General features: G+C 39.8%; 37 protein-coding genes and 1 pseudogene (1 of these 38 running past the window's edge). 24 read left to right on the top strand and 14 right to left on the bottom strand.

From position 1 onward, the window contains the following. From ABJD64_RS25225 to ABJD64_RS25180, 10 genes and pseudogenes are all read left to right on the top strand, one after another. On the top strand, positions 1–3,466 hold the 3' portion of the coding sequence (locus tag ABJD64_RS25225) for a TonB-dependent receptor (RefSeq protein WP_348208245.1). It extends 35 nt beyond the left edge of the window; the window shows 3,466 of its 3,501 coding nt (coding positions 36–3,501); its start codon lies beyond the left edge, outside the window; the stop codon is at positions 3,464–3,466. A gap of 19 nt (positions 3,467–3,485) precedes the next feature. Beyond that, entirely contained in the window at positions 3,486–5,045 is a 1,560-nt protein-coding gene (locus tag ABJD64_RS25220) for a RagB/SusD family nutrient uptake outer membrane protein (protein WP_348208244.1), read from the top strand. Between the two features lie 116 nt (positions 5,046–5,161). After that, entirely contained in the window at positions 5,162–6,619 is a 1,458-nt protein-coding gene (locus ABJD64_RS25215) for an arylsulfatase (RefSeq protein ID WP_348208243.1), read from the top strand. Further along, positions 6,619–7,788, top strand: coding sequence for a glycoside hydrolase family 88 protein (locus ABJD64_RS25210; RefSeq protein ID WP_348208242.1), 1,170 nt, complete (start codon positions 6,619–6,621; stop codon positions 7,786–7,788). Before ABJD64_RS25215 ends, ABJD64_RS25210 begins: the two co-directional genes overlap by 1 nt. Further along, a complete protein-coding gene (locus ABJD64_RS25205; protein WP_348208241.1) occupies positions 7,781–9,079 on the top strand; it encodes a hypothetical protein in 1,299 nt (432 codons plus the stop codon). The genes ABJD64_RS25210 and ABJD64_RS25205 overlap by 8 nt, the downstream gene beginning before the upstream one ends. 13 nt (positions 9,080–9,092) lie before the next feature. Next, positions 9,093–11,282: a glycoside hydrolase family 3 N-terminal domain-containing protein gene (locus tag ABJD64_RS25200; RefSeq protein WP_348208240.1), complete on the top strand. Its 2,190-nt coding sequence runs from the start codon at positions 9,093–9,095 to the stop codon at positions 11,280–11,282. After that, positions 11,283–12,863, top strand: coding sequence for a sulfatase (locus tag ABJD64_RS25195; protein WP_348208239.1), 1,581 nt, complete (start codon positions 11,283–11,285; stop codon positions 12,861–12,863). Positions 12,864–12,868: 5 nt separating this feature from the next. Further along, positions 12,869–14,818 (top strand): glycoside hydrolase family 97 protein, encoded by a 1,950-nt coding sequence (locus tag ABJD64_RS25190; protein ID WP_348208238.1) that lies wholly within the window; start codon positions 12,869–12,871, stop codon positions 14,816–14,818. A 54-nt stretch (positions 14,819–14,872) separates the two neighbouring features. Further along, a complete protein-coding gene (locus ABJD64_RS25185) occupies positions 14,873–16,105 on the top strand; it encodes a T9SS type A sorting domain-containing protein (protein WP_348208237.1) in 1,233 nt (410 codons plus the stop codon). Positions 16,106–16,932: 827 nt separating this feature from the next. Continuing rightward, positions 16,933–17,028, top strand: a pseudogene (locus tag ABJD64_RS25180) (DDE transposase); the annotation flags it as partial. A 191-nt stretch (positions 17,029–17,219) separates the two neighbouring features. Here ABJD64_RS25180 and ABJD64_RS25175 read toward each other — a convergent pair. The 5 genes from ABJD64_RS25175 to ABJD64_RS25155 all read right to left on the bottom strand — a co-directional run bounded on the left by ABJD64_RS25175 (position 17,220) and on the right by ABJD64_RS25155 (position 21,936). Further along, positions 17,220–17,564, bottom strand: coding sequence for a cupin domain-containing protein (locus ABJD64_RS25175; protein WP_348208236.1), 345 nt, complete (start codon positions 17,562–17,564; stop codon positions 17,220–17,222). Between the two features lie 14 nt (positions 17,565–17,578). Further along, the gene (locus ABJD64_RS25170) at positions 17,579–18,766 is read right to left on the bottom strand and encodes a glycoside hydrolase family 88 protein (protein WP_348208235.1); all 1,188 of its coding nucleotides are present in this window, start codon (positions 18,764–18,766) and stop codon (positions 17,579–17,581) included. An 11-nt stretch (positions 18,767–18,777) separates the two neighbouring features. Further along, entirely contained in the window at positions 18,778–19,803 is a 1,026-nt protein-coding gene (locus ABJD64_RS25165; protein WP_348208234.1) for a peptidyl-alpha-hydroxyglycine alpha-amidating lyase family protein, read from the bottom strand. Positions 19,804–19,900: 97 nt separating this feature from the next. Then, positions 19,901–20,446: a hypothetical protein gene (locus ABJD64_RS25160; RefSeq protein WP_348208233.1), complete on the bottom strand. Its 546-nt coding sequence runs from the start codon at positions 20,444–20,446 to the stop codon at positions 19,901–19,903. Next, positions 20,443–21,936 (bottom strand): sialate O-acetylesterase, encoded by a 1,494-nt coding sequence (locus tag ABJD64_RS25155; protein ID WP_348208232.1) that lies wholly within the window; start codon positions 21,934–21,936, stop codon positions 20,443–20,445. The genes ABJD64_RS25160 and ABJD64_RS25155 overlap by 4 nt, the downstream gene beginning before the upstream one ends. A gap of 347 nt (positions 21,937–22,283) precedes the next feature. On the opposite strand from ABJD64_RS25155, the gene ABJD64_RS25150 reads away from it, so the two are divergent. Next, positions 22,284–27,866: a DNRLRE domain-containing protein gene (locus ABJD64_RS25150; RefSeq protein ID WP_348208231.1), complete on the top strand. Its 5,583-nt coding sequence runs from the start codon at positions 22,284–22,286 to the stop codon at positions 27,864–27,866. Positions 27,867–28,588: 722 nt separating this feature from the next. Here the strand turns inward: ABJD64_RS25150 and ABJD64_RS25145 are convergent. The 3 genes from ABJD64_RS25145 to ABJD64_RS25135 are packed head-to-tail and all read right to left on the bottom strand — an operon-like array spanning position 28,589 to position 33,052. Beyond that, positions 28,589–30,055, bottom strand: coding sequence for a sulfatase (locus tag ABJD64_RS25145; protein ID WP_348208230.1), 1,467 nt, complete (start codon positions 30,053–30,055; stop codon positions 28,589–28,591). Positions 30,056–30,108: 53 nt separating this feature from the next. Continuing rightward, complete coding sequence (locus ABJD64_RS25140) at positions 30,109–31,560, bottom strand: sulfatase (protein ID WP_348208229.1); 1,452 nt, start codon at positions 31,558–31,560, stop codon at positions 30,109–30,111. A 7-nt stretch (positions 31,561–31,567) separates the two neighbouring features. Next, positions 31,568–33,052 carry a sulfatase gene (locus ABJD64_RS25135; protein WP_348208228.1) on the bottom strand — a complete coding sequence of 495 codons (1,485 nt, stop codon included), beginning with the start codon at positions 33,050–33,052 and terminating at the stop codon, positions 31,568–31,570. Positions 33,053–33,422: 370 nt separating this feature from the next. On the opposite strand from ABJD64_RS25135, the gene ABJD64_RS25130 reads away from it, so the two are divergent. Together ABJD64_RS25130 and ABJD64_RS25125 are read left to right on the top strand one after the other, a co-directional pair. Then, the gene (locus tag ABJD64_RS25130) at positions 33,423–34,829 is read left to right on the top strand and encodes a sulfatase (protein WP_348208227.1); all 1,407 of its coding nucleotides are present in this window, start codon (positions 33,423–33,425) and stop codon (positions 34,827–34,829) included. After that, a complete protein-coding gene (locus ABJD64_RS25125) occupies positions 34,826–35,659 on the top strand; it encodes an alpha/beta hydrolase (protein ID WP_348208226.1) in 834 nt (277 codons plus the stop codon). The genes ABJD64_RS25130 and ABJD64_RS25125 overlap by 4 nt, the downstream gene beginning before the upstream one ends. Positions 35,660–35,840: 181 nt before the next feature. Here ABJD64_RS25125 and ABJD64_RS25120 read toward each other — a convergent pair whose 3' ends face one another. The 5 genes from ABJD64_RS25120 to ABJD64_RS25100 form a co-directional block, all read right to left on the bottom strand. Beyond that, the gene (locus tag ABJD64_RS25120) at positions 35,841–36,122 is read right to left on the bottom strand and encodes a T9SS type A sorting domain-containing protein (RefSeq protein WP_348208225.1); all 282 of its coding nucleotides are present in this window, start codon (positions 36,120–36,122) and stop codon (positions 35,841–35,843) included. Positions 36,123–36,180: 58 nt separating this feature from the next. After that, positions 36,181–36,906, bottom strand: coding sequence for an Ig-like domain-containing protein (locus ABJD64_RS25115; RefSeq protein ID WP_348208224.1), 726 nt, complete (start codon positions 36,904–36,906; stop codon positions 36,181–36,183). Beyond that, a complete protein-coding gene (locus ABJD64_RS25110) occupies positions 36,834–37,472 on the bottom strand; it encodes a hypothetical protein (protein WP_348208223.1) in 639 nt (212 codons plus the stop codon). Before ABJD64_RS25110 ends, ABJD64_RS25115 begins: the two co-directional genes overlap by 73 nt. Positions 37,473–37,931: 459 nt before the next feature. Beyond that, positions 37,932–38,276: a hypothetical protein gene (locus ABJD64_RS25105; protein ID WP_348208222.1), complete on the bottom strand. Its 345-nt coding sequence runs from the start codon at positions 38,274–38,276 to the stop codon at positions 37,932–37,934. A gap of 337 nt (positions 38,277–38,613) precedes the next feature. Beyond that, positions 38,614–41,049, bottom strand: coding sequence for a glycoside hydrolase family 2 TIM barrel-domain containing protein (locus ABJD64_RS25100; protein WP_348208221.1), 2,436 nt, complete (start codon positions 41,047–41,049; stop codon positions 38,614–38,616). A gap of 222 nt (positions 41,050–41,271) precedes the next feature. Here ABJD64_RS25100 and ABJD64_RS25095 point away from each other — a divergent pair, with 222 nt between their 5' ends. The 4 genes from ABJD64_RS25095 to ABJD64_RS25080 all read left to right on the top strand — a co-directional run bounded on the left by ABJD64_RS25095 (position 41,272) and on the right by ABJD64_RS25080 (position 46,710). Continuing rightward, on the top strand, positions 41,272–45,285 hold the full coding sequence (locus ABJD64_RS25095) for a two-component regulator propeller domain-containing protein (RefSeq protein WP_348208220.1): 4,014 nt from the start codon (positions 41,272–41,274) through the stop codon (positions 45,283–45,285). A gap of 286 nt (positions 45,286–45,571) precedes the next feature. Further along, complete coding sequence (locus ABJD64_RS25090; protein WP_348208219.1) at positions 45,572–45,907, top strand: sulfatase-like hydrolase/transferase; 336 nt, start codon at positions 45,572–45,574, stop codon at positions 45,905–45,907. An 81-nt stretch (positions 45,908–45,988) separates the two neighbouring features. Continuing rightward, positions 45,989–46,246 carry a hypothetical protein gene (locus ABJD64_RS25085; RefSeq protein WP_348208218.1) on the top strand — a complete coding sequence of 86 codons (258 nt, stop codon included), beginning with the start codon at positions 45,989–45,991 and terminating at the stop codon, positions 46,244–46,246. A gap of 245 nt (positions 46,247–46,491) precedes the next feature. After that, entirely contained in the window at positions 46,492–46,710 is a 219-nt protein-coding gene (locus ABJD64_RS25080; protein ID WP_348208217.1) for a hypothetical protein, read from the top strand. 39 nt (positions 46,711–46,749) lie between these two features. On the opposite strand, the gene ABJD64_RS25075 is transcribed toward ABJD64_RS25080, so the two are convergent. Next, the gene (locus ABJD64_RS25075; protein ID WP_348208216.1) at positions 46,750–48,210 is read right to left on the bottom strand and encodes a sulfatase; all 1,461 of its coding nucleotides are present in this window, start codon (positions 48,208–48,210) and stop codon (positions 46,750–46,752) included. A gap of 247 nt (positions 48,211–48,457) precedes the next feature. Between ABJD64_RS25075 and ABJD64_RS25070 the strand changes: the two genes are divergently transcribed. From ABJD64_RS25070 to ABJD64_RS25040, 7 genes are all read left to right on the top strand, one after another. Continuing rightward, positions 48,458–49,069, top strand: coding sequence for a sulfatase-like hydrolase/transferase (locus ABJD64_RS25070; protein ID WP_348208282.1), 612 nt, complete (start codon positions 48,458–48,460; stop codon positions 49,067–49,069). Between the two features lie 28 nt (positions 49,070–49,097). Continuing rightward, positions 49,098–49,601, top strand: a complete 504-nt coding sequence (locus ABJD64_RS25065; RefSeq protein WP_348208215.1) for a sulfatase-like hydrolase/transferase — start codon at positions 49,098–49,100, stop codon at positions 49,599–49,601. 577 nt (positions 49,602–50,178) lie between these two features. Further along, the gene (locus tag ABJD64_RS25060) at positions 50,179–51,615 is read left to right on the top strand and encodes a sulfatase-like hydrolase/transferase (protein ID WP_348208214.1); all 1,437 of its coding nucleotides are present in this window, start codon (positions 50,179–50,181) and stop codon (positions 51,613–51,615) included. Between the two features lie 246 nt (positions 51,616–51,861). Next, complete coding sequence (locus tag ABJD64_RS25055; protein ID WP_348208213.1) at positions 51,862–54,771, top strand: TonB-dependent receptor; 2,910 nt, start codon at positions 51,862–51,864, stop codon at positions 54,769–54,771. Between the two features lie 28 nt (positions 54,772–54,799). Next, positions 54,800–56,650, top strand: a complete 1,851-nt coding sequence (locus ABJD64_RS25050) for a T9SS type A sorting domain-containing protein (RefSeq protein ID WP_348208212.1) — start codon at positions 54,800–54,802, stop codon at positions 56,648–56,650. A gap of 272 nt (positions 56,651–56,922) precedes the next feature. Beyond that, on the top strand, positions 56,923–57,285 hold the full coding sequence (locus ABJD64_RS25045; RefSeq protein ID WP_348208211.1) for a hypothetical protein: 363 nt from the start codon (positions 56,923–56,925) through the stop codon (positions 57,283–57,285). A gap of 34 nt (positions 57,286–57,319) precedes the next feature. Next, positions 57,320–57,671: transposase (locus ABJD64_RS25040; RefSeq protein ID WP_348208210.1), on the top strand; the 352-nt coding region annotated here is incomplete at its 3' end.

Below are 57,671 nucleotides of genomic sequence, written 5' to 3'. Positions count from 1 at the left end.
GTCGAAATCAGCAATTTATGCTCTCATTATTTGTCAGTCCATTGTTATGGCTGTCGCAAACAATCTGGATGCACAGCGCAAACAGTTCAGTGAACTGGAAATTAATCTTCCTGAATATCAAGGGGATGTAAAACTGACCACTTTGATCAAGGATATCGAGGAGGTAAGTGAATTCGAATTTGCCTACCCTCAATCACTTGTTAGAGGGAAGGAGCTGTTAATACAAGGTGGTTCATGGAATATGGAAGACCTTCTCAAGAAAGTATCAGCGAGCTCGAAAATATCAATTAAGAGAGTGAATGAGGTTATTTCCTTGACAGAAGCAAGCGTCAATTCAAGTCTACCAAAAATAAGTGAACAAATCTTTATTCAGCAGACTGTCTCAGGTACTGTCACCGACGAAAATGGAGAATATCTTCCAGGAGCAACCATTATGGAAAAGGGAGCCAATAATGGTACTGTATCTGATATTAATGGAAATTTTTCTCTTGAAGTAAATGAAGGGGCTGTCCTAGTGGTTTCTTTTGTTGGCTACACCCCATCAGAGATTGTCGTTAATAGCCGGTCACAGATTATTATTTCCTTAGAACCGGATGTAGAAAGTCTGGAGGAGGTAGTGGTGATTGGATATGGGGAAGTTAGAAAAAGAGACCTCACTGGAGCAATTTCAAGTGTGAAAGTTGAAGAAAATGTATCCCGTCAGTATAACTCTGTCGATATGATGTTACAGGGACGAGCAGCTGGGGTTCAGGTATCTTCAAATGCGGGTAATCCAGGTCAGTCTATTAGTGTCAACATTAGAGGAACAAGCACGCTAAGTGGCAAAAGTCAGCCGCTCTATGTTATTGATGGTGTAATTGTGAATTCAGCCAGTGAGGAAGTGCTCAAAACAGTGGATGACGGTAATGAGTATCAGGCCCCTCAAAACGGGCTAAGTGGTTTGAATCCGCAGGATATAGAAAGTATGGAAGTACTAAAAGATGCTTCTGCTACTGCTATTTACGGTTCTAGAGGAGCAAATGGGGTAGTGCTTATCACTACTAAAAAAGGAAAGGCTGGAGCAGCAAAAATCAATGTTTATAGTACAATTGATTTTTCTGTCATTTCAAAAACACTTGGTGTGATGGATCCAGTTACTTATGCGGAATTTAGATTGGAGCAATCAGACCTTACCAATTCAGCTCCGGATTATAGTATTCAGGGCACAGACGTGTACAGGATATCTTATGATACAGGAGAGCCAGTCACCAGCTATAATCCAATAAAACAGATTTCTTGGCAAGACGAACTGTACAAAATGGGTGTGAGTTACAATGAGGGCATTACGATCAGTGGAGCAGCCGATAAGACTAACTATTACTTTTCTGCAAATTATAGAGATCAGAATGGTTTGGTAGATAATTCAAATCTTAGAAATGGCAACTTGAGGTTGAATCTAAATCGCGAACTTAATTCAAAACTGGAATTGGATACAAGATTGAGCTTGAACTATACAGATCTCAATTTTGCGCATACTGGAAATAAAAGTGGGTCTAACCGCAGTTTTACCTCGCAGGTACTTAGATATAGACCACTTCTAACAACTGATGAGTCTATTGATATTGAAAATGAACTATCCAACCCGTATGCATGGGTGAATGATTTTGATGATATCACAGAGGAAATACGTCTGCAGGCTGTCAACAAATTAAGCTATAAAATGACTGAAGCATTAAAATATAGTTTTCTAATAGGTCTTGATTATCGCAACAAAGAAAGGTCAAGGTGGTATGGGACAAATACTTATAGAGGTAACCTCCAAAATGGTAACCTTGGCATATCTAGCCTTACACGCTATTCCTACACAATGAATCATTTGTTGACCTACAGTAAGAAATTTGGCAAGAATCACAGAGTTAACTCAACTCTAGGATTTACGTACGATGCTGGAAACTCTAAGTACGGCAATTACGAAGTTGCCGATTTTCCTGTTCAGACATTACGAACAGAGTCACCGCAAGCAGGACAAAACGTGCTCAGGCCATTGTCATTTCGATATGTAGATCAATCTATACAGTCTGTTTTGTTCAGGGGTAATTATAACTTTCAAGATAGGTATTTAGTAACTGCTTCTTTCAGGGCAGACGGCTCTAGTAAATTCGTGGGCGGAAACAAATGGGGCTTTTTTCCGGCTGTAGCATTCGCTTGGAGGCTCAGTGAAGAAACATTTTTGAAAGATCATTTTTTTGATGATTTGAAACTTCGCACAGGATGGGGGCAAACAGGGAATCAGTCGATTAATGCTTACAGTACGCTTTCGCAATACGGACCAAGCACTACAAGTAATTATGTAGATACTAATAATGGTATATTGGTAGGGAACGTAGTGTCCGGTATAGCTAACCCTGATCTAAAATGGGAGTCAACAACACAATTTAACGTGGGGTTAGATATTGGTCTATTAGAAAGCAGACTTGTTGCAAATGTTGATTTGTATTCCAAACACACCAAGGATTTACTTCAGCAACTTGAGATAGGGCCTTCAAATGGCTTTACAACAATGCCTGTAAATCTGGGAGAAATTTCAAATAAAGGTTTGGAGTTGAGCTTAAGTTATATAACATTTGATAAGGACGACATAAACATAACCATAGGGGGTAATATTGCTTTTAATAGAAATAGAATTGAAAAACTTGGTTTAGCTCCTGCTACAGTTTGGCACAACGGAAAAGAATCTGAAGAGATATACTATTTGGGTGAAATCATTTCAACAGGAAGTTTGCAACAGCCCGCAAATATTTTCATGGAAGGTCAGCCAATTGGGATGTTTTGGGGATATAAAACAGCGGGCATCTATCAAACAGAAGATGCGGCTGTAGAAGGACCAACTTTCAATGGGACGGACAATGTTGCCGGAGATGTAATTTTCGTTGATCAAAATGGTGATGGGAATATTGATGGCAATGACCGAACATTTATTGGCAACCCTAATCCGGATTTCAGTTATGGTTTTAATATTTCAGTTACGTATAAGCGTTTTAACTTATCTGCTTTGTTCAATGGGGTTTATGGAAACGATGTAGCGAATGCAACACTTTCACAAATAGGGTATGCTACGCTAACCAGCTCTAATGCGCTTAAAGACGCTTACATCAATGCATGGAGACCAGAGGCTCCTTCGAATAGCAATCCACGCATTGGCTGGAATTATGCAGATTCTCAATTTACAGATCGTCTGATTGAGGACGGTAGTTACCTAAGGCTGAACAATCTTTCAATCGGATATGACTTGCCTATCGAAAAAATTAAAGGTATATCCAAGGTAAATATTTATGTTTCGGCTAACAACCTCTTCACTATAACTAAATATACAGGGTATGACCCGGTTGCGACCAGTTATATGTTCGAAGGAGGCATTATGGGGGTCGATTGGCTTGGTACTCCCAATGTCAGGAATTATCTGATGGGTATCAATCTATCTTTTTAACATCTAACACTCTAATAAGATGAAACTAAAAATATTATTTAGCGCTACATTTCTTGTACTCATGACTCTGTCATGTGATATAGAAGAAGATCCGAAAATTTTTGCAGGAGACACCATGTTTCAAGATGTTGCAGGTGCTCAAACTGTACTCAATAGTGTATATGCCTACGTTGGTAACTTCAAATCAATGTCAGGAATTTTCCCACAATTGGTTACAGGTTGTTCAGGCTTGTTTGGAATGGGGAATAATGGCCTTGCTACAGTCATAGGTAATTTGTCTCCTTATTCTTCTCACAACTTCATAACCAGGCAATGGACCGGGTTTTACATAACCGTAGGAAGGGCAAATGATCTGATTGATGGCCTCTCTGAAGTGAAGCTGGAAAACGTAGAGGAGCAAAACGACATTTTGGGACAAGCTTACTTCATTCGATCATGGATGTATTTCAACATGGCCAGAATGTGGGGCGGAGTTCCTCTTGTAGTTGGAAGGGTAACACCTGATAATGCCAATCTTCCAAAAGCATCAATTGAAGAAGTTTATGAGCAAGTGATCGATGATGCACTTGAGGCAAAGGCTCTACTCAAAGACATCTCAAATCAAAGTACAGGAAGGCCAGCTTCTCAAGCCGCAAGCATGCTGCTTGCCAAGGTCTATATGGAGCTTGCCGGAAATCAAACTGCCTCCGAAACCAATTATTGGCAAATGGCAAAAGATGAAGCCTTGGAGGTTTATGGAAATTATACCCTTGTTTCTGATTTGAGTACACTATGGTATCCTGAAACAAGTGATAACTCAGAAGAGAGCATTTTTGAGCTTCAAGGGAATGAAACTTATACTTATCAATGGGAACAACTTTACTCAGCAAATGGGAGCAATCTGGGTAGGAATATGGCAGGAAAAATGTTTGTAAATCTAGAGGTTTATGATAGCCATGTGAACAGGTACCCTGATGATCCGAGAATAGCTACGACATTCGTCACATCATTTTTGCGCTATAAAAGTAATTCCATTAATGACACAGTTACCGTAAATACATATCCCTACTCCTCTAAAAGAGGGGATTTGAGGGAGAGTTTTCCATTTTGCTTCAAGTATTTCGTTAAGGATCATACTAAGACCAGTTATTTCACTAATCAAAATTTGGTGGTCTACAGGTATGCCGACTTATTACTGATGTTGGCTGAAATTGAAAATGAACTGAATGGCCCGACAGATGCCTATCAGTACGTGAACGAGGTTTTGGCCAGAGCAAGAACATCCGGGGGTGCAAGTGCCACTGAACCTGCTGACTGGAGTGGGTTGACACAGGAAGAATTCAGAGAAGCAATAATGCAGGAACATACTTATGAGTTGCTTGGAGAAGGCCATGATTGGTTTAATGTGAGACGTAGAGGTTACGACTGGTTTAAAACCCATGTTATTGATGTTCATAACAGTCACCCCACCTATGATTTTAGTACTAGATATGACCATGAGTATCAGGATAACCCTCGAATAATGTTGCTACCATTGCCCTCTACAGAAATAGCAGCAAACCCCAATGTTTCGGATGCCGATCAAAATTACGGTTATTGAATACATAGTTTTGAAGTATAAGCTAGTAGTTGTTTTATACTGGCCGGCAGGACGTTAGTTCTGCCGGTATATTTGATCTATTCATTTTTTCAAAATCAAATAAAGAATATATCGAGATGATATTCTCAAAATCTTTTTCGAGAGCAACTTCATTCTGTGTTGCATTGTGCCTATTATTCTCTTGCACGCGGCAAGAAAGAGAATCTCAAGATCCAAATATTATTTTCATACTTGCTGATGACCTTGGTTATGGTGATTTGAGTTTTTTGGGACAGAAAAAATTTGCTACTCCGAATATCGATAAACTCGCCAGTGAGGGTATGCTTTTAACCCAGCACTATGCGGGCAGCACGGTATGTGCCCCTTCAAGGTCAGCGCTGCTAACAGGTTATCATACCGGTCATACTCCCATAAGGGGTAATATTGGTGTGCAGCCAGAAGGTCAGTGGCCGTTACCTGACGAATCTTACACCATGGCTGAAATGTTAAAATCCAAAGGTTATTCAACAGCGGCATTTGGAAAATGGGGGTTAGGGTTTATCAGTTCGTCTGGCGACCCTAATAAACAAGGCTTTGACTACTTCTATGGGTATAACAGCCAAACACTTGCACATAATTATTACCCAGATCATCTATGGGAAAATACTCATAAAGTGATCCTTAACGAAAACAGTGACGGAATGAAAGGACAATATGCTCCAGATATCATTCATCAAAAGGCGCTTGATTATATCCGAAATGATCATAATAATCCATTTTTCTTGTATTACGCTACTCCTATACCACATGCAGAACTGATTACAACAGACGTAAATATGAAAGACTATGAGCGCTTGTATGATCCGGAAGAACCTTATTCTGGAGTGGATTATGGTGAGGAGGCATTCCGGCTAGGGCCATACGGTTCGCAACCAAGACCTAAAGCTGCTTTTGCTGCCATGGTAGCGTTACTAGATCGTCAGGTTGGAGAGTTGGTAGATGTTCTTAAAGAAGAAGGACTTGATGGGAATACATTGGTAGTATTCACCTCCGATAATGGTCCTCATCAGGAAGGTGGTGCAGATCCAGACTTCTTTGATAGCAATGGCCAATATAAAGGATACAAACGAGACCTGTTTGAGGGAGGCATTCGAGTACCCACAATAATAAAATGGCCCGAACGTGTTAAGGCCAAAAGCAGTTCTGCACACATTTCAGCCTTTTGGGATTGGTTACCTACGTTCGCTGAAATCACAGGGGTAGAGTTGAATGATACAATTGATGGGATTTCATTTCTGCCCACATTACTTGGGCGGACAGATCAACAAATTAACCATGATTATCTCTATTGGGAATTCCATGAACTGGGTGGCCGGCAAGCAGTCCGTAAAGAAGATTGGAAGCTGATCAAGTATCATGTGCTTGATACTAGCCAAACTAAGACCATGTTATTCGACATTAAAAATGACCCTTCAGAGTCAAAAGATTTGTCTCAAATTAAACCTCAAATAGTTCATGAGCTATCGGAAATCATGTCCAGGGCCAGAGTGCCGTCAGACGTATTCACATTTCAAGCAGAAACAATTATAAAATAATGACTTATAGAAAACCAAAAGCGATTTTCCAGCTACACGTGATTCTGACGCTTCTCGTATCAGTGGTGTTTTTTGATCTTAGAGCTCAGTCAGGTGAGACGTACTTTGAAAACTGGCCGGCTGGTACTTCGCCCGAAGAAGTAGGAAGAAAGGTAACGATCAAATTTTTGAATTCCCCACATTCTCCCGAAGGGATTGCTAAGGCAAACAAGCCAGTAACTAAAATCACCTACAGAGAAGTATGCACTTGGTTAGGTGGCCTTTGGTTTGCGGAGGCGGCAGAAGATGAGCAATTGTTGAGCAGGCTAGAAGATCGGTTTACACCATTATTTTCTACGGAGGCTCACCTTCAGCCTCCACTCAACCATGTTGATAATAACGTGTTTGGAGCTTTGCCGCTAGAGTTGTATCAGCAAACAGGTGAAAAAAAATATCTTGAGTTGGGGTTAAAATACGCCGATGCTCAATGGGAAATTCCGGGAGAAAGTTCAGAGGAAGAAAAACAGTGGAGTGATCAGGGGTATTCATGGCAGACACGTATTTGGATAGACGATATGTTCATGATCACAGCCCTTCAAAATCAAGCATTCCTTGCTACGAATGATGATAAATACATTAAAAGAGCTGCGAAAGAAATGGTTCTCTATCTTGATGAAATTCAATTGGAAAACGGCCTTTTTTATCATGCTCCCACAGCACATTATAGCTGGGGTAGAGGCAATGGATGGATGGCTGTAGGCATGACAGAGCTTTTGAAAGTGCTCCCTGAATCCAACATGGACAGGGAGAGAATCATGAAAGGCTATTTGTCAATGATGAATGCCCTTCTGGAAAATCAATCAAAAGAAGGGATGTGGAGACAAATAATAGATGACAAGGAAGCCTGGAAAGAAGCCTCGGCCACAGCCATGTTTACGTATGCATTTATAACAGGGGTAAAAGAGACGTGGTTGAAACCTGATATATATGGTCCCGCAGCACGCAAAGGTTGGTTGTCGCTAGTAAGCTATTTGGACGAGAACGACGAGTTGACAGAGGTGTGTGTGGGAACGGGAATTAAAAACGATAGAGATCATTACCTCAACAGACCTAAAACAACTGGAGACCTTCACGGCCAAGCCCCCTTATTATGGTGTGCAGCAGCTTTAACTAATCTAAACTATGAGTAACATAAAACATACATTTATCGGACTTATGACAGTGGTTTTATTTCTGTCGTGTCAAGCTGAAAAAAATATTTCACCTGACGAGCAAGAACCAGGCGATAGCTTGGATATATCGACAGATCCCTTTGCCGATCTTATAACTGATGGCGGGCTTGGAGGGGATGTGATAAAGGTCACGAATTTGAATCAATCGGGTGCTGGTTCGTTAAAAGCTGCTTTGGAAAGTTCAGGCCCTCGAATCGTTGTATTTGAAGTCGGGGGAGTCATTGATTTGGGAATGACAACTCTTACAATTTCTAATCCAAATGTTACTGTGGCAGGGCATACTGCACCTTTTCCGGGGATTACGCTAATCAAGGGAGGGCTTTTGATCACCACACATGATGTGGTGATCAAACATTTAAAAGTTAGACCGGGTGATGCAGGACAGGCTGTTGCCAGTGGTTGGGAACCTGACGGTATTACTATTTACGGAGAAGAGGCGCATCATATTACCATAGATCATTGTTCAATTACCTGGGCTGTGGATGAAAATGTTGGCATATCGGGGAAACGGCCACTTGGAGTTGGGCATACTTCTCGAAAAATTGTGCTAAGCAACAATATTATAGCTGAGGCATTAAGTGTTTCATCTCATTCCGAAGGAGAACATTCTAAGGGTACGCTGGTGTTTGATAATAGTCAGGAAATTTTGATAAAAGGAAATTTGTATGCCCACAATAAAGACCGTAATCCTTTTTTCAAGGCCAATACTACGGGTGTAATAGTGAATAATCTGATTGTCAACCCGGGCACAGCTGCTATGCGTGGCGGGTATGTAGAGTCAGAATGGGAAGGCCTAGATATCACTCCAGATTATCCTACGCTCGATATCATTGGGAATGTGATGTATGCAGGTGCAAATACAGGTAGTAAAACCTATTTGTTGAAAGGGGAAGCGTATGCTTTTGAACAGGATAATATCATGGAAGGCGATGGATTTACTTTGATTAAGCTGGATCCTCAGGTTGACAGTTACGATGTACCCTTTTTTAGAATAGAGAACCTGACAATCATACCAGCAAGTGATGTAGTGGATGAAATTTCTTCGGATGCTGGTGCATTTCCTGCAAATCGTGATGCGATCGATCAGCGCATCATCGAAAATGCAATCAATAATACAGGGAAAATCATCAATAGCCAGGATGAAGTTGGCGGGTATCTGGAATATGAAATGCAGACAAGAAAACTGACCGTTCCAGAAGCAGGTATAGACATCTGGCTGGAAGAAATGGAGAAAGAAGTTTTGAATTGAGATAATAAGCCTGATGAATAAATATATCTGTTTAACTGTACTGTTTTTTAGTGTTGTTTTTTCCTATGCTCAGCAATGGGATCAGCCATTAGCGGCATTTAGAAATTTCCCCGAAGGGGCTGTTTATCAAAATAAAGGACTGAACCCTGAAGCGAGAACAAAAGATGTCGTGAATCAACTCACCTTTGAAGAAGTGCTTAGCATGGTAGGTGGCTGGAACAAGTTCTTTGTTCCAGGGTTACCCCGACTAGGTCTGAGGCCGATTTTTATGGCCAATGCCTCACAAGGGGTAAACTTGCGAAAGGCTTTCACTGATGAAGATACCAGTACGTCTTTTCCTGGAGCGCTGGCTCTTGCAGCCACATGGAATGCCGATTTAGCTCATGAAATGGGTAGTGGTATAGGTAAGGAGTGCCGTATTTGTGGTGTGGATATTCTATTAGGGCCTGGCCTGAACATGCAGAGATTCTCTGTGAGTGGCAGAAACTACGAGTACTATGGTGAAGATCCTGTGCTTACCACTATTATGGGGACAGCTTTTATAAAAGGCCTTCAAAGCCAAAATGTATTGGCCACTGCCAAACACTTCCTTGGCAATGATCAGGAGTTTTGCAGACACATCACTAGCTCGAACATAGATGAGAGAACCATGAGAGAAATCTATCTTCCTCCATGGGAATCAGTCATTAGAGATGCGGACGTCAAAGCGATCATGACTGGAAATAACATGGTAAATGGAGTGCCAAATGCAGTTGATGATGCCCTTCTTAATGGTGTTTTGCGAGAAGAATATGGCTTTACGGGAATAACCATGACAGACTGGCAAAACACAAATTATTTTCCTGAATTACAAGGCATGTTTCCAAAGTCTGGCATGAGTTTACTAATGCCGGGCTCTGAGACCTTTATGGCTTATCTGGAGCCTTATTTAAAAGAACACCCTGAAGAACAGACAGTAGTTGATTCTCTGCTTAGAATCAAAGTTTATCAAAACCTGCTACCGCTTTTCGAGATGGGTATATATGACAGGCCAGAAAAAGATAAAAGTCTGCTTCCTGAAATGGAGAAACATAAAATATTGGCCAGAACCATTGCCGAGGAGGCCTTCTGTCTACTTAAGAATGACGATGACTTCTTGCCTATAATCGATAGCACTAAGAATATACTTTTGATTGGTCAGCCCGAACTTCATAGTGGCAAAGGGAGTGGTTTTGTGAAAGGTTACGATCATACTACATATGCAGATGGGCTGGAAAATTACTATCCAAACTTTGTATGGACAGATAGTCCAACTGAAGATGATGTAATAGCCGCAGATGCCGTTATATATATATTGAATAAGGAGGCTGGTGAAGGGTTAGATGTTCCATTTGAGGTAGGATGGGATCATCGCATATCCTGGGCTGCAGCCCTTAATCCAAATGTTGTTGTGGTGATCAACTCCAGCAATGGTTTACCAATGCCATGGGTCAATGAAGTTAAATCTGTACTGTGGGCAAATTTTCTGGGGCAGGAAAGAGGAAATGCTCTGGTAAATATCATAAATGGCATCTCAAACCCATCTGGTAAGATGCCTTTTACGCTAGAGCATCGGTTTGAAGATTCACAAGATATGGATTTCAATTATGTGAATGGTAAACCTTACTGGTACGGCAATAATAATTTTTATAAAAGTTATTGGCTAGGATATGACTCTCTGGGCGCTAACGAACATTTTCGCAATAATATAAATCCCCATCAAACTATCCCAGTCAATTACTCAGAGGGCGTCTTTATGGGATATCGCTGGTATGACAAGCAGGAAAAAGATGTCCTGTTTCCTTTTGGACATGGGCTGTCTTATACCACGTTCGATTATGGAGGTATGAAATTGTCCTCCCGAAGGATAAAGAAAAACGGCAGTGTTGCAGTAACTGTGGAGTTGACAAATTCAGGGGAAAGGCCAGGCGCTGAGGTAGTTCAATTATACATATCAGACAAGCAAAGTAGTGTGGAAAGGCCTCTGCGGGAGTTGAAACACTTCAAAAAGATACTCTTAAATCCTGGTGAAACCTCCACAGTCATATTCCACCTAAATACTAAGGATTTGGCGTTTTGGGATGTGAATACACATGATTGGAAAGTGGAGCCTGGCGATTTTGTTATCCAGCTAGCGTCCTCTTCGAGGGACATTCGAACGGTGAAAGAATTGACTTTTAAATAAATGGATAAAAGGTTAGGCATATGGGCGGCTTTGATCTCGCTTTCGGCTTTGATCTCATTTTTTGGGTGTGAACAATCCGAAAATGTAAGGAGGCCAAATATATTGATCTGTATCTCTGACGATCAGTCATTTCCTCATGCGGGAGCATATGGATGTCGGTGGGTAAAAACTCCAGTATTTGATAGAGTGGCTTCAAATGGATTGCTTTTTCAAAGGGCGTATACACCCGATGCTAAATGTGCGCCATCTAGATCCGCACTTCTCACTGGACGTAATCCTTGGCAATTGGAAGAAGCCGTAAATCATGTCCCCCTTTTTCCAGAAGGTTTCGAGACTTTCCCTGAGGTACTCGAGCAAGGGGGCTATCATGTTGGGTATACGGGTAAAGGATGGGGGCCAGGGAATCCAGGGTTGAAGGAAGGTGTGAAACGAAAACTGGCAGGTCGAGAATATAATCAAGAGAAAAGAGTTCCTATAACAACAGGTATATCAAACATTGATTATGTCAAGAATTTTAGTCAATTCATCGCGTCAAAAAAAGAAGATACTCCTTTCTGTTTTTGGTTTGGAGCTAAAGAACCACATCGTCCCTATGAGTTTAAAAGTGGTCTTAAAAATGGGAAGTCACTGAACGAGATCGATAGGATGCATTCATTCTGGCCGGATAACGATACTGTAAAAAACGACCTGTTGGATTACGCTTTTGAAATAGAATACTTTGATCAACAGATCGGTGAAATGCTGGATTTGCTTGAAGAAAATGGTGAATTATTCAACACCATCGTTATTATCACATCAGATAATGGGATGCCGTTCCCTCGAGTGAAAGGTCAGGAATATGAGTTTTCTAACCATTTACCATTAGCGATCATGTGGCCAAAGGGGATTCTTAATGCGGGTCGTAGTATTGAAGACTTTGTGAGTTTGACGGACCTTGCACCTACAATATTGTCAGAAGCAGTAATCAACCCGGAGATTATTGCACAGATGAAAATGGAGGGTAATTCACTTTCCCCGTATTTCGAAGATCATCTCAATGATAATGCTCGAAATCATGTGCTTGTAGGGAAGGAACGACATGATGTGGGAAGACCCGGAGATGTGGGATATCCTATTCGAGGAATTATTTCCAAAGAGTTCGTCTATCTGAAGAATTTTTTCAAAAGTCGGTGGCCTGCAGGGAATCCAGAAACAGGGTATATGAATTGCGATGGTTCGCCTACCAAAACTTCAGTTTTAAATACAAACAGACTGAACCCTACTAAAGAATGGGAGCTGTGTTTTGGAAAAAGACCAGAGGAGGAGCTTTATCGCTATAAGTCCGATCCAGACTGTATTGCCAATCTCGCAGAGATTATTGATTATGACGAAACAAAGCAAGCACTACTCGCTAAAATGGTTGGGCAGTTAAGATTGCAGGGAGATCTCAGGGTACTTGGGAAAGCAGATGAATACGAGGGTTATGCTTATGCAGATTCTGCCACTCTTCATTTTTATGAAAGATATATGGCAGGAGAAAACGTGCAAGCCCGATGGATCAACGAATCAGATATTGACACTTTGAAAAATTTAGAAAGATGAAGTTTATGAAATTTTTCATCCTTTTAGTAGGGATATTAATGTGTGGCAGACTGTATGCAGATGCTTTATCTATTAGCTCGCCCAATGGTAGAGTAGTAGTGGAGGTGGATATAGAAAAGAAAATAGTATGGCGTGCTGGAGTAGGAGAAACTCAAATATTAGATTGGAGTGAATTAGCCCTAAAAGTAGATGGCAAATGGCTAGGGCACCATGCGCAGTTGAGATCAGTCAATAGGTCTTCAGTAGATCAGGTAGAAAATCCTATCGTTCCCGTAAAATCATCGACCATCCGAAATAACTATAATCAATTGGACTTGAATTTCAAAGATGGATATTCAGTTGTTTTTAGAGTTTTTGACAATGGTGTTGCCTACCGTTTCAAAACTGCCATAAAAGGTGATATTTTGATAGACGATGAAATAATTAACCTCCATTTCAATGATGATAATAATGTGCTTTTCCCTGAGGAGGAATCATTACAATCTCACTATGAGCGACTCTATATCGATCAGCCCTTGACGCATCTGAATTCTGGTCGTTTTTGTTCCCTTCCCGCATTGATCAATGCAGAGAATAATGTGAAAATCGGTATTACTGAAGCCGATTTATTTGACTATCCGTGTCTTTTTCTAGAATCCACCGGTAACAAAAGGCTCATTTCTAAATTCCCTCGGGTCATTCTTGAATCTGAAAAAAATGGAGATCGAGCGATTGAAATTCTCAAAGAGGGTGAATATATCGCCAAGACTTCAGGCAATCGAAGTTTTCCCTGGAGGGTATTCATGATTAGTGAGCATGATGCCGAACTTGTTGAAAATCAAATGGTATATCTACTTTCTCGTAAGAATAAGCTAGCAGAAACCTCATGGATAAAACCTGGTCTGGTGGCTTGGGACTGGTGGAATGACAACAACATTTACAAAGTAGGTTTCAAATCAGGGCTTAACAATAATACTTACAAGTACTTCATAGATTTTGCATCGGAGTATGATATCCCTTATGTGATGCTGGATGAAGGGTGGTCGAAAACCACTACAAATGTGTTAGAACCAAACCCTGAAATAAATATAGAAGAGCTTGTTGCATATGGAAACCAAAAAGGTGTCCGACTTATACTTTGGACACTTTGGGGACCTTTGGATGAAGATATGTCGATAATTCTTGACAGGTTTCAGGAATGGGGTGTGGCTGGTGTGAAAGTCGATTTTATGACTCGAGCAGATCAGTATATGGTCAATTTCTACGAGCGCGTAGCTCGAGAGTGCGCTAAGAGACAGCTTTTTGTCGACTATCATGGAGCATTTAAGCCTTCCGGCCTACACGTCGCATACCCCAATATACTTAATTATGAGGGCGTTAAGGGACTGGAAAGTTATAAACTCAATGGGCTGATTGATCCAAATCATGAGGTTCAGGTTTGTTTTACACGAATGCTTTCCGGTCCACTCGACTATACGCCAGGAGCTCTGATAAATGTCCATGAGGATGATTTTAAAAAAAGCTATCACAACCCTATGAGCAAGGGTACAAGATGTCACCAACTGGCTTTGTACGTGATATATGATGCGCCTCTGCAGATGCTTGCTGATAGCCCTACCAGATACTATGCGGAAGATGAAACAACTAGGTTTATAAGCCAGATGAAAACTGTCTGGGATGATACAAAAGTTCTGGATGCCAAGGTGGGTGAATATATCGTAACTGCCAGGAGGAGTGGAGAGGATTGGTATATCGGAGCAATAACAAATAATGATCCTAGAAATCTAAAAGTTGATCTGTCTTTTTTGAATGATGGAAACTACCGTATGGAGGTTATGGAAGACGGAATCAATGCCTCCAAAGTGGCTATGGATTTCAGCCATTTTACGCAAAGTGTCTCAGAAGGCTCCAAAGTGGTAATAAAAATGGTATCTGGAGGTGGCTGGGTAGCCGTGATCAAAAAAGTTCATCCATGACTTTTAAATCCTGAAATAAATAACTGTAAAATTCATAATTAAACTAATTCAATCATGAAAAATTTCTACGCGAGTAAAGAACTACTTAGATGCCTTGGGCTTCTGATCTTGTTTGTTTTGCATTTGCCTTCATTTGCACAAGATGGATGGACGGTTTATTCTTCAGATGCCCTACCTGAAGATTCAGACCCTGTCTGGATAAGAACCTCTGATGCTGGATCGATTACGGTAATTGATGACGTTGATATCAGTGGAAATAAATTACTGGAATTTAATACCATGACTGGGAGTGATCAGCTTTGGTACAAAACAGACAACTTTCCAGAGCCACTTCCACTTGGTTATACCATGGTTTTTCGTATCAAACAAAACAACCTTGAAGCAGATAGGCTGATTGAGGTGGATATGCATATTAATGGCATCAGAGAACAATTATTAATTGGGGCCGACAGCATTCTTAAACTACAGAGATCTGGAGAGGAGGTTGATCTGTCAGGGGTTTGGTCCCCCAATGAATGGAATGTTTTTAGAATCAGCTTAGATGCTACAAGCGGTGAATCTGGAGAAGTTAATCTTTATATGAACGAAGAAACTACCCCAGTATTGACGGCTACCACCACAAGAACGACAGGAAGTAAATTTATTCGGTTTGGTGATGGAAACAATACCACCTGTTCATCTCTTATTGACTTTATTGCATATGATAGTGGGGCATATTCTCCTGAAGCCAGTCCTCTACCAGCAGGGCTAATTCCTGGAACAGAATTGAGCAGTGTTGCTACCTTATCTGAAATATCAATAAATGGAGAACAGATAGCTGGATTTTCTTCTGAGACATTTGACTATCAAATAGTTTTGGCCACAGATGTAGAAACAGTGCCAACTGTTACATATACGAAGACAGACGCAAATGCCAGCGTAGTTGTCAATGATGCCACAGGCTTACCGGGCAGCACAACTTTGGATGTAACTGCTCAGGATGGTGAAACTAAAAACACATACACTATAGCATTCACTTATGAAGCCAGTGTTTTGTCGAATGTAGCAACACAGTCCAATTTGATCGTTTACCCCAATCCGGTTTGGTCTGAGATGAGTGTAAACGGAGCAAAAAGTATTCAGAAGGTTGAGGTTTATAATATTAAAGGACAAAGAGTGCTTCTTTCTCCTGAAATTCATTCAACAAGCACCAAATTAGATATTAGTGATTTGACTTCTGGAGTGTATCTGGTAAACGTGTCTTATTCTTTGAATGAAGCCGAAGTGTTTAGAATAGTTAAGAAATAGATTGATATGTAAGATAGGGGTATTCACAAAGCAACTTCCTGCCATTATATTTATACATGAACCTTCTGATTGATTTCAGAAGGCTTTTACAGCGAGCGGTTGACACAAATATGATTGTTGTAATATGTTTGAAGTATCTAAGCCCAATCAATAAGTCTATGCTGAGGTTATAGGAAATCCTACTTCTCTTGAATCCTCTAAAACCAGTTCTTGATTTAACAAGATTTTGTTGCTTGACCATCATCCAATTAGTCAACTACATTACTGAACTTGGCTAAGGAGCCATAAAAGAGTGAAGGGTTTTTGCTAAGGGCAATTAATGAAATATCCTTCAGTTTTCTTGTTACAACTTTAAGTAAATGATGAATTACAGCGTTTGCTACATGATTGATTTGCAATAGGACTATTAGAGTACAGGGTTTTGATCATATTGTATGGAGTATCTGATTAAGAGGTAGCTGATGACCGCTTAACCTATGTGACCCTAAACAACACGCTTTTGTGTCTTAAAATCAAGAACATGTATTTGAAACAGATTCTCTGTGAAACTAAAGATTGTTGGGATTAGGTAATTCTATTCAAGAACAGGTTTAATATATAAAATCAGGTTTTTTTAATAAAAGCTATGTGTAGGTTTACACCTTCCTCTCAATCAGTCAGACTATAAATTGTTTTACTAAAAGTTTTATAGTTTTTATATAAGTATCTGATTATCAGTATTGAGAGTAGTTCCCTACGGACTACTTAAACACACTAAAAAACCTCTTAAATAACTATTTAAGAGGTTTTTTATTTTTAGGTCAAGGTATAGGTCAAGTATTCTGGGATCAGGCAATGCAAAGATCAAAGCACTCAGAGCCCAATTTAGAGGCGTTAGAAATGTCAGCTTCTTTCTATATCGACTCTCTAAAATCTATGCTTAGTACAATCTCCCCACAACTTTATTGGTTGATCCGTTTTTCTTACCTTTATGAAGGTATGCAGGTGGATAATATTAAGAATGCAGTCCTAGTGGTATATTTATCAAGCTTCTTCCATATGGCAATTAGCAAAGCAAGCTAGACAAGGCCAATTAATATTTAAATTATAATAAAGTGACTCTTGCTCTAGAGTATTATAATGAGTAGAAGAAATCCTCACGGAGTGGGTTAAAACTATCTACTAATCTCGCCTGAGTAGTGAGCAGTTTTATGATGTGTTTTTTACCTGAAGGAACCGCAATAATGTCCCCGGCTTTTAAATGTTGATCTTTTTCCCCTTCGCAATAAAAGATAATTTCCCCTGAAGCAACATAAGAGGTCTGAACATGTGGGTGGGAGTGAGGTAGCTCAGCTTCGGCCCAGGGGCCATCTGTAAAATCAATCACTACTGTCATTAGCTCCCCAGTGAAGATAATTTTTCGTTCTAGTCCTTCTCTTACTTTTTCGGCAGGGGTTTCATCGAATTTTAATACGGACATGTCATTTGCGTCTTTTAACTGTCGTACTTCATTTTCCTCAAACTGGCCTCCAACCAATAATAATCAGCATAAACTATTGGTACGTCTATTTCGCTATCCTTAGGCCAGTTTCCTGTACTATGTATAAGTAGGAAGTTGTTATTGGTTCCCAAACCTGCTCGATAAGTAGGGGAGGAGAGACTTTCCAAAATAGAATTTGCTGCATTCAGGTATTTCTCGCTACTGCTGCTGGATGCGTACTCACTCAACTCATAAAGACCTGATGCAATAACTGCAGCTGCCGAGGCATCTCGAGGTTCATTGGGAATGTTTGGTGCATCAAAGTCCCAATATGGGACTAGATCATCTGGTAGTTTAGGATGTGAAAGGATAAAATCTGCAATTTTGATCGCTTGATCAAGAAACCTTTGATCTCCTGTCTCTCTGAAAGTCATGGTATATCCGTATAAACCCCAAGCTTGCCCGCGTGCCCATGCTGATTCATGTGCATAACCTTGATGTGTATGTCTGTCTAATACTTCTCCTGTGAGCGTGTCGTAATTGATCACATGATAAGAGCTATTATCTTTTCTAAAATGATTCTTCAGAGTAGTCTCTGCATGCGAAAGAGCAATATCGCAGAAGGCAGAATCACCAGTTGTTTTAGTTGCCCAAAATAATAGCTCAAGATTCATCATGTTATCGATGATTACAGGAAATTGCCACTTGTCAGCATTATGATCCCATGATCTAAGGGCTCCCACCGTAGGATTGAAGCGTGTGATCAATGTTTTCGCACTTTGTATCAGTATGCCTTTGTATTCAGGGTTATTGGTCAAACGATATCCGTTTCCATAACTGCAATACATCTTAAATCCCATGTCATGGGTTTTCCCATTCCATTGCTGATCTTCTACATTTATAGTGAATTTTTCAGCAGCTAGTTTCCATTTTTCATCGCCTGTATACTCATAGAGAAACCAAAGATTTCCAGGAAAGAAACCGCTCGTCCAGTCACGGGATTTGACTAATCGGAGACTTCCATCCTCTTCTGTATTTCTTGGATTTCTTGGGGTATCCCCAATCCCTTCCAACATAAGGGTCGTTTGCTTGCTGGCAAATTCGAAATTTTCAGTTATTGGGTCTTCAGATGAAGTCTCTTTTTGCAAATTGCTACATCCCGTCAATGATATGCAGAGTGCGATTATTATTACTCTTTTCATATTCCTAATTATTATTTTCTAACTCTAACATATTTTTTCAATTTCATAGGTCGAGGCTCTCCACCGTACATATTGCCATACTTGTCTACAGCCACAAATTCCGCTCCTTGGGTATGTGTTTTTCTGGGATCGCCATCGGATAAAGGAACAAAATAATGTACCCATCCACTTTCTGAATCTCCGATACGAATACCGAGTTCCCATCCAGGATTTTGCTTGTAATCAGACTCAGAGTCTGCCACATAGATGATATCATTTTCATCAATAAATATGCCGCTGGGTTTTCCAAACTGAGTCCAGGTTGAAAGGAAGCTGCCTTCCTTATCAAAGATTTCAATCCGGTTGTTACCGCGATCAGCCACAAATAATTTCCCTTTGGAGTTGATAGCAATTGAATGGGCATTTTGTAATTGGCCTGGCCCATAACCACGCTGGCTCCATTGCTTAACAAACTCTCCGTTCTTGTTGAACTTTTTTACTCTTGGATTGGAGTCACTAGAGTGTCCATCTATCACATAAATGAACCCTTCCTTATCCACCACTAAATCAGATGGGGAATTGAGTTGATTCTCTTTGTCACCAGCTTCTCCCGGTGTACCTAATCTCATAAGTACTTTGCCTTCGGCACTAAATTTTATGATCTGATGTCCTCTGATATCACCTTCAGGAATGTTCTTATCTTTCACAGCATCCGTTACCCAGACGTTTCCAGCGGGATCGACCTCTATTCCATGAGGCCAGATAAACATACCTCCACCAAAGCTCTGCACTACCTTGCCTTCTTGGTCGATTTTAAGGACTGGATCTAAATCGGAATTGAGACATTCTCTTCCTGTTCTCCCTGTTCTATCACATCTAACAATGGCCCAAATAAACTCTCCTGAGGGGTCAATATCTACATCTCCACCTGCACCAGGAGCTCTTCCATCAGGTAGTTGTAACCAAGGACCCACCTCACGATAGGGATTTGGATAAGACTGAGATCTTGTAAAAAGGGGTAATAAGATGACCAGAAATAACAATAATCTAATTTTCATTTTCTTGTATTTTTAGTTCTTCAAATACGGCCATTCCAAAGAAGCCTGATGTGTACGTACATGCCAACGGAAACCATTTGCGATAGATGACTCCTGATTACTGAGAAACCCCGACAAGTCCACCATGCGCGTGCAAATCTTCTCCATCATATTGATTGTTAAGACACCAAAGCAGTGCCTTTCTGGCCGTTTCCAGATGATGTGCTTCATTTGTGAAGCTATATAGCTTGTAAAATAGCAGACTCCAAAGGGCAGTGCCATTTTTTAATTTAAATAACTGTTGATGAAACATCCCGTTAATGGAATAAGTCGAATCAATGGGCTCTTCGAAAGATACATAAGCCTGCATCGAAGGTTTGAGCTTCACATCCACAATAGGATAATAGATGTCCCAATCTAGTGCCTGATGGGCATCAATAAGCTGGTCTTTTTCAGGATTCTTATCTGCTATTTCTAAATAGTGCGAAATTGTATTATTCCGATCGCTGTAGAATTGTATTTCGAGATTAGTAATATCGTTAGGTAAATTACCAGCTATCGTTATTATGTTACCATTTTTCATCACAGACAGTTCTGTTGGTGTTTGACACCCGGCTAAAAACAATCCTACTGCAATTCCTATCAAGTTTCGTATGTTCATCATTCCGCCTCTTTGTTTAAAAGGGCTTTCGTTGCGTCTTCCCAGTCGTCAGTTCTGAAGCTAGAAGCTGGTAAAAGACTGGAATCAAACAGGCTACCCTGTACCCAGTTGTTCCACCCATACCTTCCAGCTTTGGGATTTGGAACCTGATCACTCTTGAGGATTATTTTACTTTTTCTCTCAATAAACTTGGCAGTTGCAGGATAAAAAATGCGATCTGAGCCTGCGATCTCAAAGTTTGCAAGCTCACTAGGAGCGTACATGCCATTTTCCGCATGGTCAAAGGACAAGATAAGAGAATCTTGTTTGATTTCCATTGACTTGTAGGTCGGTCCATCAGCATCTACTGCTTTGAAGTCGTACGTTTTATTCAACGCTTGATAGAGCAATCGATCTCCAACTTCTTTTTTAAAGGGTGGGTGAATATTGTCCTCCTTACCAATATCCATAGTAATAGCTATCCCGGAATTTGGAATCTCTTTCAGTGCAAGAAATTGGGCCTCTCTTAAAAAGGCGGAATTATCAGGAGCTTTGTAAGCATCTGTTTTGCGGTAGTCGAATGGAGCAATCTGCACGTAATAGAATGGGAAGTCTCCTTGCTTCCACAACGAACGCCAATTTGCAACCATCGCAGGCAGTAGTTTGCGATAGGCAGCTGGATTATTTCTGTTTGATTCACCTTGATACCAGATAGCTCCTTTGATTGAGAAGTGTTTGATAGGATAGATCATGCTATTGAAAAGGACTGTCGGTACCTTCCTGGCATCCCAATCCTCTTTTATTTCATAATCATTAAGATCGAAAGAGAAGTGATTTCTTAATTCGTCTTCACCCATCCATGCAACAATGTCACTACCACCCCAGGAGGAGTAAATAAGACCTACCGGTACACCTAGAATTTCCTGTAATTGGCTGCCAAAATGATAGGCAACAGCACTAAAATCAGCAACCGTGCTAGGGTTTGCTTCAGACCAACTTTGCACAGCCCCTAGGTCATCCTCCGGAGTTTGAGCATAATTCCGCTCAATAGTAAAAAGTCTTAGATTGGGGTTTGTTGAATGGGCGATGGTCTGAGATGAATGTAGAATTGGCTCTCCTCTAGTTCCTTTTAACGTCCTTTCCATGTTAGACTGTCCCGAGCATAGCCAGACTTCCCCGAACACCACATTTGAGAGTGCAATCTCTGATGAAGAGTCTGATATTCTTATAGATTGTGGGTCTTTGCTATCTGTTGTTGGAATAGAAACGATCCATTTTCCTGATTTGTCAGCTTTGGTTCTTACAGATTCGTCTAGCCAGGAACCAGTTATAGTTACCTTTTCATTTTTATTTGACCAACCCCAAAGGTTTACCTGTGCACTTCTCTGCAGTACCATATTTGAACTCAAAACCTTAGGCAATTTAATTTGAGCTTCTACTCCCGTACATACAAATAGCAGCCCAACAAAAATCCATTTTACTGGGCTAATTCTGTTTGTTTTTAAAGTGCTCATTGAAATGATATTTGGAGTAAGCCGATGGTTGTGTCAATGAATCGGATACGCTTTTTTGTACTTTGATTTAACATATTCTTCAACCAAATTGGGACTATTTGACATTGTTACTTTCTCGACGTAAACCTAGTGTCTTGATAAATGAAAAAAGTTTGGAAAAGGGGGGCGGAAGTCTATTCTAGAGAAGCTAAGGTTAGACGAGCTATTGAAAGTTGATTTCTAACTACTATAGACGTTTATCAACTTATTTTAGATTTTATTATTTCAAGAAATGATTTATTTAGGAAATTCAATAAAGAGCATTAAATAAAACACGCTTCTTAACAATATCATAAACCCCTAAGAACATGAAATCAAATCAATCGTATTTAGAAAGAATTAAGACGTTGTTGTTCCTAACATTCGCCTTTTTTATTGGGCTGATTGGTCAGGCTCAAGAACTACAAGATTATCTCACAGTTTATGAGAATGGTAAGCTGAATTATGAAAAATTTGCAGTAACTGGACAAGACAGTTTATGGAATACACTCCCGAATTATTCATTCGCAGGATATAAAGGAGGGGGAGTTGCTTTGCCTGATTTTTCAGAAGTAACCCCTAAAGCCACTTTATCGCCTAGTGGTGGAGATGATTGGATCAATATTCAGAAGGCTATAGATTCCGTAGAAGCACTTACTCCTGATTCAATTGGTTTTAGAGGAATGATCCTATTAAAAAAGGGTCGTTATGTGGTAAGTGAGTCCTTAACCATTGAAGAAAGCGGTATTGTGCTACGGGGAGAAGGCCAGGGAGTGGGAGGTACAGTTCTTATTGCCAGCAAACGGGAAAAGCATGATTTCATTCAAGTTAGAGGGGACTTATCCTATGCTGGTATTGACAATGTTGACCTTGGTAATCCCAACGTACAAAGAATAACGAGCTCTTATGTAGGCATAGGAGACACTACATTTACCATTGATGATGCTACCAGTTTTGAGATTGGCGACACTATTTCAATAACCCGAACACCGAACCAAGAATGGATAGATGACTTAGAAGTGGGAGTTGAGTTATGTGCTTTGGCCAGTCGAGATCGTTGTGAAATGTGGAAACCTGAATCCTATGATATTAAACATTTGAGGATCATTAAAAATGTAGATGAACAAAGTAACTCTATCACCATCGACATACCTTTAGTCGACGTAATAGAGGATAATTATGGTGGTGGGGAGATATTCAAGGCCACAGTCCCGGGAAGAATCAAAAATGTAGGTGTTGAAAACATGCGAATTGAATCCTATTATGCCGGAGAAGAGGATGAAAACCATGGCTGGTCTGCCATCCTATTTGAAAGGACGACAGATTCTTGGGTGCGAAAGGTGACCGGTAGATACTTTGGTTTAGGCCTGGTCAACATAGACAGAGAATCGGATTTTAATACGATTGAAGATTGCGCCATGTTAGACCATAAATCCATTATTACAGGTAGTAGAAGGTACTCGTTTGTAATTCATGACGGGTTGGGAAATTTATTTCAAAGGTTATATACCCGAGACGGAAGACATGATTATGTAACACAATCTCGAGTTGCTGGCCCTAATGTCTTTTTAGATTGTTATGCTTCCAACGCTTACTCTGATATTGGGCCACATCAGCGATGGTCTACCGGTATATTATATGATAATGTGCAAGGGGCCAGAATGCGGGTAAGGCAAAGGGGGTTTCTTGGTTCTGGGCATGGTTGGTCTGGTAATTCACATATTTTCTGGAATGGAGTGATCAATAAATATGGAGGAGATGATATTTCAGATATTATTGTCGAAAGCCCTCCAGGTGGCATTAATCTGGCAATCGGCTGTAAAAGCCCTAATTTTACTGATGATGGAGATGAAGTATTCATAACTATATCTGATGATCAACCAGTTACACCACGAAGTTTATATCTGAAGCAGTTAGAAGATAGACTTGGCTCTGAAGCTGTCAATGCTGTCACAACTCAATCGCAAAGAAATGGCACCATCTATGACGAGTTGATTCTTTGGGCAGGTGAAGGTGATTTAGACGAATATGCACGCGAAGACGGAACGATTCCGATTACCGAAGATACTTATGTCGAAAATACAGCTAGCGGTGGTCAGAATAATACCAACTATGGAAATGAAGATCGATTAATAGTAAAGACTGGAAGTGCTATTCAGAGCAAAAGAGAGTCGTACTTCAAGATAGATTTAAGTAGCCTTTCTGGAATGAGCCTTTCTTCAGGTAAGGTTAGATTCAAAATTCGTAGATATAATGATTCAACTACTCACATAGCTCGTTTGGTTGCTAATGATGCATGGGAAGTAGGAGATGGAACCTCGGGAATTACCTGGATTTCTCGTCCTGATATTGATACTACATCGAGTGTCTCAGCTGTAGTTCCGGAAGAAGGTGACTGGATAGAGTTTGATGTCACTGACTGGGCAAATGATGAAATTGATGGCGATAGGATTTTGAGTCTCAATATTTCTGAAAATTCTTCACAAAGTATTTTCACGAGCTACCACTCCTCTAATTCAAGTAATGTAAATGAAAGACCAGAATTCGTTTATGAGATCGAAGAAGCCCTCTATTTTAATAACTCAGATACCTTGATTGAACGATTGGACGGAACGCATTCTTTGGGAGTCCTTTTTGATGCAGAGGCAACCGGAGGATTAGAGTTTCCAGATGAAGGGATAACATATTCTCTTTCTGGAAGTGATGCAGATGAATTCGCCATTAGTATAGCTGGTCAACTAACATTTACAGGCATAACTGATTATAGCAACCCTTCTGATATTGACATGAATAATGTCTATGAGGTCAATATTGAGGCAACAGATAGTTCTTCAACACCACTAACAGGATCTTTGGCACTTGAGATAAAGATATTAGAAGATACGACGAACAATATATCAATCACGAAAGACGCATATGTCCGAAGTGGGAGTTCAGAAAATGAAAATTATGGCCAAGATCAGGATTTAGTAGTCAGATCTGGTTCCAGGGTCAGTTTTTTGCAATTGGATTTATCTAAGCTCAAAGAAGATTCCATCCAGTCTGCTGAAATTAGAATGTTCATCAGGCGAATTTCAAATATTGAAGAAGGTGACTCTGTCACACACAACTTGAGTTTAGTTAGCAACGACAGTTGGATTGAGGATAGCGTTACATGGTTGGGAAGGCCTATTGAAGGCACTCAGATAGCTACGGCTACATTCTCAGAAATAGGTTGGGTAGTATATGAAATTACAAATGAAGTGCAAACCGAAATTAATAGTGGTAATGACACATTGAGCTTGCATATTGAAGAAAGTGACTCAGGAGATAGTTTTTTGTCCTATTACCATTCTTCTGAATACTCAGATGAAAGCTTGAGACCTATTTTGGTGTATTCATTGGTGGGTTCTACTGTAATTACTAATTCTGATACGACTATTACTATAGAAGAGGGATTTTCTGATGTATTGTTTGATACCAATGCAGAGACGATATCAGGTCAGCCTGATTCTGACCTTACATATGCAATTGAAGGTGCGGATTCAGATGATTTCAGCATTGATTCTTCAACGGGTGAATTGAGTTTTCTTTATTCTCCAGAGTATGCACACCCATTAGATAGTAACTTGAATAATGAATATCAATTAACAATTATCGCCACTGAGAATTTTACCGGACAGTATGCTTCTACTGACCTAACAATTAATGTATCAGAGAGTCAAAACAAAACAATTCCTATTATTGAAGATACCTATGTCGATGTAGGTTTTCCAGATAGTGGTAATGGTTATTTTGACAATTTCATTGTAAAAACTCAATCTCCGACTTCAGGTACAAGACAAGCCTTTTTGAAAGTTGACTTAACTGATCTATCTGGTGACTCTTTGATTGATGCAAAGGTGAGGTTAAAAGTAAAGGCAATTGGAAGCATGGACTCTAGTGATATTATTAGACATGAAGCTTGGCTGGTGCCAAATGACGATTGGAACGAATATTCCGTAACCTGGAACAATAAGCCTTCTGATACTGACTCATTGTTACTGGATACACGAGAAGTAGTAGAAGATTCATGGATAGAATTTGATGTAACTAATCAAGCAAATGCAGAGCTCGCGGCTGTAGGGGATAAAACATTGAGCATAATGATAGCTGAAGGTGATAGCTCAATTTCTGACGCTACATTCATGCGATATCATTCATTTGAGGCTTTTGATGCTGCCGACAGACCACAGTTTCAATATGTATTAGATACTTCAATAACATATTCAGACTTGGATAGTACATTTATTATGCGATCTGGTAGTGATCTGTTTGTTGCCGATTTTGTTGCTAAAAGAGGAAATGGGGAGTCAGATGCGAATATTGCTTACACGCTATCTGGCCATGATGCGGATGACTTCACTATAGATAGTGACGCAGGCTTGCTTTCTTTTAAAGATATACCTGATTACGACGACCCGCTTGATGAAGATTTAGATAATATCTATGAACTCATATTGACAGCAAGTGATGCCTCGAGCCCGTCTAACTTTAATTCTATCAATATAACAATAGCTATAATAGAAGAAGAGTCTAATACAGATATCTTGCATGATGCACATGTTAATGAAAATAACCCGGATGGTAATTATGGTACTAACCCATCACTTTATGCAGAAAAGCGAGGCGAGTTCAAACGTGAGACTTACGTTATGTATGATTTGGAGCCCTTTAAGAATCAGGTAGTTACTTCAGCAAAGGTTCGTTTTAATGTAATAGATCAGACTGACATTAATATGACATATAATGCTAAACTCGTTGATGATAGTAGTTGGAAGGAAGAAGAAATAAACTGGAATAATAAAGATAGTACTAGCGGTAATACCTTGTCAAGTTATACCTTGGTATACGATGAGGACGACCCAATTAAGAATTGGATTGAATTTGATGTTACCTCCAAAGTTTATGATTTGCTTGAATCCAATTCTGATACGCTAAATCTAAATATTTCAACTTCTAGTAATGGATATGGAAGGTTTTACTCAAAGGAAACAGATACTGAATTTAAACCTCAGTTTGTTTTTTATTCCCAAGATGATGCACTTGCAACGAAGATTAATATCATTGAAGATGCATATGTGGAAAACGGAACCTCTTCAAACACATCGCATGGGATCAGTAATAAAGATGATCTTGTTGTCAAAACACAAAATGGCAGTAGCGGTACTCGTGAAATTTATATTCAAGTAGATCTTGGTAGAATCAGTGGATGGAATCTTTCATCTGCAAAAATAGGTCTTAAAGTAAAAGGTATAAGTACTTTAGCTACCCCTCCTATAAAACATTCCGCTTGGTATTTGGATGATGATAGCTGGAATGAAGAATCCATAACCTGGAACAATAAACCCAGTTATAGTGGGTCGGTCTTATCAACTTCTACTGTTGGAGAAGCTGGAGATTGGATAGAATTTGACGTGACTGATTCAGCGAACAGCGAGATTTCGATCAGTGGTGATAACATTTTGAGTATAGTCATTAAAGATTCTACAATCGGAAATTACATGCGTTACCATTCATCTGAAGCCATTGATCCAATTAATCGTCCTTATTTTGAATATGTGTTAGACACTCCTGGTGCAAGATTGGAGTCAGAGGTTAAGGAAGATGAAGATATGGGTTTAGAAGTGGCAGAAATTTCGACATTCAAGATCTATCCAAACCCTGCTACCGCACAAATTCAGATCCAGTTTGCAGTGGAAAGAGTCGGTGAAGGAGAGCTTCTTATTCATAACTTATCAGGAATGGAGGTTTATAGAGAACGATTAGCAGTAGATGTTGGCGAGAATTATTTCAAGATATCCGTGGAAACTCTAGGAGTGGAGCCTGGTATTTATCTCATATCGTTAAATAATGAGCTAGGTGCATTCACAAAACGATTGATAATCAAGTAAAACGGATGGGTTGGACTCATTAAATCTAAGCCATAGCTGGCTAGCGATATAAAATGGCAACTGCTAAATGCAGTTGCCATTTTTTAAATGATGTTATAAGCCAATGTATGTTGGTTTCAGTTTCTGTGAAGGTATTTCCAATTCATCTATCTCAACCGAAATTGTCTTCTCAGCTTTCACTGCGGTCATCGAATTAGGTCCTTCATAACTCTAAACCAAAATGAACCCTGTGAATAGATTTTAGATACTTCATTTATCAGTGAGGTTAGATATCACTCTAGCTTTTGTCGCATCCTCTCAATTGTCGGTGCTGAAGCTATGAGCGGGTAAATGGCTAGCATCAAAAAGACTACCCTCTACTCAGTTACTCCATCTATACCTTGCTGCCTATGGAGATGGCACCTTATCGCACAAGAGTAGTATCTTCTTTTTTCTTTCTATGAACGTGGTTGTGGCGAGATAAAAAAAATGGTAATTAAATAAAATATCTCGCTTTTTAAGGATCGTATTTGAACATAATATGAAGACAGTCTTCTTTCAGCTACTCATGCGCTATTTTCTTCAACCAAATTGGGAATATTTGAATTGTCACTTTCTCATCCAAAACGTAATGTCCTGATAAATGAAAAAAATTTGGAAAAGAGGGACAGAATTCTAAAACGCTTAAAGTTTATCATCCCACGTATCAGGTGGAAAGTTGAAGGATCAACGTTAGGTTGGTTTTACAAGCTATTTAAATGAGCTTCTGGATATGCTTCCAAGTAGTAACTACGTAATTGGGTTTTTACTTCAGCAAATTCTTCCATGTTACTAAGGTTGACTTTTTCTTCTCTTGACACCCGGTGATCATAAAGTTCTTCATCAATGAGCTCTCCAGTATCTCTATCTTCCCATCGTGTATACCTCCATTCCCGTGTTCGCATGCTTCTTCCCATGAGTCTTCTGCCATCTGATGTTCGGCGGTATTGACTGAAGGCGACATTTTGTGAGTCTATCGTAGGATTGCTCACTGTTTGCAAGAAACTATCTCCTTGAAGATGGTCGGGTAATACAATCCCAGCAGCTTCTGCTAATGTTGGATAAATGTCAACTGTTTCTACAATCGATTCTGTTCGACTCCCACCATTGGAAAGTCCCGGAACTCTAACCATGAGTGGAACTCTTGTATCAATTTCAAAATTGGAATGCTTACACCAGTCGCCGTATTCTCCCAGTTTGTAACCATGATCTCCCCAAATGATCACAATGGTGTTGTTGTAAAGCTTTTGCTCTTTCAAGCCATTCAGCAATCTTCCAATTTGATCATCGATCATACTCGTACAAGCGTAGTAGCCATGGATTAGGGGTTTGGTGTGCTCTTCAGGCATAGGACCTGATTTGGGCATTTTGTGGTATTTTCTCAATTCCCCCCAGCTTGACGGAGCATATACAGGTACATCTTTTATTCCTGAAGTATCAGGTATTTTGATCAACTCGCCATCGTAAATATCCCAGTACTTTTTTGGGGCATTAAATGGTAAATGGGGCTTTCTAAGGCCAACCGTTAGAAAGAAGGGTTGGTCTTTGTATTTTTCTATACAGTCAAGGGCATTTTCTGTGACCAGAATGTCAGGATGAACCAGGTCTGATGGATATTGGTACCAGGGAATACGATTGCCATTTATCCTAGCAGCATCTAATTGTAAATTAACAGTATCACCGTTGTTAATCGGCTTTCTTTGAGCCATAATTGAATCAGGTGTCCAATGCGGAATACTCCAGCTCAATGTGTCGTTACTATTACCATGAGCAGTATGATAGACCTTTCCCATTCCTGCCGTCACATAGCCATTGTTTTTAAAAATTTGTGGTAAGGTGACAAGGTTGGGTGCGTTGGTTCGAAAAAAGGTTCCCAGGTCGTAAATACCAAGACCATCTGGTCTCATTCCTGTCAGTAGCGTATTTCGAGAAGGGGCACAAACAGCCTGCTGGGTGTAAGCATTTTCAAATAGCATGGCTTCCTTCGCAAATGCATCCATAGCGGGGGTGTGGGCAAAAGAATCTCCATATGCTCCGATTGCGGGCCGAAAGTCATCAACAAGTATGAGTAAAACATTCGGGCGTTCTGTTTTGGCATCAGGTGAACTCCTACAGGCAACCATTGTAATTCCAATAAATATTATAAGTAACCTTTTTACAAGTTTTTTCATGTTCATATTATTTTGATTTAAATAACTCAAGTAACTAAAAATGCATACTCTTTTTATTTGTATCGATTAATGAAGTATTCATTGAACGTATATTTAGAATAGAGTGAATTCTTTGCCCATTCTTTGGGTATATGTGATTTTAGTTCACGAATTAAGTTTTGATGTTCAGGTGAATTCGTAAGGTTTTTCCATTCATTGGGATCATTGATCAGATCATAGAGTTCTTGGGATCCATCTTCATATTGTATCAATCGATATTGCCTATTCCTGATTGCAATATTTCCCTCACCATAGATTGAAAGAGAACAATGATTCCACTTGGTTTGTCCAGCAAACAGTGGAGTTACCGAATGACCTTCTAATTGATCATTCGGAGGTAAACCGCATAAATCGAGTGAGGTAGGGTAGATGTCTAAAAGTTGTACAGGTTGGTTGATCCTCATTCCAGATTCAAAATTGGCTTTTAGAGGTTTTATGATCATTGGGACTCTGGTATCTCTTTCCCATAATGCCTGTTTGGCAAACCTGTTTTTCTCACCCAAATGATACCCATGATCTGATAACAATACAATGATGGTATTGTCAGCATATGATGAGTTTTGTAAAGCGTCTAGTACTTTTCCGACTTGTGCATCTACAAATGCAACGCTGGCTAGATAGGCGTGAAGCACATCTTTCCATTCATTAGATTTTATTAGCTCTTCAGTTGTTGGCATCATAGGAGCTTCGGATACTTTTTTGCCCATTTCAGGGATATCATCAAAATCATTTGGCAGGTACGGAGGAAATTCGATTTGTTCTCTATCTATCAAGTCGAACCATCTCTGGGGCACCATTAGTGGCACATGCGGACGGATAAATCCTACTGTCAAAAAGAATGGTTTTTCATGAGTTTCTTTAAGTTTCTTAATCGCCCATTGGGCACTTTTATGATCAGTCATCAATGAATCGAAGTGAGGGAAGGCACCCCAGTCAGTGGAGGTATTGCCAGTTTTACCAGGGATAGTAGCTGGGTCATAATTCATTCTTTGAGCTGGTTTTGGCCCATACCAATCAAACTTCCCACCAAACTCATCGAACACTGAAGCTTGATCGCCTTTATGAAATATTTTACCAACCCCCAAGGTCTTATAACCATAGCTTTCCAGGTAATCAGGTAAGAAGATAGATTTCGAAACCGCCTCGGAGCTTTTTTTAATATTTACATCATTTAATTGCAAGTAGTTACCTGAAGTAGATGGATAAAGTCCTGTCATCAAGCTCGCACGTGAAGGACCACAAAGGGGAGCCTGGCTGTGGGCATTGGTAAAAAGTATACCATCTTGGGCTAGCCGATCGATGTTTGGGCTATATGCTGATACTGACCCATTCATGCAGCCGACATAATCGTTTAGATCATCAATCATGATCATCAATATGTTAGGCTTCTCCTGCGCTCCACATGCCTGAGAACAGCAGATATTCAATATGACTAATCCCCAAATTTTGAACAACAATCTGACCATAGTGACTCTATCTTAAGTTTTTGAAAGCATGATCGTGATCTGTATTGGCCTTCAATTTTTCTACTTGATAGGCCATTCGTTGGATGTCGTCAGCGTATTGTATATCTCCGATCACATTGAAGGTTTCTTGATGGTCATTTTCATGATCATAAAGCTCTCTTTCCACGACCTCACCCGTACTTAACTTTACCCATTCAGTGTAGTTAAATCGAGTGGTTTTGGCAGAAAAACCCATGATGGTTTTATCATAGTTCCATCTGTTATGAGGCCATATGGTGAATATTGTATCTTCTTGATGGAGTGAAGGGTTATTCAAGTAGGGGGCCAAGCTGTTTCCTTCAAGATGATTAGGCTTTTTCAGACCGGCCAACTCCGCCAAGGTGGGGTAAATATTGATGGCCTCAGTAGGCGAGGTATTGATTATTCCTCTTTTCAACTTGGGTGCGCTAACGATAAGCGGTATATGTGTATCTAAATACATATTGGACCACTTGCACCAACTATCATAGTCTCCAAGCTTAAATCCATGATCTCCCCATAGAACAATAATGGTTTCGTCTCGAATGCCTAGCTGATCGAGTTTGTCCATTAACAAGCCAACCTGCGCGTCTGCGTACGATACACAAGCGTAATAGGCCCTCCGAAGAATCAAGGCGGTACTATCATCTATATCAGTATATTTCGCTGGAATACCGTAGTAGTTGGTGAGTTCTCCATTAAATCGGATCGTATGTTCACTCGTATTTTTAGGTCGTTCTTTTAAATCAGTTAAATCAATGGATTCGGGTGGATACATATCCCAGTACTTTTGAGGTGCTACAAAAGGTAAATGAGGCTTAGTGAGTCCTACAGCCATGAAAAATGGTTGATCGCTTTGCTGAAATTCATCTAATTTCCTTATTGCATTAAGTGTGTTTATACCGTCTTTGTACAAAGTGTCATGAACATTAGCCGCTTCATATGCAGGCCCTCTATTGTGAGTCGTATTAAGCTTGATTTTATCTATGGATTCTTGCGATACATATCCTCTGCCTGTCCATGATGAAGTGGGCACTATATAGTCGTTTCCAAATTGATTTTGCGTATCCTCTCCATGATGATATACTTTACCTACCGCTGCAATGTTGTAGCCTTCTTGCTTAAAGAAATTATTTATGGATAGTACCTCTGGAAGAAGCTTGGTGACAGATTCTCCCGTGTAAATACCTCTCTTCTCAGGACGAACGCCGGTCAAAATGGATGCGCGTGAAGCCATACAGATAGCCTGCTGTACATGAGCCTGGTTGAATTGTATCCCTTCAGACGACAGGCGATCTATGTTAGGTGATTTGATATGATTTGCGCCATAGCAGTTCAACTCTGGCCTTAAATCATCAATAATGATCATTAATACATTTGGCTTTTTATGAGCCACTTCTTGCCTAGCGGGACTACAAGCTAATAGTAGCGTGATTAATATTATTAATAACGAAGATTGACTTTTACTTCTCATAGAAATGTTATTTACTTAGAAAATCTAATTTTACTAAAGATCTAAATTGTTTATTAATAGTTGAGTGGTCAATTAGAGTTCCTTCGATAAATTGATTCAAAATGCTGGCAAAAAACAAGTGAATGTGGCGTATCACTAGGTTACTTATACTTTACTACACGAGGATTTAGACTTTTGGACTCACCGGTAATAATTAAGAATGGTCTTTATTGAACTTATCCCATTTCTTAATTCATGTACTTCTTGACACACTTATTGGACTTTTAAATAAGTAAGATTATGTAATTATGTGGCTAGGATAAGAAATGTATGATAGGTCTTTTTTATCCCTCATTTAATCATTGAAAAGACCACTAAGCTGAAAAGATATATGATGAAATCAATACTTGTGTTTCTGGTTGTTCCAAGTTTAGCATTCTCATGCTCCAAAGAATCGGTAGAAGAAAAACCGCACATTTTTCTGATTTATGTGGATGATCTCAGGCCTGAGATCGGAGCTTACGGGAATGAAATTGTGCAAACTCCCCATTTGGATGCATTGGGAGAAGATGCGCTTATTTTTAATAAAGCCTATGCCAACATCCCTGTTTGTGGGGCTTCCCGAGCCAGTATGCTTACTGGCTTAATGCCCAATCGAACAAGGTTTATGGGGTACCTGGGGAATGCAGAAGAGGAAGTTCCGGATGCAACAACCATTCCTGCTTTCTTAAAGCAAAATGGGTATCGAACACTTTCTTTTGGTAAAGTTTTCCATACGCTGACAGATAGTGAACATGTCTGGTCAGAACCTCCTTACAGGGGTCCCAAGAAGTCAAATAAGGACTATGTCCTTCAAGAAAATATCGATGAAGATAATACTAATGGTCTCAGAAGAGCAGGTTTCTTTGAAATACCAGATACCACTGATGATGCTTATCTTGATGGAAAAATTCCTTTAGTTGCCATACCAAAGCTCAAAGAGAGTCTTGAAATGGATTCTTCGCTATTCATAGCTTTAGGCTTTTGGAAACCCCATCTACCATTTAATGCACCTAAGCAATATTGGGACTTATATGACCCTGTTGAGCTTCCTTATCCAATAAATCATTTCACTCCGCAAAATGCGCCTGAAGAGTCACTTCATCAGTTTGATGAGCTACGATCCTATACCAATATTCCAAATGATAGTATTCCTTTAGATTCAGCAGTAGTTAGAAAATTGATCCATGGATACTATGCAGCCACAAGCTACATGGATGCCCAGGTCGGAAAATTTATAAAGGCATTGAAAGAAGAAGGAATATATGATGAAAGCTTGATACTACTAGTAGGGGATCATGGATGGTTTTTAGGAGAGCATACGCTTTGGTGTAAGCACGCTAATTATCGAAATGCACTGAGAACAGCATTGATGGTAAAATTTCCCGGAAATGAAAGGAAGGGGATGACACAACTGCCGGTTGGTTTAGTAGAGCTTTACCCAACACTGGCTGACTTACTTGATGCCCAAGCACCCGATAACTTACATGCCGAAAGTCTTTTGCCATGGCTTGATAAGGATGAAAGTAACTATATGGAGAAAGAGGTTTATTGCAGGTATGGGGATGGTGAAACCCTAATCAAAGGGGGATTCGCATATACTGAATATTATACTAATGAAGGAACCTTGACAGGAAAGATGCTTTATGATCATAGCAATGACTTGGCGGAAAACGTTAATGTCGTGCATGAAGTGGATGATGCGACTGTTGCTGATCTTTCTGAAAGTCTTTTGAGGCATATAAATCGATACAAATGATGAGGATTTATCTAGCATTATTTCTACTTGTAGTGAGCACTGCAATTTTTGCGCAGGATCGGCCAGTATTTAAAATTATAGGTCCGGATTCACTTATTATGGATATTTACCAACCAGCCATTAGAAGCGAGAAGAAGGTACCTGCAATGGTCTTTTATTTTGGTGGTGGCTGGTCAGGATGGAATTTCGATAAATTCCGTCCCCATGCAGAATACTTTTCTAAACGAGGATTAGTGACTATTTTGGTAGATTATCGAGTAGGAAAAAAACATGGTACATCTCCAGCTGCTTCTCTTAGAGATGCAAAGTCGGCACTTCGTTATGTTAGGTCAAACGCTGAAAACCTGGGAATAGATCCAGACAAGATCATTGCATGCGGAGGATCTGCTGGGGGGCATCTTGCGGCGGCATGTGCAGTAATTGAAGGTTTCAATGAGCCTTCTGATGACTTGAAAATATCCTGCATTCCAAATGCCTTGGTACTTTTTAATCCTGTAATCGATAATGGACCAGGTGGATATGGATATGAGCGAGTGCAGGAATACTATAGGGAATTTTCTCCACTTCATAATTTGAATTCAATGGCTCCACCTACTTTGTTTATGGTAGGTACCAATGATAGACATGTGCCAGTTGAAACTGCGGAATACTATCAGCGGGTAATGGAACGAATGGGATTGAGGTGTGATCTCAACATCTATGAGGGTGAAAAGCATGGCTTCTTTAATTACCATCACTTTGATATGTACAAAGAAACGCTTCTAGACACGGATGAATTTCTTCAATCATTAGGGTATCTTGATACGAATCCAAAAATCAAAATTGAGTAGTAGTGACTTCTTGATGGTTAATCCTCTTGCTTGACCATTATGTCTTTTCTGAGTTTCATTTCTTTCCGCAGAAACACTATAATGGTTATTTTGCTATCATTTTACAATAGAGTAGAGTCAAGCAAAGATAAATTGAGTTTGATCATTCAAATAACTAGAAGTTATCAGTGATTAGAATGTTTTATTCTATCAGAAGTCTTTGGGTGAATTCATTGGAATCGACTGAAAGCTTCAAAAGATAAACACTAGGACTAAGTTGACGAGTTACTATTTCGAAGAATCCTTGATGGCTCACCTCCATTGCTTTCACTCTTCCCATCATATCATATAGAGTGAGATTAGAAATACCTTCAAAAGACGATTGCACAGTTATTTTTTCATTTGCTGGGTTCGGAAAAATAGTGAATTCTAGCTGATTCATTAAATGCTTGCTGCTTAACACCGAATTATCTAAAGTATCCATATAAATGGTGTCTAGAACGACATCCTTTTCTGTCAGGAAGTCAACTTCTATTACTGAGTTACCACCTGCTGTCTGAGTTGGAAAAGCCTGTATAGCGCAGGTATTTGATCGAATCGCCACCTACTAAAAAACCTTCCTGAGCCACCGAAGTGCCAGAAGAAGCCCCTGAATAAATAGTTCTCCAGGTGCTGCTATCGAGAGATACCTCCAGGTCGAAAAATGCTCGGCGTTTGTTACCTCGATACCACTTGATGCCAATAGCATCAGTATGCTTAGCCTCACAAGCCGCTATGGTTAGCTGTGCACCATAATCTTCAGAAGACCACCGAGACTCGTCTGCTAGATTGCCATCTATTGTGTTGCTCGGCCTTGCTTCGTTCTGAAACGATGTGGCATGAGCACTACAGAGCTCACGTGCTTCATAGTCGTTCAGGTTTATTGGTTCTTGCTTATGGCTAATGACCCTAAGCCTAGATGCCCTGGTATTTCCCTCATTGTCCGTAGCTAAAGCAGTAATTGCATGTATATCATTACTAAGTAACCAAAGTTCATTCCTGATATTTTCAAACATATAGGGTGCTACTGAATCCAGACCGAAAGGTTCTCCATTTGTCAAAAGTGTGACTGACTCAATTGTCCCATCTTCATCGACTGCTGTTACTTCTATATTCTCCCCTTCCCACGAATTGACATCAATGGTGCTACTAGGGTTTAGGAACTGAATGGTGGGAGAGGTTCCGATTGTACCCCCCAAAAAAAGGCAAGGGAACCGATTTCTTTCCAATGGGTAAGTCGGTCAAGAATGTTACCCGTTTTCTGATCGTCCGAGGCAATATTATCCAACACGGTACTTCCCAATCGATCTTTGAGTTGCTGTAGGTACAAGCTTCTGGGCAGGACGAGGTTTCTCCAGTTATCCCAGTATTCGTCATCTTTTAGTTCTGGTCCATAGCAGCCAACACCCCAGTTAATAGCTCTTTCTGGACTCTCAACATGAACTTCATCTTTGTAGGTTTCGACATTCCAAAACATGGTTTGGGCACCAGCCCAACCATGCCCTGATCCCGCACTACCTCTATTCCTCACTCTGATCTGGCTGGCAATTATGTTTTCGAACAATAGCCCTGTGGCCCAGCGATGGTAAGGGCCAATATCTGCGTTTCCTTCTTCAGCTACTCCGTCAATAAAGGCATTTGGTCCTGTTATTCTTGATCCTGTTGCAAAATCATGTCGGCCATTGCTGCTATAGTTTCGCTGAAACAGATTCCCTAACCCTTTACTGACTAAAAATGAGTACCTTCGGCCTCCAGTAATCTGAGATACCGGATTTATAAAAGCACAATCCTCCACAGTATTAAAGTTGGAGTTCGAGACTTCCACTGTAGCGAATGCAAGGTATTGACCCGTAACTTCCCGTACCCAGCAGTTTTCTGCGTTTACAATTTCAACAGCATTCTAGGCATGGTTTTCAATATTGGAGCTTGTGAATATCGATTCGGCTCTAAGATTCTCGATTCCTAACTTTGGAAATTCTATTTGCAGCAGCCGCCCTTGCCACTTTTCCACCGCCATATTTTTCTTCCACTACGTCCACAATGGGAATGCTTACGGTGTTTTGTTCCCATCAATGCATGATATCAGCCTTTCATGATTAGATTTCATAGGATGAAGGGGCCCATCCGCTACAACCTGTGTCACTGCCACACAGTGTGGTTTCGTCCATCCCAAGTTCATTGATTCAGGATTGATTGGGCGTACGTGTGACGACAATTGTATCTCCTACACTATAGAGCGATACATCTGCTATTTCTAATGAATAGGAACCAATGGGGACGTATGGTGTGTCGTTATTTTCTGGTAACTACTATTGTCAACTTCCAGAACTCCAAAGCCTTGAATTTGGATAACGCTGTGCTTGGCGCGCAGATTGGCATGAAATACTGTTTGATCTTTTCCTTGTTCTTCACCTCTCAGAACGATACCTGATGAATTGATAATTAGTGACTTGTTCAGTGTGTAGTGCCCTTTTTTGAGGAGAATAACGCCTCTGAATCCATTTGAATCAACGGGAAGTTTGGCCACCGAGTCAATGGCTGCCTGAATTCTTTTGGTGTCATCTCCAGACTCTGGATCCAGGGTTAGTAAGATGTTCAAATCTCTGGGTATCTTACCCCACCGCCTTGATAACCTGCGTGAGAAAAGTCTGGGATGACATGGACAGAATCCGTTTGGCTTGTGACAGGGAAAGAGGTGTGTTGTAAGCTATCCCCTTCTAGATAAACGAGTTGCGACTGTTGAGCATATGAATGAATCAAACAAATACATAAAAAGGATAAACTAAAGTAGAGTCTACCTGATAGACAGTTCACCCGTAAATTGAAAACATTTGGGTACTTGCACCCCCTTTTTTTGGGGTGAAAATGTTGCCAAAGAAGAGTGAGCAATAAACGTTGATAACACCTGAGCCATTTATAGTTTTCATGACTTATCCTCATGGGTTGTTCAACGCAGTTTTCTTTGTCAACGGAATCTTTAGGTAAGAGCCTTTAAAATCCTGATTCAAGACCATAACTTCTGAATTTTCTTGGGTATAGTCGGGGTAGAGTATGATGCTGGCCGTTCCATTTGCCATCGCAATCACACTACTTCCAGTAGCTGTACCATGACTTTCTTTTAATTGTCCTCCGTTTAATCCCTGAAAATATACTTTCTTTTGGTAGGTGGTTGATAGTCTTCCATTCGCATCTAAAGCCGAGGCTGTCAAAAGTATTCTGTCATCATCTAGTACTTTGTAATCTAGTTTCAGTTCTCTTGGAGGTCCGGGAGGAGTGTAGTAATAATTAACTTCTAGTGTATCGTAAACGATCCGATCATCCCATGTGCCTACTGCGATTAGTGTATTTTCACCCTTAGCAAAAGGAACGTTCCAGGTAAGTCCGCTAGCAGGGAATTTATCAATATTTTTGTCATGCTTCCCGAGATTTTTACCATTATGTATTAGCTCCACAGAAGAACAGTTACTGTAAACGGAGATTTCCTTTGACTTACCTTCCTCGCCATACCTTTCTGTCCAGGTTTTTGATTCTATGTAGGTAAATGGATCATCGGACCAATAGCTTTTGAACACATAGTAGGCGTCCTTAGGATTACCCTCTCGGTCTACTAAGCCTTTTTGATTGATGTAAGGAATGTCATTTTCAGGTCGGAGAGGTGTGCCAAAGTCTTTGAAGGCCCATTGTAAGTTTCCAGCGAAAGATTCAGTAGTTTCAGAGATACGCAAATGCCAGTCAAAAAGATCAACAATATAATTCTCGCTCCAGTCTCCATCTTGTGCGTAATTGATCTGATTTACCTGAATGATGGCTTCATTTCCAAGTGTGGAAGCGATCTTGTTATCTAATGATATAATTTCCTCATTGTGCCTTCCCAAATGACTCGACCCGCCATACTCAGCATGCAGGAATCGCTTGTATTTTTTAAGGGCATTATCTACCGAGGCTTGATAGTCTGTGTATTTACCGGAGTACCACCCAGACCATATGGAGGGAGAGAATACATCAACAATATGAGCACCTTCATAGTATTTTCTGATCGCTGTTAGTCTTGATGAATCTAACTCATGTGCATACTCATCAAGTTCCGTCAAAAACGAATTGATTTTATCTCTGTCATCGCCTTTTTCGAAATCAGGGAGCCAGTAAATCTCATTTCCGAGTGACCAAAATACGATACTCGGGTGATTGTAATTTTGATTAATCATTTCTGATAAGAGGCGTTTCGTATTTTGTTTCCAGACATCATTTCCAATACCACCTCTGCACCAGGGAAGCTCATCCCAGACGATGATACCTAGTTCATCACAGGCTTTGTATACTTCAGGGTCTTGAGGGTAGTGTGCCAGTCGGATCATGTTGGCACCCATTTCCTTAATCATATGGATGTCTTTTCTATGCAGTTCATTTGGAATAGCGGCTCCATATCCTGCATGTTCTTCGTGTCGGTGAGTACCTCTGAGTTTTAAAGGTTTTCCGTTGAGATAAAATGGTCCGTTTTCTTTAAACTCAAACCAACGATAACCATATCGATTTTCATACGAGTCAATCACTTTATCTTCCTTTAACACCTCAGTGGAAACAGTATACAGGTTTGGAGAATCAACATGCCACAACAGTGGATTCTCAAGAGTAAAAGAAACCTCAGCAGCATTACCGCCAATATCTGTAGTGTTCTGATAAACAGATGATCCATTAGGGTCTTTGATTTCAATTCTTAATCTATGTTCTGTCAATTTCGTCCCGTCCAGAGAAACTCTAAACATCGCTTTTGCAGAGCTACTGGAAATTTCGTCTGTGGTTATTTTAATTGAATTAATGGCTGCTGTTTTAGGAACTGTTTTCAACCATAGATCTCGGGTTATACCTCCAAAAATGAAGAAATCAGATTTTGAAGAAGGGATAATTTCACGGTTCTGATTATTGTTGACCCTTACCAAAAGTTCATTTTTCTCACTTTTTAAGTAATCTGTGATTTCGATTTCAAACCCTACATAGCCACCTAAATGTGATCCTGCTTTAACACCATTAACAAAAACATCAGTTGTAATATTGGCACCCTCGAAATAGAGGATATATCGCATTTTACCATCGATTGAAAGATTCAGCTTCTTTTTATACCATCCAGCTCCTCTGCGATAACCAGGACTCATGTCTGTAGCATCCAGACTATTCCAAGAATGGGGAAGGTTAATTGATTCCCAGTTTTGTGACTTACCTATATTATCTTGCATAGATTCGTTACTCGCTTGAAAAAGCCAATCATTATTGATTTGTTGAAGTCTTTCCTGAGGTTTCTCAGAGACGTCTATTATTAAAAATGCTCCTGCACCAAGAGCCAAGAAAGAAAGTATGAATAGTAGTACAATTTTCATCGGTGGGCTTAATTTGTTGTTTAAATATTCCTTACGTCAATTATGCCATGATCACAAGATAGATAGGGTTGAGCAAGGCCTTCAGTTACTATACAATATTCGGTTTTTGCGCGTTGGTAAAAATCTTAAAAGTGTGTTTAAAAGTATAATCCTTGAATACTTTTGGTTGGAATAGGGGAGATTATTATAAATTCAATATCCATAACAACGCACAAACTGGCAATGATTAAACCTGTATTTGCAATATTATTGATTTTCTTATATGGAATAACTCATTCCCAAAATACAATTAGGTTTAGCTCTATCACAAATAGAGAAGGGTTATCAAATAATACGGTATTTGCAATAGAACAAGACAGTAGCGGGTTTATTTGGATAGGTACACGAAATGGACTTAACAGATATGATGGGTATCAGATTAAACGACTGTTTGCCAACGACCGATCTTCACAAAGTCTAATATCAAATGATATTAGATCACTATTTTATGATGATTCCTCAAATTCTCTTTGGGTTGGTACTACGAGTGGTATTAGTTGCATATCATTAGATAATAATAAGATTTCCAATTACCTACAAGATATTGATGTTAGCGTTGGGAAGATCAGAAGCATTACTTCTCAGGACTTAATTTATGCATCTAATGAAGGACTATTCAGCATATCAGAGATTGAGGATGAATATCAACTTTCGAGAGAACCTGTCATTAGTATGCCTATCAGAACATTTTTTATAGATAGTAGAAAACAACTATGGGTGGCAACTAATTCGGGCCTGCAAGTTGCGGAGTATAGGCTTGAAAGTGATTTTGAGGATGTTCTCAACACGTTCCCTGAATTGAAGATATTAAAAAAAGAATCCATTAACGTCATTTTTGAGGACAGCCAGTCGAGAATCTGGTTTGGTTCAGATGGCAATGGTCTGTATTGCTGGAATATTCAGCAAGGGAAGCTTAGACATTTTAAACAGGATTCTGAAAACTTAGGATCACTCTCAAGCGATAGAATACGAACAATTGCTGAACTTGAAGACGGTCAAATTTATGTTGGCACTTCAGTCGGTATAAGTGTATATCAGGAAGAGAATGACCAATTTGTCAGAATAGCAAATGATCAATCTTACTCAGATGGTTTAAACAATAACTCCATAAGAGCCATGCATGTGGATGATAAAGGAGGTTTATGGGTGGGAACATATTATCGGGGAGTCAATTATACTGACCCTACTTTTGGTCGCTTCGATATTGCCTATCCTAATCCTTCCTTGCTCTTAGATGATAAGAATATTATTAGCTCAGTCTCGTCTGATAGAGAGGGCAATATTTGGGTAGGTACTGAAGGAAACGGAGTTGCTCGATTTATTAAGTCAACACGTTCATTTGATTTTATCGATCTTTCCCGAAGTGTTGAAAACCCAAATGTTAAGGTGATTTATCCTCAGAATGGAAAGCTCTGGATAGGGACCTTTCAAGATGGTTTAATACAGTACGATACAAAACAAAATGTGATTTCCAAGCATTTTGAAAAGGGTCAAAAAGAAAATTCTTTACCATGTAATAATGTTTATGATCTGCATGCCAATGATAGTTCATTGATGTTAGCAACTTTTGGTGGCGGGGTTGTTTTTCTTAACCCAAAGACAGGAAATACAAGAAGCCTTATCCATGACCCTACGAATCCTAATTCGGTTATTTCCAATGAAGTAAGGGATATCTATAGAGACCATGATGGCGATATATGGTTAGGTACGAATAAAGGGCTCAGCCTTTTAAAAATTGAGCCTGATAGAAGTATTGTTTTTGAAAACCATCTTGAAGGAATTTATATTCATACAATTACTTCCATTAAATCTGGAGAAATATGGATTGGTACCTTTTATAACGGGTTGTATAAGTACCATAAAAAATCTAAGTCATTCACCCGTTTTGCTACTTATGAAGGCTTTCCGGGGAATACCGTTTATTCAATAGTCCCACATGAAGAAAATCTATGGATTAGTACCAATAAAGGAATAGTTAAATTTTCAACAACCAGTGAGGAAGTAATTTGGTTTGGGAACAATATGGGTATAGAAGGGCTGGATTACAGCCCTAATTCAGCTCATGAAGTGTCAAGTGATTTGTATGTCATTGGGAGCAATAATGGCCTGGTGTTTTTTGACCCTAACGAATTAAAGACTGACCAATATGTGCCACCTGTTTTATTAACTGGTCTGGAAGTGTTGGGAGAAGAGGATACAATCGCTTACTTAAACCCATCTACCCTTCTGGTTGACGGGTCACTTCGCTTGAAATACGACAACTCTAATATCCGAATATCATTTGCAGCTTTAGATTATACCAACCCAAGAAACAATAGATACGCTTTTCGTATGAGGGGTGTCGATTCAGACTGGATTTATACTACCGGAAGACCCGAAGCAATCTACACCCTACAAAAGGATGGGAGCTACAACTTTGAGTTCAAAGGGTCAAATAGTGATGGGGTCTGGAATCCGGAAGTTAAAAGTTTGAAGATTGTTGTAGCACCACCATGGTTTAGGAGCTGGTGGGCGTCCATTCTCTACGTGATTTTTGTCGGAGGCATTATGTACATGTTTTACCGTATGCTTCAGCTAAGAAACTCGTATAAAATTGAGCTTATATCTAAGGTGGAGAAGGAGCGTTCTCTAGATTTGAAAACGCGATTTTTCACCAATATCACGCATGAACTACGAACACCTCTTACCCTTATGGTCGGTCCGTTAAAAGACATCATAGGTAAAGATGACCTTTCTGGTGCCACAAAAACCAAACTTGAGGGCGTTCATAGAAACGTTGTGAGGTTGTCGAATCTGGTCAATCAGTTACTTGATTTTCGAAAACTAGAAACTGATCATATGAAGATGTGTGTGACGGAAAGTGATTTGATTGATTTGGTTAAAGAGGTGTATTTTTCCTTTAAAGAAGAAACGACCAAGCGAAATATTGACTTCATTTTTGAATCAGAGGAAGGATATATTAAATGTTGGTATGACGCGGATAAGTTGGAAAAGGTCTTTTTCAATTTGTTGTCAAACGCATTAAAATTTACACCTGACTATGGAGTTATCAAGATCATGGTTGAATTAGATCAGGAATCAATCAAGATTATGGTGCAGGATAACGGAAAGGGTATTGATGAAGAGATCAAGGAGCAAATCTTTGAGCGTTTTTATGAAAGAAACTCCATTAATTATACGAATTACGGTGTGGGTATTGGACTTGCACTTTCAAAACAGTTAGTCGAGCTTCATCAAGGGACATTAAAGGCTGAAAACAATGAATCCCAAGGATCAACATTTACGGTAGAGATTCCAACAGGAAAGTCACATTTTAATGCAAAGGACATTGTTGTACAGGAAAAGATTCGTGGTGATAGTGAAGTAATTTTTTCCTCCGTTCCGGATAAAGCCGAGGAGGTAAGCAAAAGTGAAAGAGCGGAGGTGTCGATGATGAAACTACTTATCATTGAAGATGATCCTGAAATACAAGACTATATAATGTCACTTTTCGAGGGTTCTTACGAGGTGCATACTGCCGATAATGGCGAGAAAGGATTTGAGATAGCTGTGAAAAAACTCCCAGATCTGATTATCAGTGATGTAATGATGCCCAAAATGGATGGGATTACTCTTTGCAGAAAAATAAAAACGACCATAGAGACCAGCCATATACCTATTATTTTGTTAACTGCAAGAGCATCTACGCCATACAAAATTGGAGGACTAGAGACAGGAGCTGATGATTACATCACAAAGCCATTCAACTCAGAGGAGTTGGTGTTGAAAGCTAAAAATATTCTTACTGCCAGAACAGCATATCTGGAAAAGCTATCGAGAACTCATGATTTTGAACCTAAAAAGATTGCTGTTACAAGTACTGATGAGAAATTTTTGACAAAGCTAATGGAGCTGACTGAAGAGAATATTGAAAACAGCAATCTAAGTGTTGAGCAGTTGGCACATGAACTATTAGTTAGTAGAGCTTTACTTTTTACAAAAATCAAATCCTTGACAGGAAAAACGCCAAAGGGTTTTATTAAAGATATCCGACTAAAAAGAGCTGCACAGTTACTACAGGATACTGACCTCAATATTTCGCAAGTTGCCCAAAAGTCAGGGTTCAAAGACTACAGGTATTTTACCAAAGTGTTTAAACAATATTTTGATGAAACACCTAAAGATTATGCCTTGGCAAATAATACTCAAGTAACCTAAACCCACTTGGCTTAAGTATCCACCTGAGTTCAAATGGTTTGTACCCTGAGCATTTAATAATTGGTCATTATCAACGGCTGCCTAAAAATGCGTTTATCCACAAATAAAGGATGTTTTTCCGCTTAGTTCCTGTGGTATTACGGGCAAAGAAGAATACTGAAAAAGATTCAGTGTGTAGATAAAAGCCAGTCAGTTGAAACAAGTATTTAATTGAAAGTCAAGGTGCTACTTGAACTCAGGGTTTACTAGATGACCAAATTGGATTAAAAACTAATCTTCAATAGTTATGAATAGATTTTACATATTAGTTACTTCCCTAACGACTTTTATATGCAATAGCGTAGGTCAAAATGTTGTTTTTATCATGGCTGATGACCTTGGTATTGGTGATGTATCAACATATGGTGCTACTATGATCAATACACCTAATATTGATAAATTGGCTGATGAAGGGATGAAATTCAATAAAGATTATACTTCTGGGGCGGTATGTACACCTACACGATACTCAACCTTAACAGGGATATACCCACATAGAAGCAGATCCATTTATGAAGAAAATTGGGAAGGTGACTTACTAATTAATCTGGAATCTCCGACATTAGAAAGTATGTTCCAATAGCAAGGTTATGAGACCGCTGCAATAGGAAAATGGCACTTAGGATACGGGAAAGTTGGACCGCCAGATTTTGGAGGTGTTCTAATGCCAGGCTCCTTAGAAGTTGGTTTTGATTATCACTGGGGTCTGCCTCGAAATCACAACGATATTGTAAGGGCGTATGTAGAAAATCATCAGCTCTTCGGATTGGACCGCACCTCTTCATTTAGTAAGCAAATAAGGGATGTACAAGATGTTCAAGGGCTATTAGAGGAACGTGTAGACGATTATGTAAATGCTATCCTTATTGATAGGGTGCTTCACTTTATTCGGGAGAATAAGGAAAACCCATTCTTCCTATAGTTTACTCCTACAATTGCCCATACGCATATTACTCCGCACGTAAAATTTCGCGGGACGAGTAAGGCAGGACAATATGGAGATTATGTCCATCACTTACGGAATCATAGAATAGCATGGTGGAAAAATAGAACCAGGCTCTATTTCCGATCGCTTGATTTGCTCTACGGATTTCGCAAAAACATTTTCTACAATAACAGGCTCAACAAGTATCCTAGATTGATGCTAAGGATTTTTATGATGAATTTATGACTTCAGAGATTAAAAAACCTAGACAAGATGTAGTTCTATATTCAAAAAAGGCTCGCTCGTATAGAGCCGGGAAATGGAAGATCGTGGACTATAATTATTGTTTCAAAAACCCTCAGGACCTGATCGAGTTGTTCAATTTAGAAGATGAGCCAAACGAAAAAGATAATCTGGCAGATCGCTATCCAGAGGTATTAGAAATGAGGGTCAATGACTAAAAAAGTATACCTAATTAGGTATTCCATATTAAACTAACACTACCTGGGACCGGGATCATTTATTGCGTCAGCCTTGTTTACGGCACCAGGAATTTCTCCTCCTGGAACATGAGCAAAATCAAGCCCATTGATGGATTCACCCGTCCAGCGGTTGATCCTGTCTGGAGTAGCATTTTCGAAGGTGGGAGTCGAATCGCCGGTACTTGATTGCCACTCATCCATGATCTTTCGAAGTGAATTCAGAATATCCCGATAGGCGAGATCCTGTGCTATATTGTGAATCTGGTAAGGATCATTTTTAACATCATATAGCTCCTCAGGAAGCCGCGGTTCGAGCAAAGGGTCGTTTTGAGCTTCCGTCAAGAGTCCTTGGGCAGCCATTTTCTTCAGTTCTTGCTGGGGGTTCTGAAAGTCAATTCCACAAATTTGAGGTAGCCAAGGGTAGGCATTTCTGATGTATACGAAATCACCTGACCGTACCATTCGTTCATGGGCTGTTTGCACATGCCAGTTATGCTCTGCAAAAACATACTCGCAGATTGATTCCTCAGAGTTTGTGAGTAATGTTGAAAAGCTCCTCCCCTGAAATGATGAGGGCTTATCAATTCCTGCAATCTCCAGGACGGTCGGCCCTATATCGATGACACTGATAAGGGATTCACTCACCACATTTCCTGAGGTGATTCGAGAAGGCCAGTGAACGATAAAAGGAGTTTTAATGCCACTATCGTACAGACGAGTTTTGGATCGTGGAAAAGGTCGACCATTATCAGCCATGATGATTACAACGGTATTTTCAAGAATATTCTGTCGATTTAGTTCTTTGAAAACCTGACCAATGTATCGGTCAAATCTTTGAATCTCATCATAGTACCTAGCCATATCGGCACGTACCGAGTCAGTATCAATCATATATGGAGGAATGACGGCATCTTCCGGAGCATGAGGTTTTGCTTTACTGTAGTCTTGCCAACCACGATGCGCATCGTGCGCTGCAAACCACATGAAGAATGGTTTATCTGTTGGTCGTTCTTCCAAACTTTTTACCCACAATTCTTCTCCACCAGGTCTACTATCTAACACCTTGTGAAATCCTTTTTTAGCTTCTTTGCCTAAATGCCATTTTCCAGCGGCTAGCGTGTAGAAGCCTTGCTCCTTGAGCAGTTGAGCGATGGAAGTTTGATCCCCGGGAAGGGGCATGTGCAGTTCTGGAGCTCCTGTATTGTGAGGGTACCTACTGGTGATAATGCTTGCCCGTGAAGGGCTGCATGAGCTGGTAGTCAGGTAGGCGTTGTTAAAGCGCATACCTTTTTTGGCTATTTTATCAATATGTGGCGTATTGATCTTTGGATGACCATAGGCACCAAAATCATCTATAGAAATATCATCTCCGATAATAATGATAAAATTTGTTTTATCATTATTAACACCTGTGCCTGCAAGGAGCATGCCAGCCTTGAAGCATATAGATGCCAGAATAAAAATTCGAATTGTGTTCAATTTTATTTTGCTTTCAATTTAGGTTAGTTTATAAACCAAGCTATTCAATCACTTATTTGGGTTTATATGTGAAGGATGCTGGATTCTGACCATGGTTAAAGTTAATTTTAGGCCAGCAGAAAAAAGTCTACGAAGTGTCTACAAAATACTAATAATAGAATGTGGATGAAATTGAGGAGTCGTATGGTTTCAGATTTAATTAAACATCCCACAAATTCTCCGGTGAACCTACAGAATTCCGTGAAACATATGCCTTATCTCGATTTCTTTCGTTTTTCCAATCGGCGATGACCATGGATGGGATGATTTAGGATATAATGCACACCTCTTTGTTAAAACACCTGTCTTGGATGAAATGGCTAATAGTGGTATGCGCTTCGATCAGTTTTACTCTAGTCATTTCACATGTTCACCAACACGAGGAAGCTTTTTATTAGGACGGCACCCTAATAGGTACGGCACATTTGCCCCAAACTGGTCCATCAGACCTGAAGAAGTTTCTATTGGACATATTATGAAAAGAGCTGGCTACAGCACTGCTCATTTTGGCAAGTGGCATGTAGGGTCCGTTAAGTTGGCATCCCCCATCTCTCCCGGTGCAATGGGGTTTGATGAATGGCTTTCACATGACAACTTCTTTGAATTGAATCCGGTGTTTTCCAGAAATGGGGGCGAACCCGAACAATTTGAAGGAGAAAGCTCCGAAATACTGATCGAAGAAGCGATCAAATTTATTGATAGCTCCAATTCATCAAATAATCCATTTATGGTAGTTGTTTGGTTTGCCTCAAGAACCTTACAGCGGTTTACCAAAGGGTTTGGCGCTGTACGAGGATTTACCCGATTCTCTGAATTCTGATACGGTTAAACTTACATCGAATGAAACAGTGAAAAGAGTTTCCCGGCCACTGGGTGAAGTTCTCAAAGAACGGTATTCGGAAATAGCAGCGATGTACAGAGCAATCGGTAGTATGAGAAATTATTTAAAAGTTAATGGCTTACGAAATAATACGCTGGTCTTGTATTGCGGTGATAATGGTGCACCCAAAAGTGCCAACCGCACGGCGATAACCGTCCAGGATGAAAAAGGATCAGTTTACGAAGGAGGTTTATTAGTACCTGGTGCCATAGAATGGCCTGCTATGATTCCTCAACCTGTTGTGAATGAAAACATTGCTGTAACTACAGATATCATGCCTACGCTTGCAGAGTTGGTGAAGCAGCCACTTCCTAGCCGTCCAATTGATGGCATAAGCCTTTTGCCGTTTCTTAAAAATGCAGAACTTGAGCGAACTGCTCCTATCTACTTGCAGTTCCAGCCTGAAAGGGTTTTTGGTAATCCCCTGAGGACTATATCGAACCTGCTTTGCAGAAAGGAACTATTCCACTAATCAAAATGATAGACGGGGAATATAAACGCACATTTCGCAATTTTGTGTATCCAGTATTTGAACATTCACACTTTGGTGGCCAGAGGGCGATTACAACCAATCAATATAAGTTGATTTTAGACGGTTAGTCCCCGAATAGCGAAGGCTATGAGTTGTATGATCTACAAAACGATCGTTCGGAGAGGGTGAGCCTAGTGGACAAGAATCCAGAGATAGTAATGGATATGGGGAAGCAAATGGAAGTTTGGTAACAGTCAGTCTTGAAGAGCTTGTCTGGTGCGGATTATAATGATCGTAATGTGAATTATTGAGTTGATGCCGCGTTTAGTCGGTCAAATTGGTTTAAGATGGATTCTTCTGCAAGAACGTTTTATACATTCAACAAATTGATAAAATTCCTATTTCAACACCTTAGAATCAGCTTTCAATGCGAGTTTGTTAAGTTAAATAGTCTATTTTTGGATTTTTCCGCACATTTCATAGATTTCCTCTTGCATTGGTTTTATTTCTTTCGTTTTTCAAAAAAGAGTAGCGATTAATGAACGACTTTACCAATAAAATCAAAATCCAAGTTCTAATGAGATACAAGTCAATACCAATATGGGAATGTAAGTGGGCTCCACTGTTGTGGCTATTATTAGCCTCATGCGGACAATCGGCACAAGAGAAAATAACAGGGAAAGCATCACCTCCTAATATCGTCTTCATCTTTGCAGACGATTGGGGGTGGGGTGATTTAGGTGCGCATGGTCACCCATTTATAAAAACACCTAACATTGATCGTATGGCATTAGAGGGAACCGATTTTTATCGGTTTACAGCAGCCAGCTCAGTGGGGTCACCAAGTAGGACAGCAGTTTTAACCGGTCAGTTTCCGGCCAGACATAATGTGAATGCCTCCTTCTCAGGGATTCCGATAAATCTGAGACGAAATATGCCTGATTGGCTAGACCCTGAAGCAATTTTACTTCCAAGACTTCTTCAACAAAATGGATATCGAACCGGGCATTTTGGCAAGTGGCAACTTACCAATAGCATTATAAATGATGCTCCATCAGCAGAAAGCTATGGCTTTGATACCTATGGCACTTTTAATTGCTCAGGCGTGCAAATGCCCTTTTATGAAGATGCGGAGCAGTCTATAACCTTTATTAAGCAGGCCGTGTCAGATGAGGTTCCTTTTTATGTTAATCTCTGGATACATGAACCTCATATCCCTCATCATGCTATTCCGAAGTATGAAAAAGACTTTCTTCATTTGGAGAATGACAAAGATCGCGTCTACTCTTCAGTAATTTTTCATGCGGATGAAAGAATCGGGAAAGTGTTGGACGTTCTTGATCAATTAGAAGTAGCCAAAAATACACTTGTTGTTTTTAGTTCAGATAATGGCCCTGCCAGAAATTCGAGAAAACGAGAAATGAGTTTTGTATCAGATCCGGCCACAGGAATAGGCTATAATATTGCTGCTTCTACAGGAACTACAGGAGGGAGAAGAGGCTACAAAGCTTCACTTTTTGAAGGAGGGATTGGCGTGCCATTCATTGCTCGATGGCCGGGAGTGATTCCAGCCGGAAAAATTGATTCTACTTCACTTATCTCTGCTGTTGATCTGCTTCCTACATTTTGTGAGATAGGAGATGTGAACTTACCAGAAAACTACCATGCTGATGGGCTAAGCCAATTGAAGACACTTGGTGGTATTCCATACCCTAAAAGGAGCAAGCCACTCTTCTGGAAAGCGTTTAGCAGAAATATTAGCGAAGACAACCCCGATCATTGGGGTTCTTATGCTATTGTTGATAAGAACTGGAAACTTATCGCAAATAAGGACTTGACGTATGTAGAGCTATATGATATCCAAGCAGATGTTCATGAAGAAAACGATTTAAAAGAGAAGTATCCAGAAATAGTTATGTCTCTATTAGAACAAATCCAGGAATGGGAAATGACACTTCCCAAAAAACCGAACCCTAAGTTGTTCTCCAAAGAACGAAGTTATTCATCAGAGTAAGAACCAGAGTCTGAGATGTTCATATTTATCAAGGGTGACTAATTAGAGTTTGATCTTTCTGCAAGAATTAAGATAATTAATCAAAATCACCGATCTCTTAACTTGTTAGAAGTTCAATAATAGGGTTTTAGACTTTTTTCTACCTTTTGTAGACTTTTAGCATTCAACGATGAAATTAATTTGTAAGCGTTCAAATAGCTGAAAATTAAAAAACTCGCAACAAAAGACTATTTAAAAACCCAATAAATGGCAGATTCAAAATCTTCAAATCAATTATCAACAGGAAAGCTTGGAATAGCTATTGCGTATGCAATTGTATGTATTTCTTTTCTCTTAATTGGAAATGAATCGTATGCGCAAACAGGTTTTTTGTCAGGTAAGATTATTAGCTCATCCGATAAGGAGACCCTTACTGGAGCAACAGTAATCCTAAAGAATTCAAGTACTAAAGGATCTGTCACTGATATCGAAGGAAATTTTATAGTATCGAATGTTCCTCTCGGTAATCAAATTTTTGTCGTTTCTTTTATAGGCTTTAAAAGTATTGAAAAGGCAGTTGATGTAGTAGAGGGAGAAAATTATTTAGGATCAATCACCTTAGAAGAGGATTTAGAGACACTAAACGAGGTTGTTATATCTGCTCAGGCTCTTGGGCAAAATACCGCTATTAGAGAGCAGCTTAATTCGGATGCCATTGTAAATGTTGTGTCATCTGATAAAATTCAGGAGCTACCTGATGTAAATGCGGCAGAGGCTATCGGACGTATTTCAGGGGTTTCCGTTCAAAGATCTGGTGGAGAAGCGAACAGCATTATCTTAAGAGGACTTAATCCTGAACTCACATCAATAACTATAAATGGAATAAAACAATCTCCTACCGATGCGAATAGTAGAGCCGTGGATCTTAGTACTGTTTCACCTGACCTCCTATCATCAATCGAAGTATTCAAATCACCAACAGCAGATATGGATGGAGATGCGATAGGTGGAATTGTTAATTTAGGTCTAGGTAAGGCACAGGCAGATTTGATAAGGATGAGAGTTTTCGGAGGGTATAACGGGCTGGTGGATGAATATCGTAATTATCGTGGTAATGGAATCATTAGTAACCGGTTTTTAGACAATAAACTGGGAGTTGCTGTAGGAGGCAACTTTGAACGAACCAATAGAAGCGCAGAATCCAGTAATATCGGTTGGGATAACAATACAGATCTTGAAAGATTCAATGTGGAGAATTTTAATTTGTCTATTACGGATAGGGTAATCGAACGGTATGGAGCGAACCTGAAGCTAGATTACGATTATGGATCAGGGTCGGTTATAAGTCAGCTATTTATCAATAGAAAAAATACAGACACCAAATCACTTAATAATGATATTGGAGCTACTTTGATTGAATACAATCCTAGGCATTCGAAAGTACAGTCAGATAACTTTCAGCTTATGCTAAGCGGTGAGCAGGATCTTGGTTGGTTTCAGGCTAACTGGGTAGCAGCTCGAAACACTTCGAAGACAGATAATTTTTACGATGTAGAAATGGAGTTTACGCAATTCAATGGTGTAAGAGAGAGGGAAGACTTTGCGTACAATTTAGACGATTTTTATGATAGACAGACATTCGACTATTCAGAGCATCGGTTGGATAGATACTACTGGGAGCCTTCGAAGACCGATCATGAGAACACCACTTTAGGCTTGGATTTAAAGAGAAATTTCTCATTTGGATCGAAAACAAAAGGGTTTGTAAAGCTAGGAGGCAAGTACAGAGCGGATGCACGTACGAGAACAACCGGTTTCGAAATTCAAAACTGGTATTATCTCGACCCTGATATACGAAATCAGGCAGCTTCACTATGGCCTATAGAATTAGTACGTGGAGGATTAGAAGGTGATCACATTATGATAGATAATTTTTTTGCATCGGGAAACCCTCAGGTGCAGAGAAAAGATAGGTACGTGATTCATCCTAATTTTGATTTTGGATTACTAGATGACTGGCACAAGTATCAGCAGAGTACGCTAGAATATAATGTAGACAATGCTGTAAATACGTATAGCGTGGATGAAACCGTCACGGCAGGATATGTAATGGCGAAGGTTGTATATGGCGATTGGCTTACTTTTATTCCTGGTTTAAGATATGAAAGGTCAGACAATGAATATACGGGAACTGTCTCTTCATTAGCTGATTTTGGTAGCATAGGAAATGCACGTGATACCACCACTTTTCAAGTATATGGGGAATTTCTTCCTAGTGCGCATTTAAAAATTCACCCAAAGGATTGGTACGACATTCGCTTGTCAGCTGTAAAAACACTAGCAAGACCAAATTATAATCAGTTAATTCCCAGTATTCGCATTGATGCCAGTAATGGAAAGATACAAAAAGGAAACCCTGAGCTCAAGCATGCAGAAGCTTGGAATTTTGATGCATTTTTTTCCATCTATCCCAAAAAACTGGGTTTGATTACATTTGGTGGTTTCTATAAAAAGTTCGATAATTTTTTCGCGCGGACAGGACGCGTTATGGGAAAAGAAGAGGCCATAAGTCAAGGTATTCCTGTGGCCGTATATGATGTAACCGAAGACTACATAAATTTTGATGATTCCAGAGTTTACGGGATTGAATTTGAAATTCAAACCAATACTGCTTATTTGTCAGGTCCCTGGCAAAACATCGTTTTATCTTTTAATTTAACACGATTGTGGTCTGAAACACTGTTTCCAAGGTTCGAAACAGTTACATTTTATGATCCTGAATTGCGTAGAGTTGTAGTTGATCTTGAGAACTCAAGTTTTGTTTTTTCTAAAAACAAACTACCAAATCAGGTAGACTGGCAAAGTAACCTATCTTTAGGTTATGATTATGCAGGATTCTCTATCAGACTCTCTACAATCTACCAAGCCGCCTATCTAACAAATTTTAATGCTTTAGCAGAGGCAGGTCTGAAGAAATTTTCTAATCGATTCAGAGACTCCTTCTTACGATTTGATGCCAGTATTTCCCAAAAGATTGGAAAACATATACAAATAATGGCAAATGCTGCTAATATCACCAACACTCCAAATAGAAACTATCTCTATCTCGCGAGATATCCTACTAATAACAGTGTGTTTGGAGCAACTTTCGATTTAGGTCTTCAATATAAATTTTAATAATGCATTTAATCAAAACAGATAAACTATGAAAAACACTTTACCTTTAATAGCTAGCATACTGATGTGTATAAGCTTTTTGAGCTACGGGCAAGAAGCGCGCGTAGTTGTAATCGACGGATGGGATCCAACCACAGGTGGTGATGCGGAAGACAACAAAAACCTTTTTTCAACTGCAGTAATCGCAGATTCAACAGGCAGGATGGAAAACCCGAACACAATCTATGAATTAAGAAGAGGTCATTTATACCCAGAAGGCGCTACTGTCCGAAATTTTGGATATCACCTCCACGTCAGAGCCGAAGAGGGAGATGGTTTGCAACCAGAGTTTACCCCTGCATTGAGGTCAAACGGTAGTTACGGTGCACAATACATACGTGCAAATGGAGATCTTACTATTGAGAACATTACTTTTAATGCATTCAGACCAGATGGCGCTTTTTTGGTTCGACCGGTTAGAATGGACGCAAATAGTACAACCTCTGTACTTGATGGGATGATTACCTATGGGGATCGTGGTGCTGGTTATTCATTTTATGGCGACTCATTGAAGGTGTTTATGCGAAACTGTATTGTGGCAAACTCAGGTCACAGAAAATCATTTGGCGGAAATGGACGAGTGATTGATATGAGACCTCAAGCGGTGTTTGTGGATACTTTGGTTATAGAAAATACAACAGCCTATAACTTATCTGACAGGGTTATTCGAAACATGGGCTCAGTAGTGAACTATATTAAAATTGATCACTTGACGGTAATGAATACCAAAGGTTTTCATGGGGGAGTTCAATTAGGGAATGTGAAAACTGCCATAGTAAAGAACAGTCTTTTCCACAACGTAATCAGTATGGGGCATGCAGACTACAGGACTAATGAACAAACACAACCTGATGAATTTTTTGCTGTTATTACGCTTGATACCGTTTTTGACGGCCAAAGCATTGAGGTGAAGAATAATAACATTTATTGGACTGATCCAATCATTGACACGTGGGCAAAATTCGATAGTGTATCATCTCCAAACATTTACAGTGCTACTGTAGCAGAAGCTGTAGGTGAAGAAAATGTCGATGCTATTGCAATTAGTGAGGAACTTGAGCTGAATAATGTATGTGGTGACATTAGTGCCTATGTTGACGCATTCTATGCAACGCCTGATGCTGCGGAATTTCCTGAAAACTGGTGTGTTGGTGGAGAAGGTGGTGTGTTCCCAGACGAAGTTGATGCGAGTTATGCAGATACCTATACTTCTTACACAGGAGGAGACGACAACTTTCCTATAGGTGACTTGAATCACTTTCCTGATTTTTTGAAAGCTTGGTCAGGTCCCGTAATTGCAGATTTAGATAACATAGTTTTAGAGAGTAGTGGTGACTCACAGAATGTATCATTATCCGTCACTGATGCAAGAGGCTTAGATGTTTCTATTACAGTATCCTCAAGTGACGAGTCTGTGGCTACCGCTACCTACGATAATGGAGAGATTTTGGTAACTGCAGTAGCTAATATGGGGATTGCAACGATTACAGTAGCAGCTTCCAATGGTGAAGTAACTACGGAAGAAAATTTCATTGTATCAGTTGGGGGTGTCCTTTCCGTAGAAGACGAATTGGAGAGTAATCTTTTGGTTTATCCAAATCCAACTAAAGGTTTTACTACATTCAGATACAATATGGATAAGAACGATGAAATGATGGTTACCCTCCTTGATATGAATGGAAGGAGATTGGGAATACTTGACTCAGGAACCAAAACCAAAGGACAACATGAATTGAAAGTAGATCTTGGGCAGTATATTTCCAATTACGGTGTGTACTTCGCTAAGTTCCAAACCTCTGATGAGTCTAATATAATGAGGTTGATTTACATCAATAAATAGATTAACTAAGATTAGCTAATAAGGTGGCAGGATTAAGGACCTGCTATTTGGCGGCCTCCTGGAGGTCGCCTTCTTTTTGTAGTAGTATTACCACCTTTATGTCAGATCGCTAACTAAGATTCCTGCTTACATTGGAGCAAAAGCAGCAATTAGCAATTTTATTTAGTGGTTAGCTGTTCACTTTGCCAAATCATAAATTACAGTTAACGAATCAATCCAAAAAACCTGTGGGTAAGCTTCAAATAATCTAAGTTGCTGCATAAAAAGAGCAATTGGATTTAACAGCATGGGAGTTGCTACTTCCTGAAGGAATATTGGAGTACTTTGAAGTAGCATCAGTAGAGAAAACCGAAGAGAGTTATACCATCAGTTTAGTTGAGAAGCACCTTCAGCCGGGAGAGTTCCCTGGATTGGGCTTAAGCTCACATGGCTTTCACAGTGAATCAACTATCAAAGGTTTTCCACTAAGAGGCAAAGGTTTCTATCTCAAGGTCAAACGGCGCAGATGGGTCAATGAAGACACTAATGATGTGATATCCAGGGATTGGGGACTGGTAGCCAAGGGAACGCGAATGACGAAAGAGTTTGCGGCTTTTTTAAAAGAATTACATCGACAATACCCCAGTAAGTTGTAAAAGTCTGGGCAACTATTTCCATGTTAATGGAAAGTTGCTTGAAGAGCAGTACATCTCACACCTGAGTGATTACACTTCTTGGGATCAACTTAGTCATGCTGAAGACCACATTGTCTTCCCCGAAAACATAGGCCCCTTCCTGACCATAGATGAGACTTCCCTCTCGCAAGGCGAGCTCTATATCATCATCACTAATAAAGAAGCCAATGGCCAAAAGGGTTGTCTTTTGGCAATGATCAAAGGTGTTGACAGTGAAAGGATTAAGTCCATACTTCACCGTAAGATACCACTGGAGAAAAGAAGACAGGTAAAAGAAGTTACTCTCGATATGGCTGCCAACATGGAACAGATCGTTCGAAAAATTTTCACCAGAGCTACTTTGGTCA

The organism is Reichenbachiella sp. (genome assembly GCF_039944555.1).
GTDB lineage: Bacteria > Bacteroidota > Bacteroidia > Cytophagales > Cyclobacteriaceae > Reichenbachiella.
The sequence above is the reverse complement of the archived record's forward strand: the minus strand, read 5'-3'. Positions and strand labels throughout refer to the sequence as shown.

Excerpts from the sequence above, each read along its gene's own strand:
- ABJD64_RS25220 (WP_348208244.1), top strand. The coding sequence starts at position 3,486 with ATGAAACTAAAAATATTATTTAGCGCTACATTTCTTGTACTCATGACT.
- ABJD64_RS25215 (WP_348208243.1), top strand. The coding sequence starts at position 5,162 with ATGATATTCTCAAAATCTTTTTCGAGAGCAACTTCATTCTGTGTTGCA.
- ABJD64_RS25210 (WP_348208242.1), top strand. The coding sequence starts at position 6,619 with ATGACTTATAGAAAACCAAAAGCGATTTTCCAGCTACACGTGATTCTG.
- ABJD64_RS25205 (WP_348208241.1), top strand. The coding sequence starts at position 7,781 with ATGAGTAACATAAAACATACATTTATCGGACTTATGACAGTGGTTTTA.
- ABJD64_RS25200 (WP_348208240.1), top strand. The coding sequence starts at position 9,093 with ATGAATAAATATATCTGTTTAACTGTACTGTTTTTTAGTGTTGTTTTT.
- ABJD64_RS25195 (WP_348208239.1), top strand. The coding sequence starts at position 11,283 with ATGGATAAAAGGTTAGGCATATGGGCGGCTTTGATCTCGCTTTCGGCT.
- ABJD64_RS25190 (WP_348208238.1), top strand. The coding sequence starts at position 12,869 with ATGAAATTTTTCATCCTTTTAGTAGGGATATTAATGTGTGGCAGACTG.
- ABJD64_RS25185 (WP_348208237.1), top strand. The coding sequence starts at position 14,873 with ATGAAAAATTTCTACGCGAGTAAAGAACTACTTAGATGCCTTGGGCTT.
- ABJD64_RS25175 (WP_348208236.1), bottom strand. The coding sequence starts at position 17,564 with ATGTCCGTATTAAAATTCGATGAAACCCCTGCCGAAAAAGTAAGAGAA.
- ABJD64_RS25170 (WP_348208235.1), bottom strand. The coding sequence starts at position 18,766 with ATGAAAAGAGTAATAATAATCGCACTCTGCATATCATTGACGGGATGT.
- ABJD64_RS25165 (WP_348208234.1), bottom strand. The coding sequence starts at position 19,803 with ATGAAAATTAGATTATTGTTATTTCTGGTCATCTTATTACCCCTTTTT.
- ABJD64_RS25160 (WP_348208233.1), bottom strand. The coding sequence starts at position 20,446 with ATGATGAACATACGAAACTTGATAGGAATTGCAGTAGGATTGTTTTTA.
- ABJD64_RS25155 (WP_348208232.1), bottom strand. The coding sequence starts at position 21,936 with ATGAGCACTTTAAAAACAAACAGAATTAGCCCAGTAAAATGGATTTTT.
- ABJD64_RS25150 (WP_348208231.1), top strand. The coding sequence starts at position 22,284 with ATGAAATCAAATCAATCGTATTTAGAAAGAATTAAGACGTTGTTGTTC.
- ABJD64_RS25145 (WP_348208230.1), bottom strand. The coding sequence starts at position 30,055 with ATGAAAAAACTTGTAAAAAGGTTACTTATAATATTTATTGGAATTACA.
- ABJD64_RS25140 (WP_348208229.1), bottom strand. The coding sequence starts at position 31,560 with ATGGTCAGATTGTTGTTCAAAATTTGGGGATTAGTCATATTGAATATC.
- ABJD64_RS25135 (WP_348208228.1), bottom strand. The coding sequence starts at position 33,052 with ATGAGAAGTAAAAGTCAATCTTCGTTATTAATAATATTAATCACGCTA.
- ABJD64_RS25130 (WP_348208227.1), top strand. The coding sequence starts at position 33,423 with ATGATGAAATCAATACTTGTGTTTCTGGTTGTTCCAAGTTTAGCATTC.
- ABJD64_RS25125 (WP_348208226.1), top strand. The coding sequence starts at position 34,826 with ATGATGAGGATTTATCTAGCATTATTTCTACTTGTAGTGAGCACTGCA.
- ABJD64_RS25120 (WP_348208225.1), bottom strand. The coding sequence starts at position 36,122 with ATGGATACTTTAGATAATTCGGTGTTAAGCAGCAAGCATTTAATGAAT.
- ABJD64_RS25100 (WP_348208221.1), bottom strand. The coding sequence starts at position 41,049 with ATGAAAATTGTACTACTATTCATACTTTCTTTCTTGGCTCTTGGTGCA.
- ABJD64_RS25095 (WP_348208220.1), top strand. The coding sequence starts at position 41,272 with ATGATTAAACCTGTATTTGCAATATTATTGATTTTCTTATATGGAATA.
- ABJD64_RS25090 (WP_348208219.1), top strand. The coding sequence starts at position 45,572 with ATGAATAGATTTTACATATTAGTTACTTCCCTAACGACTTTTATATGC.
- ABJD64_RS25085 (WP_348208218.1), top strand. The coding sequence starts at position 45,989 with ATGCCAGGCTCCTTAGAAGTTGGTTTTGATTATCACTGGGGTCTGCCT.
- ABJD64_RS25080 (WP_348208217.1), top strand. The coding sequence starts at position 46,492 with ATGACTTCAGAGATTAAAAAACCTAGACAAGATGTAGTTCTATATTCA.
- ABJD64_RS25060 (WP_348208214.1), top strand. The coding sequence starts at position 50,179 with ATGAGATACAAGTCAATACCAATATGGGAATGTAAGTGGGCTCCACTG.
- ABJD64_RS25055 (WP_348208213.1), top strand. The coding sequence starts at position 51,862 with ATGGCAGATTCAAAATCTTCAAATCAATTATCAACAGGAAAGCTTGGA.
- ABJD64_RS25050 (WP_348208212.1), top strand. The coding sequence starts at position 54,800 with ATGAAAAACACTTTACCTTTAATAGCTAGCATACTGATGTGTATAAGC.